At 45.2% G+C, this 57671-nt stretch carries 46 protein-coding genes and 1 other RNA gene (2 of these 47 only partly in view); 33 read left to right on the top strand and 14 right to left on the bottom strand.

Annotated elements, in window-relative coordinates:
* On the bottom strand, positions 1–204 hold the start of the coding sequence (locus ACYVE4_RS26515; RefSeq protein ID WP_461043314.1) for a dicarboxylate/amino acid:cation symporter. Its footprint begins 1041 nt before the window's first position; 204 of the gene's 1245 nt are visible here — the first part of the coding sequence; its start codon is at positions 202–204; its stop codon lies beyond the left edge, outside the window.
* Positions 205–505: 301 nt separating this feature from the next.
* Entirely contained in the window at positions 506–973 is a 468-nt protein-coding gene (locus ACYVE4_RS26510) for an SRPBCC family protein (protein ID WP_461043313.1), read from the bottom strand.
* Positions 974–1127: 154 nt separating this feature from the next.
* On the opposite strand from ACYVE4_RS26510, the gene ACYVE4_RS26505 reads away from it, so the two are divergent.
* The 7 genes from ACYVE4_RS26505 to glgP all read left to right on the top strand — a co-directional run bounded on the left by ACYVE4_RS26505 (position 1128) and on the right by glgP (position 10811).
* Positions 1128–5117, top strand: coding sequence for a hybrid sensor histidine kinase/response regulator transcription factor (locus ACYVE4_RS26505; protein WP_461043312.1), 3990 nt, complete (start codon positions 1128–1130; stop codon positions 5115–5117).
* A gap of 246 nt (positions 5118–5363) precedes the next feature.
* Positions 5364–5717, top strand: coding sequence for a LytR/AlgR family response regulator transcription factor (locus ACYVE4_RS26500; RefSeq protein ID WP_461043311.1), 354 nt, complete (start codon positions 5364–5366; stop codon positions 5715–5717).
* Positions 5718–6060: 343 nt separating this feature from the next.
* A complete protein-coding gene (locus tag ACYVE4_RS26495) occupies positions 6061–6582 on the top strand; it encodes an RNA polymerase sigma factor (RefSeq protein ID WP_461043310.1) in 522 nt (173 codons plus the stop codon).
* Positions 6566–7351, top strand: coding sequence for a HEAT repeat domain-containing protein (locus ACYVE4_RS26490; protein WP_461043309.1), 786 nt, complete (start codon positions 6566–6568; stop codon positions 7349–7351). The genes ACYVE4_RS26495 and ACYVE4_RS26490 overlap by 17 nt, the downstream gene beginning before the upstream one ends.
* A 115-nt stretch (positions 7352–7466) precedes the next feature.
* A complete protein-coding gene (locus ACYVE4_RS26485; RefSeq protein ID WP_461043308.1) occupies positions 7467–8246 on the top strand; it encodes a DUF4097 family beta strand repeat-containing protein in 780 nt (259 codons plus the stop codon).
* 23 nt (positions 8247–8269) lie between these two features.
* The gene (locus ACYVE4_RS26480) at positions 8270–8977 is read left to right on the top strand and encodes a DUF4097 family beta strand repeat-containing protein (RefSeq protein WP_461043307.1); all 708 of its coding nucleotides are present in this window, start codon (positions 8270–8272) and stop codon (positions 8975–8977) included.
* Positions 8978–9155: 178 nt separating this feature from the next.
* Entirely contained in the window at positions 9156–10811 is a 1656-nt protein-coding gene (glgP, locus tag ACYVE4_RS26475; RefSeq protein ID WP_461043306.1) for an alpha-glucan family phosphorylase, read from the top strand.
* Here the strand turns inward: glgP and ACYVE4_RS26470 are convergent.
* From ACYVE4_RS26470 to ACYVE4_RS26460, 3 genes are all read right to left on the bottom strand, one after another.
* The gene (locus tag ACYVE4_RS26470; RefSeq protein ID WP_461043305.1) at positions 10808–11581 is read right to left on the bottom strand and encodes a hypothetical protein; all 774 of its coding nucleotides are present in this window, start codon (positions 11579–11581) and stop codon (positions 10808–10810) included. The two genes, glgP and ACYVE4_RS26470, sit on opposite strands and share 4 nt — an antisense overlap.
* Positions 11582–11613: 32 nt before the next feature.
* Complete coding sequence (locus ACYVE4_RS26465) at positions 11614–12111, bottom strand: hypothetical protein (RefSeq protein WP_461043303.1); 498 nt, start codon at positions 12109–12111, stop codon at positions 11614–11616.
* Positions 12112–12184: 73 nt separating this feature from the next.
* Positions 12185–13183, bottom strand: a complete 999-nt coding sequence (locus ACYVE4_RS26460) for an OmpA family protein (RefSeq protein ID WP_461043302.1) — start codon at positions 13181–13183, stop codon at positions 12185–12187.
* A gap of 249 nt (positions 13184–13432) precedes the next feature.
* Here ACYVE4_RS26460 and ACYVE4_RS26455 point away from each other — a divergent pair, with 249 nt between their 5' ends.
* Together ACYVE4_RS26455 and ACYVE4_RS26450 are read left to right on the top strand one after the other, a co-directional pair.
* Positions 13433–14461 carry a threonine aldolase family protein gene (locus tag ACYVE4_RS26455; protein ID WP_461043301.1) on the top strand — a complete coding sequence of 343 codons (1029 nt, stop codon included), beginning with the start codon at positions 13433–13435 and terminating at the stop codon, positions 14459–14461.
* Between the two features lie 195 nt (positions 14462–14656).
* The gene (locus tag ACYVE4_RS26450) at positions 14657–16252 is read left to right on the top strand and encodes a GNAT family N-acetyltransferase (RefSeq protein ID WP_461043300.1); all 1596 of its coding nucleotides are present in this window, start codon (positions 14657–14659) and stop codon (positions 16250–16252) included.
* A gap of 184 nt (positions 16253–16436) precedes the next feature.
* On the opposite strand, the gene ACYVE4_RS26445 is transcribed toward ACYVE4_RS26450, so the two are convergent.
* The 3 genes from ACYVE4_RS26445 to ACYVE4_RS26435 form a co-directional block, all read right to left on the bottom strand.
* Complete coding sequence (locus tag ACYVE4_RS26445; RefSeq protein WP_461043299.1) at positions 16437–17255, bottom strand: peptidoglycan-binding domain-containing protein; 819 nt, start codon at positions 17253–17255, stop codon at positions 16437–16439.
* 70 nt (positions 17256–17325) lie between these two features.
* On the bottom strand, positions 17326–19452 hold the full coding sequence (locus tag ACYVE4_RS26440) for a M48 family metallopeptidase (protein ID WP_461043298.1): 2127 nt from the start codon (positions 19450–19452) through the stop codon (positions 17326–17328).
* Between the two features lie 112 nt (positions 19453–19564).
* Positions 19565–20437 carry a glycerophosphodiester phosphodiesterase family protein gene (locus tag ACYVE4_RS26435; RefSeq protein WP_461043297.1) on the bottom strand — a complete coding sequence of 291 codons (873 nt, stop codon included), beginning with the start codon at positions 20435–20437 and terminating at the stop codon, positions 19565–19567.
* A gap of 165 nt (positions 20438–20602) precedes the next feature.
* Between ACYVE4_RS26435 and ACYVE4_RS26430 the strand changes: the two genes are divergently transcribed.
* Positions 20603–21622, top strand: a complete 1020-nt coding sequence (locus tag ACYVE4_RS26430; protein WP_461043296.1) for an LLM class flavin-dependent oxidoreductase — start codon at positions 20603–20605, stop codon at positions 21620–21622.
* 49 nt (positions 21623–21671) lie between these two features.
* Here the strand turns inward: ACYVE4_RS26430 and leuS are convergent, their stop codons facing one another.
* Positions 21672–24518, bottom strand: coding sequence for a leucine--tRNA ligase (gene leuS / locus ACYVE4_RS26425; protein ID WP_461043295.1), 2847 nt, complete (start codon positions 24516–24518; stop codon positions 21672–21674).
* Between the two features lie 158 nt (positions 24519–24676).
* Here leuS and ACYVE4_RS26420 point away from each other — a divergent pair, with 158 nt between their 5' ends.
* The 11 genes from ACYVE4_RS26420 to ACYVE4_RS26370 all read left to right on the top strand — a co-directional run bounded on the left by ACYVE4_RS26420 (position 24677) and on the right by ACYVE4_RS26370 (position 36756).
* Entirely contained in the window at positions 24677–26515 is a 1839-nt protein-coding gene (locus tag ACYVE4_RS26420; RefSeq protein ID WP_461043294.1) for a hypothetical protein, read from the top strand.
* Between the two features lie 132 nt (positions 26516–26647).
* Positions 26648–27847 carry a S8 family serine peptidase gene (locus tag ACYVE4_RS26415; RefSeq protein WP_461043293.1) on the top strand — a complete coding sequence of 400 codons (1200 nt, stop codon included), beginning with the start codon at positions 26648–26650 and terminating at the stop codon, positions 27845–27847.
* A gap of 80 nt (positions 27848–27927) precedes the next feature.
* A complete protein-coding gene (locus ACYVE4_RS26410; RefSeq protein WP_461043292.1) occupies positions 27928–28500 on the top strand; it encodes a Crp/Fnr family transcriptional regulator in 573 nt (190 codons plus the stop codon).
* A 74-nt stretch (positions 28501–28574) separates the two neighbouring features.
* Complete coding sequence (locus tag ACYVE4_RS26405) at positions 28575–29024, top strand: DoxX family protein (protein ID WP_461043291.1); 450 nt, start codon at positions 28575–28577, stop codon at positions 29022–29024.
* 206 nt (positions 29025–29230) lie between these two features.
* Positions 29231–30298: a sulfite exporter TauE/SafE family protein gene (locus tag ACYVE4_RS26400; protein ID WP_461043290.1), complete on the top strand. Its 1068-nt coding sequence runs from the start codon at positions 29231–29233 to the stop codon at positions 30296–30298.
* A gap of 122 nt (positions 30299–30420) precedes the next feature.
* A complete protein-coding gene (locus ACYVE4_RS26395) occupies positions 30421–31629 on the top strand; it encodes a trans-sulfuration enzyme family protein (protein WP_461043289.1) in 1209 nt (402 codons plus the stop codon).
* Positions 31630–31872: 243 nt separating this feature from the next.
* Complete coding sequence (locus tag ACYVE4_RS26390; RefSeq protein WP_461043288.1) at positions 31873–32988, top strand: Gfo/Idh/MocA family protein; 1116 nt, start codon at positions 31873–31875, stop codon at positions 32986–32988.
* The gene (locus ACYVE4_RS26385; RefSeq protein ID WP_461043287.1) at positions 32985–33719 is read left to right on the top strand and encodes a phosphoadenylyl-sulfate reductase; all 735 of its coding nucleotides are present in this window, start codon (positions 32985–32987) and stop codon (positions 33717–33719) included. Before ACYVE4_RS26390 ends, ACYVE4_RS26385 begins: the two co-directional genes overlap by 4 nt.
* 78 nt (positions 33720–33797) lie before the next feature.
* Positions 33798–34700 (top strand): sulfate adenylyltransferase subunit CysD, encoded by a 903-nt coding sequence (gene cysD / locus ACYVE4_RS26380; RefSeq protein WP_461043286.1) that lies wholly within the window; start codon positions 33798–33800, stop codon positions 34698–34700.
* A gap of 86 nt (positions 34701–34786) precedes the next feature.
* Positions 34787–36055 carry a sulfate adenylyltransferase subunit 1 gene (locus tag ACYVE4_RS26375; RefSeq protein ID WP_461043285.1) on the top strand — a complete coding sequence of 423 codons (1269 nt, stop codon included), beginning with the start codon at positions 34787–34789 and terminating at the stop codon, positions 36053–36055.
* 41 nt (positions 36056–36096) lie between these two features.
* On the top strand, positions 36097–36756 hold the full coding sequence (locus ACYVE4_RS26370; RefSeq protein WP_461043284.1) for a Uma2 family endonuclease: 660 nt from the start codon (positions 36097–36099) through the stop codon (positions 36754–36756).
* Between the two features lie 78 nt (positions 36757–36834).
* On the opposite strand, the gene ACYVE4_RS26365 is transcribed toward ACYVE4_RS26370, so the two are convergent.
* The gene (locus tag ACYVE4_RS26365) at positions 36835–38328 is read right to left on the bottom strand and encodes a glycine--tRNA ligase (RefSeq protein ID WP_461043283.1); all 1494 of its coding nucleotides are present in this window, start codon (positions 38326–38328) and stop codon (positions 36835–36837) included.
* Positions 38329–38529: 201 nt separating this feature from the next.
* Here ACYVE4_RS26365 and ACYVE4_RS26360 point away from each other — a divergent pair, with 201 nt between their 5' ends.
* The 5 genes from ACYVE4_RS26360 to rnpB all read left to right on the top strand — a co-directional run bounded on the left by ACYVE4_RS26360 (position 38530) and on the right by rnpB (position 47276).
* Positions 38530–39552: a Smr/MutS family protein gene (locus tag ACYVE4_RS26360; protein WP_461043282.1), complete on the top strand. Its 1023-nt coding sequence runs from the start codon at positions 38530–38532 to the stop codon at positions 39550–39552.
* Between the two features lie 121 nt (positions 39553–39673).
* Positions 39674–41104, top strand: a complete 1431-nt coding sequence (locus ACYVE4_RS26355) for a DUF4403 family protein (RefSeq protein WP_461043281.1) — start codon at positions 39674–39676, stop codon at positions 41102–41104.
* 666 nt (positions 41105–41770) lie between these two features.
* Positions 41771–44962: a SusC/RagA family TonB-linked outer membrane protein gene (locus ACYVE4_RS26350; RefSeq protein ID WP_461043280.1), complete on the top strand. Its 3192-nt coding sequence runs from the start codon at positions 41771–41773 to the stop codon at positions 44960–44962.
* Between the two features lie 79 nt (positions 44963–45041).
* Positions 45042–46643 (top strand): RagB/SusD family nutrient uptake outer membrane protein, encoded by a 1602-nt coding sequence (locus ACYVE4_RS26345; RefSeq protein ID WP_461043279.1) that lies wholly within the window; start codon positions 45042–45044, stop codon positions 46641–46643.
* Positions 46644–46803: 160 nt separating this feature from the next.
* Positions 46804–47276: RNase P RNA component class A (gene rnpB / locus ACYVE4_RS26340), an RNA gene on the top strand.
* A gap of 24 nt (positions 47277–47300) precedes the next feature.
* On the opposite strand, the gene ACYVE4_RS26335 is transcribed toward rnpB, so the two are convergent.
* Positions 47301–47819, bottom strand: a complete 519-nt coding sequence (locus tag ACYVE4_RS26335; RefSeq protein ID WP_461043278.1) for a GTP cyclohydrolase — start codon at positions 47817–47819, stop codon at positions 47301–47303.
* 191 nt (positions 47820–48010) lie between these two features.
* Here ACYVE4_RS26335 and ACYVE4_RS26330 point away from each other — a divergent pair, with 191 nt between their 5' ends.
* From ACYVE4_RS26330 to trmD, 7 genes are all read left to right on the top strand, one after another.
* Entirely contained in the window at positions 48011–48691 is a 681-nt protein-coding gene (locus ACYVE4_RS26330) for a response regulator transcription factor (protein WP_461043277.1), read from the top strand.
* On the top strand, positions 48691–50073 hold the full coding sequence (locus ACYVE4_RS26325) for a sensor histidine kinase (protein WP_461043276.1): 1383 nt from the start codon (positions 48691–48693) through the stop codon (positions 50071–50073). The genes ACYVE4_RS26330 and ACYVE4_RS26325 overlap by 1 nt, the downstream gene beginning before the upstream one ends.
* Positions 50074–50148: 75 nt before the next feature.
* Positions 50149–51102, top strand: a complete 954-nt coding sequence (locus ACYVE4_RS26320) for a hypothetical protein (protein WP_461043275.1) — start codon at positions 50149–50151, stop codon at positions 51100–51102.
* Positions 51103–51150: 48 nt separating this feature from the next.
* The gene (locus ACYVE4_RS26315) at positions 51151–52335 is read left to right on the top strand and encodes an endonuclease/exonuclease/phosphatase family protein (RefSeq protein ID WP_461043274.1); all 1185 of its coding nucleotides are present in this window, start codon (positions 51151–51153) and stop codon (positions 52333–52335) included.
* Between the two features lie 116 nt (positions 52336–52451).
* Entirely contained in the window at positions 52452–53000 is a 549-nt protein-coding gene (locus ACYVE4_RS26310) for a 30S ribosomal protein S16 (protein ID WP_461043273.1), read from the top strand.
* A gap of 87 nt (positions 53001–53087) precedes the next feature.
* The gene (gene rimM, locus ACYVE4_RS26305) at positions 53088–53675 is read left to right on the top strand and encodes a ribosome maturation factor RimM (protein ID WP_461043272.1); all 588 of its coding nucleotides are present in this window, start codon (positions 53088–53090) and stop codon (positions 53673–53675) included.
* Positions 53665–54339 (top strand): tRNA (guanosine(37)-N1)-methyltransferase TrmD, encoded by a 675-nt coding sequence (gene trmD / locus ACYVE4_RS26300; protein ID WP_461043271.1) that lies wholly within the window; start codon positions 53665–53667, stop codon positions 54337–54339. Before rimM ends, trmD begins: the two co-directional genes overlap by 11 nt.
* Positions 54340–54383: 44 nt before the next feature.
* On the opposite strand, the gene ACYVE4_RS26295 is transcribed toward trmD, so the two are convergent.
* From ACYVE4_RS26295 to ACYVE4_RS26285, 3 genes are all read right to left on the bottom strand, one after another.
* Positions 54384–54752 carry a hypothetical protein gene (locus ACYVE4_RS26295; protein ID WP_461043270.1) on the bottom strand — a complete coding sequence of 123 codons (369 nt, stop codon included), beginning with the start codon at positions 54750–54752 and terminating at the stop codon, positions 54384–54386.
* A gap of 11 nt (positions 54753–54763) precedes the next feature.
* Positions 54764–57058, bottom strand: coding sequence for a transglycosylase domain-containing protein (locus ACYVE4_RS26290; RefSeq protein ID WP_461043269.1), 2295 nt, complete (start codon positions 57056–57058; stop codon positions 54764–54766).
* A gap of 83 nt (positions 57059–57141) precedes the next feature.
* Positions 57142–57671, bottom strand: partial view of a DUF2279 domain-containing protein gene (locus tag ACYVE4_RS26285; RefSeq protein WP_461043268.1) — the 3' portion only. It continues 415 nt past the right edge of the window; only the last 530 of its 945 coding nucleotides appear in the window; its start codon lies beyond the right edge, outside the window — the gene reads right to left on this strand; its stop codon occupies positions 57142–57144.

The raw sequence follows: 57671 nt of genomic DNA, 5'->3' as shown, positions 1-57671 counted from the left end.
ATCACCCAATTTGGCGATTCCTACTACCAGAGTAGAAAAGACCAGCGGGCCGATAATCATTTTTATAAGCCGAAGAAAAATCTTGGACAGGATATTGAGGTCAGAACCCGAAAAGCCTGATCCGGTGTCTGGCCAGAAATAGCCAATCGCAATACCAAACACCATGCCCAGGAAAATTCGTGTAGTCAAATTCGGGAGTTTCATGCAGTACTAATTCGTTCGATAATTGATGAATGTTTTTCGATGTTGTCTAAATATCCGTATTTCCCGGGATTAAACAACAAACCTTCGTGAGAAAATCAGAAACGAATAGCCGCTGAGAAGCAGGCTAAACTGCCGATTACTAAGCAATAGGCTGGAATCCATTTAGTTAGTTTAGGCCTTAAACGTATATAGGTCACTTTCCAGCGTTTCAGGCGTTTCACAAGCCCTCCTGAGCTAACCTACCGCAAACACCATTTTTTTGCATGTTTAAAAAGCAGCCTTTATCATGCGACTTTGTCATTCACCTAAAAATTCCACTCGATAAGGAACGTCTAAAAACACGTCGATAAACGGGCTTTCGGCACGCAAATTGTATCCATAAGACCGGGTACAACAGGTAATCTGTCAGAAAAAACGGCGTTTTGAACGTAACATCATCGATTATGATCGTTTGAGCCGAATCGCCGGAATCAAGAAGTCGATGATGATGCTCCCAGTAAGTCAGGAAAAATGGAAGTCGGATGCCCCTATCCGTAAAATAAATTTCTTTCGAGCTGGTTTGCTGATCAACAATTCGACTTATCCAATCCTGACGGAATACGAAAAAGTTTAAACGGAGATGAACCAGATCATCCTTCAAGCATCCATCAAAGCGGACTACGCTTACGGGTGGAAATGCGGGGGTGAGCTTTTCAAACAACGTGCGATCAAAACCAGCCCAGACCTGAGGTAGCGATTGATCAACCGGAGTTTTAAGTAGTAAGCGCATGATAGGTATACGAATTGTAGGGCAAGATGCAGCAAAATACATTTACCGTTTACCAATCAGGATAACTTTAGAGTTGCCTAATTTAAATAAAGGTATATATTTACTTGTTCAACTGCCTTTTTTGAGGGTAGTTAAACAAACTTCTGCTCAATCTATGCCTCGAATTACTCGATGGTTAGTTTGTTGGCTTATTATTACTCTATCCGGTTGGTCGACACAGGCAATTGCCCGTTCACCCGAACCTGAGTACATTACAGTGCGTAACGGATTACCGCAGGGATTCGTCAATTCAATTATTCAGGACCATCGTGGATTTATCTGGCTAGCTACCCGCGACGGTCTCTGCCGGTACGACGGTATCCGATTTCGCATTTATACGCACAACCCGCAACAAGTTCAATCACTTTCATTTAGTAGTATTTATGAGATTCGGGAAGACAGAACTGGCAAACTCTGGATTCGGACCGAAAATGATCAGATCGACGTATTCGATCCCGTTACAGAACGAGCCGTCCGTCTGTCTGATTCACCGGCATTCAGGCAGGCACTGGGCCGAGATCAACTTATTGGTATTCAACCAGATAAATCTGGCAATGTTTGGGTAGCCAGCCAAACAAATGGCTTTTTCCGACTCAATGCCAATGGCTCAATCTCGCATCGGTACTGGGCAATGAAGGGTGATTCTGCCCAATTTTTAATTCACTCGATTTTAGTAGACCGCCATGACCAGCCCTGGTTCGCAACCCAGAATGGCTTATTTCGGTATGATCTCCAATCCAGACAATTGATTCGCTTTACTACGGAGGATGAAGTGTATCGATTGCATGAGCGACGAAATGGCGAACTACTGCTAGGGTTTCCGGGCCATTTTGCCCTATTTGATCCAGCACGTGGACGTGTTCGACAGGATATTGACCTAACCAACGAACCCGGCTTACCACTTTTTGCCACCGATTCAAAAGGCGTAGATTATATCAATCAAAACCAGTATACCGATCGATTCGGGCTCGTTCCTCTCTTTCCCGATGCTTCAGCCCAATCCCCAAAGCTTGGCCGATTTTCGGCATTAACCTTACTGGTCGACCGGACTAATGTACTCTGGATTGGACTCGATGGCGATGGTGTTATCAAATACGATCTAAATAAACGCCCGTTTCAGGCCTGGCCGTATAGTAGTAATTTTCAGACGACCTGGCTCAGCCAGCAGCTCAATATACCTGTTAGTACTATTCCAGACGACATCCGTCAGCAACCAGCCTCAAGCCTTCGCTATCAATTTGATAAAAATCGAGTTCTTTGGATAAGCAGTCCGCAAACGGCTCCTTACCGATACGATGCCATTCGGAAGACATTTACCCAAGTTCAGCCAACAGGTATTGAACCTCGGTGGCTGCCGAATGGAAATTTTCGTTTAACGACGATTACTACCGGAGCACAAGGTGAAATCTGGGGCCTGCTGGGCACTAAAAATCAAGCCGTAGTCCGCTACAATCCTGTTCAGGACAACTTCACAGCGTTTCCTCTGCCCATACCAGCAAATCATCCCTACACCATTACAGCCATGATTGTAGATGGTGGGCGGGTTTATCTGGCAACTGAAAAACACGGGCTCCTCCGCGCCGACCTATCCAACAAGCGACTGATTCACTGGCAGGGCATGACAAACGGACCTAGCTCATTACCAGGCAATTCGCTGCTCTGTCTGGCTCAGGATCCTATACAATACAATTATATTTGGATTGGCACCTTTGGGGAAGGCTTGTGTCGGCTCGACAAAATGACGGGCCATATTCAGCGATTTCCAATTGGACAGGGTTTATCCAGCAATGTGATTTACGCGATCCGGGCAGATAGTAAGGGGCATCTCTGGTTGAGCACCAATCGGGGCCTTTGCCGCTTCGATACGCGCTCTCATGAAGTTCGTAATTACATGTCGGACGATGGGTTACCCAGTGAAGAATTCAAGCAATTCCACGATGTGGCTCTACCCGACGGGCGCCTGATTTTTGGTGGAATTGGTGGATACACTATTTTCGATCCAAGTCTGATTAGTGCTGATGCGGTCAAACCAATTGTCGTATTAACTGCCCTTCGAATCAATAATCAGCAGGTGACAGCCAATACGCCTGATTCACCGATTCAAAAAGACATCAACGAAACAACAACGATCGAACTAGAACATGGTCAAAACTTTATTTCCATAGACTTTGCCGCGCTTGAGTTTAATCAAACGCACAAAAATCAGTATCGCTACAAACTGGTTGATTTAGATAAAGATTGGGTGTACAGTGGTAATATTGCCACAGCCAATTATACCAATCTACCTCCTAAAAAATATACGTTCATAGTCAATGCCTCCAATACATCTGGTATATGGAGCCCAGTTACACACAGCTTAACAATTATTATTGCCCCGCCTTTATGGGCTACCTGGTGGGCGTATACCGCTTATGCGCTGCTGCTATTAGGTGTTTTGCTTTTGTTTATACGCATCCGAATTCGTCGGCTGCATCAAAAAAGCCAAATGGAACTTCGTGAACAGGAGTCTATGCAATTAAAACACCTTGATGAAGTAAAAACACGTTTTTTTGCCAACATTACACACGAACTCCGAACGCCGTTAACGCTCATTTTAAGCCCGTTAGAACAAGTATTAACTGACACGACCGAAGCACCTTATTATAATCGGCTTACCCTCATTTACCGAAATGCCAATCGACTCCTCCGACTCATAAATGAGTTACTGGATTTAGCAAAACTCGATGCGGGTAACTTGACAATAACACCAAGTCCTGGTGATTTACAGGAGTTTATCAAACGAATTGTTCTGGTCTTTACCGAAGAAGCCCAACGCAAGCACATTCAACTAACCTTTACACACGCATTTAGCCAGCCTTATTATTGGTTCGACTATGATAAGGTAGAAAAGATCCTTACAAACCTAATAGCCAATGCGATAAAGTTTACAGACGATACAGGCTCTGTTCAGGTTAAAATCCTTGTTGATCCCATAGATCCCGCGCTGGCGAGTTCGGCGAATACGGATCTGATTCAGATATTGGTACAAAATACGGGAAACCCGATTTTGCCGACCAAACTCCCGCACATTTTCGATCGATTTTATCAGGCAAATCCTTTGGAGGGGTCCGTAGCTGGTTCAGGCATTGGTTTGGCCCTTGTAAAAGAACTGGTCGAAATGATGCAGGGGAAAATTTCCGTAAAAAGTCAGGCCGGACAGGGAACAACGTTTACAGTTGCTCTCCCCTGTCGACGAGCAAGGCCTGAACTTGTCTCTACGCCAACTCCTCAGGAACCTGCCCCAACACCAGTTGTAACTGAACAGGCGTCTTCAAATTCGGAGCCCGCCGACGAAAAAGCGTATCGCATTCTATTGGTTGAAGACAACGATGAATTAGCCGAATACATAACCTCTACAATGGATATAGACTGGCAGGTAAAACGTGTCAGTAATGCACCTACAGGCATTGCTACGGCCGTTGCCGAAGGGCCAGATCTTATCATTAGCGATGTATTGATGCCTGAAATGGATGGTTATGAGCTGTGCCGACAGTTAAAAGGAAATCCTGTTACCAGTCATATTCCAATTCTATTGCTTACGGCCAAGGCGTCTGTAGAAAGTCGATTAGAAGGATTGGCAGCTGGAGCCGACGATTATTTAGCGAAGCCATTTCAGGTGAATGAGTTGCTCGGGCGGATACGAAACAGACTGGAACACCAACAGCGTATGCGCCAGCATTTCAAAACGCAGTTGTTACGGCAGGGCAATTTGCCCACCACGAGTCAGGATCCTCAGGACGAGTTTATGAATCGGATCTATACCGTTCTGGAAGATCGTTTGGACGATTCAACGTTTGGTGTTGAACAACTGGCAACGGCTATTAACATGAGCCGGATGCACCTGAACCGGAAGGTGAAAGTAATGACAGGTTTAACGCCAAACGAACTCATCCGAATGGTTCGCCTAAAACGAGCCGCAGAGTTATTACTAACGGGCATTTCCGTATCGGAAGTGGCCGACCGGGTTGGCTTCGATACACCAGCTTACTTCTCGAAAGTCTTTAAAGATCAGTACCACCTAACGCCTTCTGAGTACGTTGATCAAAACCGGCATGAAGTAGCTTGAAGACACTAATTTTTTAGGTAAATTCCTCTATTCTTTATTTAGTGCCGCACTTTCCCCTATAATTTATATACTAATTGCACCTATTTGTAGTAGATGTTACAAATTTCATAGTGCTTGTTACGATACAGCAAGAGCAGAAAAGTCGCGGGATGTAGTATTGTGTACTTAATCACTTCAACGAAAATTTGAAAAGTACTTTATACCATGTCTACATCTCTCTTTTCTTTTTCAAGTCGTACTTCCTCTATGGAGTATCCACCACTTAAGTTGTATATTCGGGAAACAGGCCGCCAGTATTTTCCAGTATCCGAACTGGTTTATTTGCAGGCTGTCGCGAATTACAGTTGGCTAAACTGGGCTGATGGGCGACGAATGCTGATGCCACGGACCTTAAAATATTATTCTCCTCAGCTTCCAAACGAGTTATTTATTCGGTTACACCGTAATTGCGTTGTAAACCGAGAATATGTAGTCCGGTTAGAACGTACGGACACGGGCGGCCTTGTTCACTTGAGCACTGGCGAAACGTTACCCGTATCTCGTCGCCGTTGGAGTCTGGTTCGTCGGCAACTGACAAGCCAGCGACCATACCTGAACTAGCCGATTTTTTTTCTCTCTCTTAAAGCCTTTTTTCTGAATCTGTCTCTTTATTCAAGGTAGCCAGATTCAGGAAAAAGGTTTTATTTTTTGTCCTCTCTCCTGTAGCGCACCACAGAGGGCGCTACACAAATACGAATCGCAACTATACTTTTTTGTCTACGCGTATAAATACGCAAAATCTGTGCCAGTCTATCATTTTATGCATAGACTTTTTTGTGATATTGGTTTAAAAAACCGACACGACGGTTAGTTTTGACCCTTCTGAACAGCATTAAAAAAATAATTAACTTTTTTTCGATAAAGCCTGTAATGTTTTTCTGGCTCAGTCGTCTTTGTCATTGAGATGGATTTACAAGCCTTTAAACAACGCATTCTCCCGGTTCAGGGACGCCTTTTTCGGGTGGCACAGTTGTTTCTTCGCAATCGCGAGGAAGCAGAAGATGCCTTACAGGATGTGTTGTTACGGTTATGGACCAATCGCCAACAATTAGAAGGCTATCAAAGTGTGGAAGCGCTGGCAGTACAGATCACTAAAAATCTGTGTTTGGATAAACTAAAAGCACATTCCAGGCAAAAGATAGCCGATGATGAGGCAGCACTATCAGGCATACAGGCCGAGGACGCTTCGCCCTATCGACAGGTGGAAGCTGCTGATAGTAACGAGTTAATGCACATGCTCATCGACGAATTACCCGATCAACAAAAACTCATTCTGCACCTGCGCGACGTAGAAGAGTATTCCTTTGAAGAAATCGAGGGCGTAACTGGATTGAGTGTGAATAATATTCGTGTGATTTTATCGAGAGCCCGGCAACGGCTTCGGGAGAATTACTTAAAAGTTAATGATTATGAAGCAGGACATTGAAAAGCTGCTGGAGAAATATTATGAGGGCCAAACAACGCTACAGGAAGAAAAACTGTTGCGTCAGTTTTTCCAGCAGGAGTCAATACCGCCCCATCTACAAAGTCATGCAGAGCCGTTTCGCTTTTTCGTTAACGAACGAAATCAGCATCCATCGTTTGCTTTTACAACCCAATTGGCGGCAAAACTGAATGCTCCAGCTACTGACCAGGTTATCGGTTTACGAACCTGGAGTCTTCGGATTGCTGCTAGTGTTGCGCTGCTCATCATTGGCTTTGGCGGTGGCCTTGTGTACAATCGATGGCGTGGTATTCCAGCTAACACATTTATCTCGTCGGCAGATGTAACGTCAGCCCGAGAGATGAAAAAAGTGCTCATGTTCGAACATTTGCCACAAACATCTGCTAGTGAGCGGATTCACGCTGTTAACCAGAGCCTTGAACTTAGCCGGGCAGATCAGGATATTACGCAGTTGCTGATTAACACGCTAAACTTCGACGCTAATGTAAACGTACGGTTAGCTGCGTGTCAGGCACTGACTCGATTCGAAAACGAACCGGGTGTTCGCGAAGCGCTTATTCAATCGCTTAAGATTCAGACTGATCCCAATATTCAGATTAGCCTTATTGATGCGCTGGTTGCTATAAAGGAAAAACGAGCGGTTGAAGAAATGCAGCGACTCGCTCAGAATCAGCAAGTAATGGATGTTGTCCGGCAAAAGGCAGAAGAAGGCATTCACCAATTGGCATCAGGTCGAAACGCACCATCCTAATTTAATTTTTTGTTCGACCTGATTAGTGCTGCTTCTTGATTTTCTATGTCAAACGGAATAAAGCTTAAACAGTAAACACACAATTTAATTTTCTCATTTCCAATTTATTAAGTCCATGAAAACGCTCCTATTATTGAGTGCTAGTCTCTTATTGTGTCTAAGCAACGCTCAGGCACAGGAATACAAAGCCAAATTAACGAATGCCAAAGACCGCAAAGTAACGCTCGAAATTGATGCGGGCGACATCAAAATTGAAGGTTATAACGGCGACGAAGTGATTATTCAAGCCAATTCGGGCTATGAAGCACCTCCCGAACGAGCTAAAGGTTTAAAACCTCTGTACTATACAGCTGTCGATAACTCAGGAATTGGTCTGGCCGTAAACCCGGATGGTAATGGACTGAAAATTGAAAAAGCGACCCGGAAGCAGATAAAGTATTCGATAAAGCTTCCCCGGAAGGTTTCCATTCTGTATCAGCAGGTTAACTGGCACAGCGGTGACCTGACAATCAGTAACATGGATGGCGATCTGGAGATCAAAACGAATAATGGCTCCATTGATCTGAACAATGTAACTGGTCCTGTGGTCGCCAATACAACGAATGGCGAAATCAATGTTATGTTCTCCGGATTGAGTCAGGAAAAACCAACGGCCATTTCAACCATCAATGGGGTCATCGACATTACACTTCCTGCTGCAACTAAAGCCAATTTGAAGTTACAGTCTATTTCGGGTGAAATGTATACCGACTTCGATCTGGGAGTTAAGAATACAAAAGATGGATTAACCCGAGTGGGTGGCCGTCATAATATTGATGGTACGACAAACGGTGGTGGCGTTGAAGTTCAGCTCAAAACCATCAACAGCAATATCTATATCCGCAAGCAAAAGTAAGCCCCCCTTCACTCCTTATTCCTATGAAAAATACCCTACTCCTGCTTTTGCTTACGCTAACGAGTTTTCTTATTCGTCCCGTTTTTGGTCAGCGAATCATTCAGAAAACAATGCCTGTTTCGGCAAACCAGCTCGTCAATCTTCATTTGAAATTTGGCGACAGTATCCAGATTCGCTACTGGGATAAATCTGACTTATCGGTACGTATATCAGCTACAATCAACGGTGGAAAACTAGACGATGCGCTGGTTGTAACAACAGCATCTACCGATCAGGAAGTTAGCCTTAAAACGGATTTTGATAAGGAAAAACTGAAAGATGGTAAAGCCGAAGATTGTCCGGGCGATGGTCACCGATGGCGGACGGACATGAACGGGCGGGATTATTATGTCTGTAGCAAAATCAATTACGAAGTAACTCTGCCCCGACATGCCAAACTGAAAGTAGAAACCATTAACGGCAATATCGACATTCAGGGCGCTACAGAAGCCGTTTTTGCCAAAACCATCAGCGGCTATGTGGACATGAGCTGGCCCAGAGCAAAAGGCGCTAATCTGGCTATGAAAACCATTACCGGCGAAGTTTACTCCGATCTTGACATTGCCTTCAAGAATAAGAAAGAGAAACGTCCGATGGTTGGCTACCTGCTGGAAGGAACCTTAAACGGCGGAGGCCCAATCGTTCAGTTGGAATCTATTAGTAATAATATTTTCCTGCGCAAAAAAGACTAAACTCACCTATTCACTTAACTCTACTTTGGCGACAGCGCCTTTGTTCTAAACGGTAAAAGCCGTTTTGAGCAAAGGCGCATTGTCATTTTTAGCTTCTATTTTTTCCTGCTTATTTCCTACTTACTATTATCGGAATGATCAATTTGCTTTATATTGCTCTACTTAGTTCTACAAACCTATGAGCAATCAGTTGTTTTCTCCCTTCCGGGCTCCTTACATCATTGATGAGCGGTTTAAAAAATCAGTAGCCTATTTCTCCATGGAAATTGCCGTCGACCAGGCCTTAAAAACCTATTCGGGTGGTTTGGGTTTTCTGGCGGGTTCGCACATGAAGAGTGCTTTTGAGCTCAAACAAAATCTGATTGGCATCAGCATGCTCTGGAAATATGGCTACTATGATCAGGTTCGCCAGACTGATAATGCAATGGCTGTGCAGTTTCGGGAGAAAATCTATTCCTTTCTACAAGACACGACTATTGAGTTCACAATCGACATAGCAGGTCAGGATGTTCGAGTTCGCGCTTATTACCTAGAACCGACTATTTTTCAGACCGTTCCTTTGTTTTTTCTAACAACGGATATTGATGGGAACGACACAGCGGCTCGTTCAATCTCCTACCGACTTTATGATAATGATGCACGAATAAAGGTTATCCAGTGCATGGTTCTGGGAATTGGCGGGGCTAAATTACTCGAAGCGCTGAGTTATACACCAGAGGTTTATCACCTGAACGAAGCGCACGCATTATCCGCGATCTTCTACCGGTATCAGCAAACGGGTTCGGCAGACGAAGTTCGTCAACAATTTGTCTTCACAACGCATACGCCCGAGGAAGCAGGAAACGAGAAGCACGATATTCATCTGTTGAACGAGTTAGGATTTTTCGGTAGTCTTTCGATGGATAAAGTGCGGGAAATCAGCGGCATTCAAGACAATGTATTCAATCATTCGCTGGTGGCTCTGCGGCTGAGTCGACTGGCAAATGGTGTTTCTAAACTTCATGGCGAAGTAGCCCGCCAGATGTGGGCAAGGTTTGAGGGCATCTGCCCTATTAGTCACGTAACGAACGCCCAAAATCAACGTTACTGGACAGACCCTCAACTGGAATCTGCTCGCCTATCGGTTGATATTCAGGCTATTGCTGCTCGCAAGTTGGACTTAAAACGTCCTTTATTTACTCTAGTAGCCGATCAGGTCGGCAAACTATTCCAACCGAATGTGCTGACACTCGTTTGGGCCCGACGTTTTGCGACTTACAAACGACCTGATTTGCTGGTGGACGATATGGAACGGTTCAGTCGGTTGCTTAATCAGACAAACTATCCCGTACAAATCATCTGGGCCGGGAAGCCCTATCCGATGGATTATGGCGCCATTGAAGTCTTTAATCGACTTTATTACCTAAGCCATTTATATCCAAATATGGCAGTGTTAACGGGCTATGAATTAGGGCTTTCCAAACTTCTGAAAGATGGCGCTGATGGCTGGTTAAACACGCCTATTGTAAATCGCGAAGCATCAGGCACATCGGGCATGACAGCTGCCATGAATGGAGCCGTAACTATTTCGACCAATGATGGCTGGGTACGTGAATTTGCTAAACCGGGAGAGAATTGTTTTCTGGTTCCTACCGCTGATCCGCTCCTGCCCTACCACGCTCGCGATGAGCATGATCGGGACCATCTGTTTACTCTACTCGAAAACGAAATCCTGCCTATGTACTATGATCGTCCCGCAGATTGGCAGTCGATTGTTTTACAAAGCATGAACGATGTAAATGCGTATTTTGGATCGAATCGGATGGCAACGGATTATTACGAACAGATTTATTAAGAATTCTGCCGGCCGTATTTCTTTTGATAAAATTCAATAGACTGTTCTACCCAATTATCCCGCTCAATACGGCCAGGGAAGAACTCGATAATTTCGTTTACCTTATCAATATCTTCCTTCGTGAAATTAGCAACCTGCCGAAACGTATAAATGCCCAGGCTATGCAGTTTACGTTCCAGAAATGGCCCGACACCTACTATGGTCTTCAGATCATCGGCCTCCGCAGCCGTAGCCCGTCCAATACGATCGAAATTGATTTCGCTGGCTCGAGCCGCAATTCGACTTAGTACTGCCGCTTCGGAGTTACCCGTTGTAACAGGAGGCAGGATCGAAGCTGGCGCTGGTGGTATGACCGCAGCAACTGGACTAACTTCTGGAACGGGTTTTATGACCACTGGCTCTGGAACAATCGGTGTGATGACCTCAGGGGAAGTATTAACAATCGGTGCTTTTATGTCTGCATCAATAAGCTCAGGCGTCTCATCCGGAGCAATGGCTGGCAGAAGTGGATCGGCATGAACAAACGCCGGAGGTGTCTCAATGATGGGTTGCGGTCGAGAGGTTACTCCTCCGCTTGCTTTTCCTGCTTTCTTAATCCAACGGCAATCGTCCAGTTCTGCCTGTTTTCTCTCAATCGACTCCTGAAGTGTATTTATCCGGCCTGCTAATGCCAACCGGCTTAGCAGCCAGCCAATAAACGCAGCCACTGCCAGTAAAATCACCATTTCGGTAATTGCTACAGGAAGGTTAAACGGGTCTAAGCCAAACATAAGGGGATAGGTTAAAATGGGTGAAAGACAAACTACTTCCGCTTTGCAAATTTTACGGCCTGACCAACCCAGTCGTCACGCTCGATACGCCCCGGAAAAAACTCAATAATGTCGTTGACCTTATCAATATCTTCCTTCGTAAAATTGGCAATTTGGCGGAACGTATAAATCCCGATAGCATGCAGTTTCTTTTCCAGAAATGGACCGACACCCACTATATCTTTCAGGTCATCCACTTCGGCAATGGTGGCTGTGCCAATCCGGGCAAAATTAAGCTCGTTAGCTCTGGCGCGGATTCGGTTGAGGACAATAGCCTCAGGGTCGTCAGTCGATGACTCAGCCGTTGCTGCTGCAGCCCGAAGGCAATCGTCCACCGCAAGCTCCGTGGTAGCTAGTTCACTTTCGAGTGCCCGAATAGTTCGTTGCCGCGAACTGTATCCAATAATAAAGCCTAAAACCGTAGACACAATCAGCATTATGATTTGCTGCATCATGGCATCAGGCAGGTTCAAGGGGTTCATCTCAAACATAACTTGAAAGGTTTATGGGATTTAGTTGATGTTCCTGATGTCGTTTTGCTGAATCTGGAACTTCTTAAAATGATTATTCAACAACAACGGTTACACGTCGGTTTGCCTTGCGACCCGATTCGGTGCTGTTATCGGCTTTAGGCTGCGTTTCGCCTTTGGCAACCACTTTGATTTGAGACGCCAGAACGCCTGCTTTACGAAGACGAGCTTTCACATCATTTGCCCGATCTCGCGAAAGCTGCATATTGACATCGTCTTCTCCCGAATCGTCTGTATGCCCCGTCAAGACAAATTTTTTGTCCTGGTGTTCTGCCAGGTATCGGATAGCTTCTTTGAAGAATTTCTTCGTCTCGTCGGTCCTAATGTAGAAGGCCTCCCCCATTGGGAAATACAGATCGATTGGTTTGAATATGGATTCAAACTTCTCAGCGTTGGCCAGTTCTTTTTCCGTCGTTGGTTTTGTGATCTTAGCCAGTTCAGGGGTCTTGGCCGATTCTTCAGGTTTTGGGGGAGTAGTGGTTTCAGGAACGGCGACAGGCTCAGTGGCTGGTTTAGCAGCTCCATTAAAAGCAAAATCAAGTCCACCATAAATTGAATCGTTCTTCGCCGTAAACGTCAGATCCCGTTCCTCACCTTTCGTCATGATGGATTCAGCCGGAATTCCCTGTTGTATCAGGTATTGCTTGATACCTTCTGCGCGCGCAACACCAAGATTTGAGAAAGAAGTACTGTTCGTTTCCTCAGACGTGTAATAGCCTGTAATATCCAGCGTTCGACCAGGATTTGCTTTTAAATACCCAACCATTGAATCCAGCGATCCGCCCAGTGTATTCACATTGGCGTTGGCTCCTGATCTGGCAAAACTAAAATTACCCGGGAACTCCAGTTTGAATAAGTCGCCATCAGCAATGGTAAATCCAGTTCCACTATCGGTCGATTCAGGATCGTCTGTCGTTATGGTCGATGCATTTATATTGTCACCACATAGCTGCTTAATTTTGCAGACGTGCCACCAGGTTGAGCCGATCATCCACAAAACCAGTAGAATGATCCAGGGAGCTTTGTTTGTCATATTGAAGCTGGGTTTTCTGTGCTACGTTTTGAATGACCGCTCAAGGCGGCTTTTCATGAAAAGGTTGCTCAAAAATACGTTCAAGTGGTATAAAAGCAAGATTGCCAGCAATTTTGACCGGCATTACACTAAACTTCTTATTTATTGTCAGCCACAAGCCGGATTAACGGCGCAGATTGGGTGATAATTCATCAATTTCGCATTTCAATTCGTTCATCAAAACAACCTGACATTCGTTAATTACAATTTATGCTTATTGATCTTCGCAGTGATACGGTTACCCATCCAACGCCAGCCATGCGTGAGGCTATGTTTACGGCTCCATTAGGTGACGATGTATTTAATGATGACCCAACTGTAAATGCGCTTGAAGCAAAAACTGCAGCCCTATTTGGAATGGAAGCAGCTTTGTTTTGCGCATCCGGAACGATGACGAATCAACTTGCCATTCGCACCCACACCCGACCTGGCGACGACGTCATCTGTGACTACCTATCCCATGTGTATCAATACGAAGGTGGTGGAATTTCGGTAAATGCTCTAGCGTCTGCCAGTTTAGCCCACGGTATACGCGGTAAACTCACGCCCGACCTTATACGCGAACATATTTATAATTCGACTGATCCGCACAAGCCACTATCTCGGTTAGTTGTCCTTGAAAACACGATTAACAAAGGGGGCGGATGCTATTATACGATTCCTGAAATTGCGGCAATCCGACAGGTTTGCACCGAACATGGTTTGCTCCTGCACCTGGACGGAGCCCGTCTTTTTAATGCACTCGTTGAAACAGGAGAGCCTACGACCGCCTACGGTCAGCTTTTCGATTCGATTAGCATATGCTTATCTAAAGGATTAGGCTGTCCGGTTGGATCACTTCTTTTGGGTAAAGCTGATTTCATCTGGAAAGCCCGGCGTTTCCGTAAAATTATGGGTGGTGGTTGGCGTCAGGCTGGTTTTCTGGCTGCTGCGGGTATTTACGCGCTCGATCATCATATCGACCGGCTTAAACAGGACCATGCACGCGCTCGTAAACTCGGGGTGATGCTGGAGAGACGGCCAGAAGTCGAAGAAATTCTGCCGATTGATACCAACATTGTCATTTTCCGACTTCCCGAAACCATCTTAGCTAAAGACTACGTTTCCCAATTAGAGGCAAAAGGTATCCGCAGCATCGCTTTTGGGAAACACCTGGTCCGTTTCGTAACCCATCTTGACTTTACCGATGAGATGGTAGCAGAACTAGAACTACTTCTGAACCGGGATTTAGCAAATTGATGGATTAAACTGATTTTGAACCGCCGGGCGGCCCCGCGGGATTTTATGATTTAACTGACCGACTTTGATTTTGTAGATTAGACCTTCTTCGAAGCGAAAACAAAATCAGTTCAATCACAAAAATCCCGCGGGGCCGCCCGGCGGTTCAAAATCAAAGTCGGTCAGTTAAATTATAAAATCCCGGTTCTGACAATTATGCATATACAAACCAGAAACTTACAGAAGTCAGATTACCACGACCTCAAAGAAACCATGATTGAGGTCTACAGTGGTATTGGTGGGGATTATTGGCCCAAAAGTTCGATCAGTAAACTACTCAACATTTTTCCGGAAGGTCAATTTTGTGTGGAGGTCGACGGGAAGGCGGTTGCTATTGCGCTGGCTATTCGAGTGAAATACGACGACTTTGGCGACAACCATACGTATTATGAAATTACGGGGGGTTATACCTTCAAAACGCACAACGACGAAGGCGACTATTTATATGGTATAGAAGTATTTGTCCACCCCGACTATCGAGATTTACGGTTAGGTCGTAGGCTTTATGATGCCCGAAAGGAATTATGTGAGCAGTTGAATCTCAAGGGTATATTGGCTGGCGGACGTATTCCGAACTATAATAAATATGCCGGAGAGCTGTCACCTCGTGAGTACATCGCCAAGGTTAAGCAAAAGGAAATTTATGATCCGACGCTAACGTTCCAGCTCTCCAACGATTTCCACGTCCGGAAAGTCCTGCGTGGGTATTTACCCGGCGATTCTGAATCGAAAGAATACGCTACCCTGCTGGAATGGATCAATATTTATTACGTAAAAGAGGAAGACAAAAAACCACATACTGATTCCATTATCCGACTGGGTGTAATTCAGTGGCAAATGCGGCTTTTCGAAAATCTGACTACCTTTTTAGATCAGGTGGAGTTTTTCGTGAATGCCGTAAGCGATTACCGGGCCGATTTCATGGTATTACCGGAGTTTTTCAACACCCCGCTCATGGCTGATTTCAATGATTTACCGGAGCCCGTCGCCATTCGAAAATTAGCTGATTTCACTATACCCGTACGCGAAAAACTCTGTGAATTAGCGATTTCTTACAACGTCAATATTGTCGGTGGTAGCATGCCCCTTGTTGACGATGGAAAGCTTTACAATGTAGCCTACCTCTGCCGACGGGATGGTTCATTCGAAGAGTTCCGCAAAATCCACATCACGCCTAATGAAGTGAGGCATTATGGGATGGTAGGCGGCCACGAAATTCGGGCGTTCGATACGGATTGTGGTAAAATCGGGATGGTAATTTGTTACGATGTGGAATTTCCCGAATTAAGTCGGATTCTGGCTCAGCAAGGGATGCAGATTCTATTTGTACCCTTCCTGACCGATACACAAAACGGCTACTCCCGGGTACGACATTGCGCGCAGGCACGAGCTATTGAGAATGAGTGTTATGTAGCTATATCGGGTTGTGTCGGGAACCTGCCAAGGGTGCATAATATGGACATCAATTACGCCCAATCGGCAGTATTTACACCTTCTGATTTTCAGTTTCCAACGAATGCCGTAAAAGCAGAAGCCACTCCCAACACCGAAATGGTCCTCATCGCCGACGTCGATTTAAGTTTACTGAAAGAACTCCATGAACATGGTTCTGTACAAGTATTGAAAGATCGTCGGACAGACTTATACGATGTATCCCTGAAAAAAGCGGCTCGCAAAGCGCTTAAACAGCGAAAAGCATCGGCCGACAATGATCCAGAAGCCGTTCCACCCGTTATTGTAGTGGCCAATTAATGACTGACTGGAAATTGCTCGATCGGGGTCAATTCGAACTATTTTTTGTCATTCCGACGCCAGAAGGAATCTCTTAATCGGTTAATAGGCAAGTTTAAGATTCCTCCTGGCGTCGGAATGACAAAAATTTACTCTTTGTACCTACATTATTAATCCTGAATCAACTTAGATTTTAACCATCGACTCACACCAACCCTTCTATTGAAAATACATCCAATTTCGATTTTCTGAAATTTCGTACTCGGCTCAATACGGCATTACCATTAGTCGAGCCACCATCGTTGGTATTACCTTCAATTGTTTCAATGATATCGTCGCCGATATGGGTAATTAGTCCGGCATGTACCCAGTCGTTTGGCGTCTTTTGCAACAGAAAAATATCGCCCGGTTTTATGAGAGACGGGTTAGCGCGGAGTTGTGTGTATCGAAACAGATTACCGTTTTGTAAGCCAGTCATTCCTACCACATCACAGTTATAGGTCAACGGCATAATCTTTTTAAAATCCTTCCCGAGCGACGAAGCAGCCTGATCGATAATTGTCTGGACAAATCCCATACACCACAACCATTCGGCTCCTTCGTTTCCGTCCATATACGACCGAACCCATGGTCCCGAATTGGGTTCCTTATCGATAACCAGTTCAAAAGGTCGGCTCAACAGATGATTCCGCGCCACATTTACGACTAGCCCACGCAGTTCATTGCCAGCCGCATTGCCTGAAAAAGCAGCGCGCATCGGGGCTACCATCAGGTTGAAGACGGCTCGATCGACAATCCCATTTTGCGAAACACCGTTTGCCTTTTGGAAATTTCTAACTGCCTGTTCAGTAGCTTTTCCAAAGTCTCCGTCGACACTGGTGGCTGTGACCATACCCGGATTGGACATAGCGAATAGCGTAAGCCAAGACTGAATTTTGCGTACGTCTTTTTTCGTGTTGGTTACTCCATTTCGCTGCTGAGTTGCGCTAATCGTTAGCTCATTTTGAAAGAATGCCTTCTGCATATCGGTGGAAAACAGGGATGGACAATCGAAACCCGTCAGAAGTAAATCTCTTGCAGGTTAGTAGTTTCGCTTAAAGTGCAGCCTGCCAGCGGATAAGCTCTTGTAAGACGATGATCTGAACATGAGCGGCTCGTTGAGGGATCTCTTCTAATTGTCGGTATAAGGCCACCATATGCTCCCAATTGAATGAGTCGCCATGAATATTTTGTGGTTCCTCTTCGAATAAATACGCAGCATAACCATGCTTAAATTCGTGTTCACCCAGTTTTTCTGGAACGTCAATGGTCTGGCTATGGCTATAAGCTTGCTGTATTTTTTCATTTTGCTCATCAATCTGACCACCCATCCCTCGTTTCAGAGTACCCCCATCTTTTACGGCGTCGTAGGTATTCTTTACGAGTTTACCGTACCCACTGATGAGTTGCAGATAGCTTTCTCTGTCGGCATCCAGACTAAAATAAAGCTGATAGCGACTAATTAATTCATTACCTACTCCTTGCGCTTTTGCCTTTTGATAATGCCAGCGAAAAGCGTCTTCTTCAGCCTGCTCAAAGCCTTTCTGTAAGGCCTCAATTTCTGGATTGAGTTGATTTAGAACTAGGTCTACGTTCTTCCAATCATATTTCTTACCGTCAAAATCGAATGTACGGGTTTGAATCTGCCTGGTCTTAATCTGTTCCAGCGTAGTCTGGTCTTCGTAATTGGTAAATAGCCGTTTTCGTAACCGACGATTTTCGTCCGAAAAAATGGTATCGGCATCTGGTATTGATTCTGCTGAATCGGCGACCAAAACCGGATCGAATGTGTGTAGTAAGCGTCGATCATAGAAGCCGTTATATCTTTCAGGCAATTGAGCCCGTTGGTTTTGATCAATTACGTAGGCACGGTAGTCAGTTGGATTAATAAATTGCTTTGCGGCTCCTTCCGACAATTCAACGCCAACGTAGAGTTGGGCGGTTAGTTCCTGTTGCCAATGTTCTGGTTTATTAAACAAACTCCACGGCGACGACTCGTCGGGGGTACAAGGGGCTAAAACGGACTGAATGTTCTGTTCTCGTTCTGATTGTGATGGATGCGATGACCACTGATCCTGGTAATTTACCCGATTGGGTGATGCAATCTTTAAGGCGTGTTCATCCGTTAGAATCGCCAAACCATTTACGATCTCAATTTCATTTTCGCTGGCTAGCATCTGCATCGTTTCGGTGTGAAGCGGGTACAGATTTTGGGCTATTTTCGCTTGGTCAACAAGGCCATTGAGGTAGTTGAGTGTCTGACGGTAAGCAGCATCGCCTAGTTCAATACGCCGAAGCGCTGTAATAATTGGCTGCCCACCAGCCGCACTCACCGCTACTAAATCAGCCTGATATTCCATCTCCCGAGAAAGCCCCATATAGCGCAGATTAAGCCACTGATAGGCTTTACTCAGAATTCTTCGAACGAGATTGACCAAGATGTGCGTAAACCCAGCAAAAATGCCCCACAAACCTCCCGACGATGCCCAGCGATCTAGCAAAGCATCCCAACGATCGCGCTCATAAACCAAGTTATAAATAACCCGATTGACGATATACACGTAGCTTCCCAGCTTCATCGATCGCTGCGAAAAATGGCCAAACTCATGAGCCATTACCGCTTTAAACTCGCTTATATTCAACGAATTGACCAGACCTAAACCAATTTCCAGATTCTTACGGACTGGTAAAAACAAGCTCCAAAAGCTGGAATTGTAAAACACGCAGGCATTCACATTGGGTGACAGGTAAATCTTATAAGGCTTTGGCGCGTTTACTTCTTCCGTTAATCGATGAATGAACGTAAACAATCGAGGATGATCTTTGGCCGTAATTTCAACGCGTTGCGCATCCTGGTTTTTATACACAGCAAACAGAAATTTCACCAGAAAAAGCAGGAACATGATCCCTAGTGCCAATAAGCCTAATCCGATGATAATCGTGAGTTTGTTTATAGAAACACTGATCAGCCAAATCGTACTTAAAACGCAGCCATAGGCAAGCCCAAGGCCAAACCCAATAAGGCATAGATAGAGAATGGCAAAGCCAACTATACCCAACAATGTACGTAGTACGTGCTGACGAAACGCGGGTGAAGGATCAAGAAATCCAGTATCTGGTAAGGTAGGCGCGGGTGGATAAATAAGGTTGGATTCAGGTTCAATTGCTGAGGTGGATACCATAAAATAAATGAAATTTTATCTTGTATAGTGTCTATTTAGGTTAACCCGCAATTACCGATATACAGATCGACTTACCAAATTTCAACACCAGTATTGTCTGAATCCCGCAATACTATTTATACAAGACCCGCGCCATTTCCAGAGGGCGATCAGTACTCATAATATCCGCTCCGTGCTGAACGAAGGTTTTGTACAGCTGATCTCCCTTAGCGGTTGCCTGTTTATCCAAATTCCCGAGCGTCCCCAATATGGTAGCAATTCCTTTTTGATGCAGAAACTGATACAATTCTGCTTCTGGCTCTTTGACACCGACAAACGCTACCATTCGATTGTCAGGAACACCCGCTTCACGAAGACGGTCGTATTCGGCCTGGTTTCGAATGGTAACTGACATCATCAGGTCTGGATCGAGCCGATGAACTTTAGCCGCATCCTGTGCATTGTAGGTGATCACACAGGCATAATCGCCAGCACCCGTTTTGTGAATCATCTCAACCACTTTCGCAAACGATACATTTCGTTTTACATCGAGTGTAAATCTGACTTTATTTTTTCCCCATCGAAGCACATCTTCAAGCGTTGGAATTTTATAGGGCGTTACATTTCCCATATTATCTTCCAATCGAAATTGGCCCAATTCAGCATAGGTTTTCTCGATCAGTTTACCTGTTCCAGTCGTTGTTCGGTCTAATGTTGCATCATGCATCATCACCATTACACTGTCTTTGGTCAGGTCAATATCGCATTCAATGATAGCTGGATGCTCTGGTGAACCGATCTGCTGGGCTACATAAGCAAACGATTCGATACAGTTCTCAGGATAATTTTTCAGATCGCCCCCACCCCGATGCACCGAAATTAAGGGTGCTTGATTGGGTTTGTACCTGAAAAAATCAGCGTCTTTACCAGAAGAAAGATTAGTCGTAGCTTTTGGTGTACAGGCAGTTAGAGAAATTGCCAGTAATAGAGCGTATCGCACAGTCATGAGAAATGAAAAATGACCGGTTTCTTGCAGGAAACCAATAGTTCCTTTTAGGAACCGATCAGCTAATGTGTATTGTTACCAATCCACAAATCTACGTTGAATCCAGACTGGATTTACGCTTCAGGGATGACAATCGTCTCCAAATTACACTAAGTTGATTATGTTATGATTCCCTTCTCAATTCTTGATTTATCTCCCATCGTAGCCGGTAATAATGCCGCTCAGGCATTTCACAATACACTCAATCTGGCTCAACATGCTGAATCGCTTGGGTACAATCGGTACTGGTTAGCTGAACATCACAACATGCCGGGTGTAGCTAGTGCGGCCACCTCAGTGGTTATTGGGTATGTTGCTGGCGGGACGAACACAATTCGTGTCGGTTCAGGAGGCATCATGTTGCCAAACCATTCGCCATTGGTTATTGCCGAACAATTTGGTACGCTGGAATCACTCTATCCGGGTCGAATTGATCTCGGCATAGGCCGCGCCCCCGGTTCAGACCAGCCAACTGCTCGTGCTTTACGACGAAATGCTACTGGCCCCGATACATTTCCGCAGGATGTGGTTGAATTGATGCATTATTTTCAACCGGACGATTCCAATCAATTTGTACAGGCTGTGCCAGGAAATGGATTGAACATACCAATTTGGATTTTGGGTTCTAGTCTGTTCGGAGCGCAACTGGCCGCTATGCTGGGCCTACCCTACGCGTTTGCTTCGCACTTTGCGCCCAAAGATCTGATGCATGCATTACACGTGTATCGAAGCGAATTCAGACCATCAGCTAATCTGTCGAAACCTTATGCGATGGTTGCGACAAACGTTATTGTTGCCGATACTGATCGGGAGGCAGAACGCCTATTTACGTCTGTTCAGCAACAATTTCTGTATATCCGTCGTGGGAAAGCCCGTCAAATGCAGCCTCCTGTTGATGATTTAACGGCATTATGGCCAGATTATGAATTAGCTGGAATTGAGTCTGTATTTAAGTACGCGGCCGTGGGGTCGCCGAAAACTGTTCAACGTCAGCTGGGGGCTTTCCTAGAGCAAACTCAAGCCGATGAACTCATTATCTCTGCGCCAATTTTCGATCATGAAGCCCGAAAATATTCGCTCTCGCTGACGATACAAATTCGCGACGCATTGGCAACTCAGAAGAATGAGGTCGCTGTTATATCGTAAGTTTTCATAAAATGAACGGGGCCGGTTTGAGAAACCGGCCCCGTTCATTTTATATCACCACATTCACGATCCGTTTCGGGACGACCACCACTTTTTTGGGCGATTTTCCGTCGAGCCATTTCTGCACGATTTCGTCGGCCAAAACTTCGCGTTCAATTTCAGTTGGTGCTCGATCAATGGCGAAACTGATCGTGGTGCGTACCTTCCCGTTAATCTGAATCGGATACTCGAACGCATCCTCGACCAGATAAGCCGGATTGAATTTCGGGAACGTTGCGGTTGAAATTGTCCCCGGTTCGTTACCTAGAGCAGACCATAACTCTTCGGTAATGTGCGGAGCATAAGGTGACAAGATCAAAACCAAATCCTGCAAAATGGCTTTTTTATGACAGTTTAACGCTGTTAACTCGTTCACACAGACCATGAATGCACTAACCGAAGTGTTGAACGAATAAGCTTCAATATCGCTCTGAGCCTTCTGAATCGTTTTGTGCAGAACTTTCAGTTCAGCGGGTGTTGGTGTTTCATCCGTTACAATCCACTGACTCGTATTATCGGCCAGGTTATCTTTATAGAACAACCGCCAGAACTTACGGATGAACCGATACACACCATCAATGCCATTCGTATTCCAGGGTTTTGCCTGTTCCAACGGTCCCAGGAACATTTCGTAAAGCCGCAATACATCCGCTCCATACTTCGCGACAATATCGTCGGGATTCACTACATTGAACTTCGATTTCGACATTTTTTCGACCTCGACACCGACGACATATTGCCCATTCGGTTCTGTAATGAATACGGCGTTTTCGGTCAAATCAGGACGTATTTTTTTGAAGGCTTCTATATCCAATACGTCATTTTCAACAATATTCACGTCAACGTGCAAAGGTGTTACGTCCTGTCCATTGATTTGATTCAATGAAACAAAAACGGGCACCCTACCGTCAAATCCCGTTCCCTTTAACCGGTACACGAAATTTGACCGACCCTGAATCATGCCCTGATTAATAAGCTTTTTGAAGGGCTCTTCCTGCGGCACATACCCTCTGTCTTTCAGGAATTTATTCCAGAAACGGCTATATAGCAAGTGGCCCGTAGCATGTTCAGTACCACCGATGTATAGATCGACATTTTGCCAATAATTGATAGCCGATTTACTAGCAAAATCACCATTATTATTCGGATCCATGTAGCGGTACCAATACCACGATGACCCTGCCCAACCAGGCATAGTACTCAGTTCGTACTCATATTCGCCTTTGTATTTCCACCCCTCAGCCCGTCCTAGTGGTGGCTCGCCGGTTTCAGTAGGCAGATATTTATCGATGGCGGGCAATTCCAGTGGCAGATCGCTTTCGTCGATCAGATATGGCAGACCATCTTTAAAATATACCGGCACGGGTTCACCCCAATACCGTTGGCGACTAAATACGGCATCGCGCATTCGGAAATTTACTTTTCCACGACCTAATCCGCGATCTTCCAGCCAGGCAATCAACGCAGCCGTAGCTTGTTGATACGTCATACCGTCGATGATGCCCGAGTTGATATAGCGCCCTTCTTTCGTGTTATCTGCCTGTTTATCAATATCCTTTTGTGCATCCAGAATTGGGATAATAGGCAAATTAAAATGAGTTGCAAAATTCCAGTCGCGCTGATCGCCAGACGGAACAGCCATTACAGCACCGGTACCATAGCCAGCCAATACATAATCGGCCAGGAAAATAGGTACCTTCTCATTATTGAATGGATTGATGCAGTAACTTCCAGTAAACACACCCGAAACCGCTTTCGTATCCGCCATACGGTCGCGCTCGGAACGCATTTTAGCAGCATTCACGTATGCTTCTACAGCCTCCCGCTGTTCTGGTGTTGTCAACTGAGGTACCAACTCGTGTTCCGGCGCCAACACCATAAACGTAACCCCGTAGATGGTATCGACGCGGGTAGTGAAAACCTCTATGTAACGATGAGTGATGAGTGATGAGTGATGAGTATCAGCTTCATTATTCATTACGGCGAAGCGAACACTTGCACCAACACTCTTTCCAATCCAGTTTCGTTGTTGCTCTTTCAGCGATTCGGTCCAGTCGATAGTATCAAGTCCGGTCAATAGGCGGTCGGCGTAGGCAGTGATACGCATCATCCACTGGCGCATCAGTTTTTGCTCGACTAGATAGCCACCCCGCTCGGAAACGCCATCTTTCACCTCGTCGTTGGCCAATACCGTACCCAATGTTGGACACCAGTTCACAACCGCGTCGGCCAAATAAGTAAGGCGGTATTTCAGTGTAATTTCATACGACTCTTTCTTCGACATGGCATTCCACTCGGCAGCCGTAAAAGTGGGGACGTCATCATCACACACTGCGTTCACATCCGTCGTACCGTTCGTTGCGAATTTTTCCAGCAACGTTTCGATGGGTTCAGCGCGGTCTGTATCCCGATTGTACCACGAGCGAAATAACTCCATGAAAATCCACTGTGTCCATTTATAATAGGCTGGATCGGACGTGCGAACCTCACGGGTCCAGTCAAAACTGAAACCAATATTTTTTAATTGCTCGATGTATCGCTCCCGATTCTGCGCGGTAGTAATGGCTGGATGCTGCCCCGTCTGAATCGCATACTGTTCCGCTGGAAGTCCGAACGAATCGAAACCCATTGGGTGCAATATATTAAAGCCCTTTAGTCGTTTGTAGCGTGCGACAATATCGGAGGCAATGTAACCCAGCGGATGCCCGACATGTAGCCCCGCTCCTGACGGATACGGGAACATGTCCAGTACATAATATTTGGGTTTGCTGGTCAATTCGTCCGGTTTGAACGTGTTGTGTTCATCCCAAAAGTTCTGCCATTTTTTTTCAACTTCAGAATGGTTGTAATCCGCCATGATGGTAGTACGATCAGAAAATCGTAGAATTCTCTTAAATAAATACGCGGCTGGTGGATAATTAGTTTTTCCAGCACAGTTCGTTGTTTCCTTGCAAAAATAGCCCTTTACTCAGATTTTTGCCTATCGCTCCTGTCGATGAGTGCGTAAACTTCCTCATGAACCGAGTTCGCCCAGCTATTCTGCCAACCCCAGCTACTTCCTCAAACGTCTTTTCCGACTTTTCGTTCTGGCTTTGGGTGCTCGGATTAGGGCTTATAACAGGCTGGCTCGGCTATGAAGCCATCGGTGATTTTAGGTATCCCCTCTCCGACGGAAATGATACAGACCAGTTTGAATATGTAGGCTATTTTTTCACGAAGAATCTGACAGTCAATCCGTTTCCTCACCTAAACCTTGTCAACACGCAAACATTTTATCCCTACGGAACGAATCAGGTTTTTCTGGATTGGGGATTTGAGCGTGATTACTGGTACCGTTTCTGCTACCTTCTTTTTGACGGTCCCGGTCCTTATCTACAACCTTATTACCTGTATACCTTACTTGTTTCAGCGATTGGCGCATTTATTCTCTTACAATCTCCATTTGGTCGAGGTAAAGCATTTGTTGTTGGGTTAATTGTCTCCGTCTTCAATTTTTACGGTCTCTATAAATTCCCTGTCCACATGAACGTTTGTATCGGGCATTGGACAACATTAGCGATCATCGCAAGCTATCGTCTATTATACGATGTACTCAATCGACAAACGATTTCACTTCCATTCCTCTTGATTTGGATCTGGCTGCATGTTCAGATTTTAGGGCAGGAACTTGGTTACGTGGCTGGCTTCGCCCTAACCTTCACTACGCTAACTTTCCCTGTTTTAGTCATTGTTTTATACCGACAAGTCGCTTCACAGGGAGAATCAACTAAAATTATCCAACTGACTTTCAATTATTTAACCAGTCAATGGAGCAAACATAAAGTAAGCTCTTTATTCTGTCTATTTCTGATAGCTGCCAGTCTCTATGCTTATTTGCCCTTAACCTTACAAATCGCGCTGACAGCCTGGGAGTTTGATTTTAAAGTCGCTCCGAATCCACCGATTTGGTCGCATCCCGCTCGTTTACTGATTCCGCATCTGCCAGGTTTAACAACGTATCATCTACCCTACGAAAAATGGTTTGGCGATTCATTCGAAAGTTACAGTCAGGGCAGTCCAGGGCTCTATCTTGTTTTATTGGCTGGGATCGGTTTCTGGAATATTCGTCGTACGATTTCACTTTGGCTACCAATTTTGTTGGCACTGGCATTTTTCCTGCTGTATCATCCAGTCATTTTTCCGACATTAAAAATATTCCCCTGGTTTAGTTTCAATCGGCATGGCGGACGCGCCAGTTTGGTTTATCCGGTGCTCCTCTGTTTGTTAGCTCTTCCAATTGAATGGCCTCGACAAACTCCAGGGAAGATCGGTATTAGCCTAATTCTTGTGTTAATGGGAATGGAATGGTATACAGGCTATTACCCACGATCGTTGTATCCAACTCCAATTACCTCAGATAGCGTTCTGAATTATTGTGCAATTGTTCGTAAACAACCGGGCGTTGCGGTACTCGATTGGCCGTTTTGCACGGTGGGAGCAGATGGGGTTGGCGATCCGGAAGGACTTTGTCCTTATTATGATGAGCAAAATGCTGTCTTTACCTTCCGACGCTTTTACGATAAAAGCGGTGTCGGGCAGTATTTCGGGCGGCTTCACCCCGACCAGATTGGCCCGTTTCTTCGCGATAGCTGGCCACAACGGCTAAAACCGGGTCGATTGTTTACGGAACAGGATTGGCAATTTCTGGACGCATTCCTCCGAAAAAACCAATTTGCCGGTATCAATCTCTACACCGATTTATTGACCCCTGAATTGGTTTCTCAATTTTATCAGCGTTACGGATTACCCATTGCAGAAACCCGTTTTCCAGCCGCTGGACGAGTAGTTTTTCTACCGATTCGACCCGTAAAATAATTTCGACAACTACACGAGTTGCAACGGCTATTTCGTTTTTAACGTACAGTTAACTACACGAAAAATTCTTTAAACGTATGGCCTAACGTTCTACGATTCATCTTTTCCAATTCTTGTTTTCGTACATACGTTATGCGACGTTTTTTCCCTTTCGCAACGGCAGCCAATGTGCTGGTGATTGGTATCGGTCTGTTTGGTTGTCAATCCGACAGTAGTGTAGAACCCGCCAGTATTTCAGCCGATTGTCTGGTCAAAGCATCCACCAATAGTGGCGTTGCCATTGCCGGTTCCTACATTGTCACTCTCCAGAATAGCCAGACTCTGCCAACTGCTCCTGGTGCTCGGGTAGCGGCTGTTGAAGCCACCGTCGAACAGTTACTGACTGACCATCAGATTGCCGATACACAAGCCGAGGTGTTATCCGCCGGAGAACAAACCAGTTTTCTAGCGCACATGACCGAGCAAGAGTCAGAGCAATTACGACAGGCCGCTGGCGTAGTTACCATTGAGCCAGACCGGATTATGTCAATCTGTAGCTGCGTCGACGTAGCTACAACGTCGACGTTATCATGGAATATCAAACAAACCGGCTATGGGCGTGGTGATTTACAAACCGATAAAACCGTCTGGATCATCGATACCGGTATCGATCTCGATCACCCTGATTTGAATGTGGACGCCACCCGAAGTAAATCCTTTATTAGCGGCAATTCTTCGGCCGACGACGAAAATGGCCATGGAACCCATGTAGCCGGAATTATCGGTGCCAAAAACAACAGCATCGGCGTAACGGGAATTGCTTCCGGCGCAACCCTGGTTTCTCTACGTGTACTTGACGATGATGGCGAAGGAAAACTATCGGGTATTATTCAGGCAGTTAATTATGTCGCACAGAACGGTAAAGCGGGGGATGTTGTCAATTTAAGTCTGGGCGGTGAAAGCACATCTACAACGCTTGATCGAGCCATCACTCAGGCTGCTAATCTGGGCATTCTGTTCGCAATAGCAGCTGGGAACGACGGTAAAAACGCGGATAATTATTCACCATCGCGAGTCAATCATGCCAATGTATTTACGGTTTCTGCGATGGATAGTAATAATAAATTTGCCTCCTTCTCCAATTTCGGAAGCAGCGTCGACGTATGTGCGTACGGCGTTCGAATTACCTCTACGTATAAAGGTGGCACGTATGCGACATTAAGCGGAACGTCAATGGCTTCTCCACACGTAGCGGGTCTTTTATTGATTCGGGGCAATACTTTACCAACCCACGGCACAGTTACGGGCGACCCTGACGGGAAAGCCGATCCAATGGCCGGCGAAGGAAATTAATTTGTTTCAGGTTTCTAGTTGGCTGATGCAAAAACAAGTAGGAGTCAGTTAACTTGAAACCTGAAATAAATTGTAAACCCGTGAATGAACTGGACCGACTTCGCAGGAAATTTGAGACGCTCTCCTCGCAAACCGATGAAGAATGGCTTCAATTTGCGCCTATTATTGAAACTGTAACGTATCAGAAGCATGATTTTCTGATTCAGGAAGGTCAGGTCGAACGATACATATATTACATCGTCGATGGAATGGTTCGGCTCTTTCTGAACAGTAATGGAAAGGATATATCACTTGATTTTCAGTTTAGCGATAGTTTTGTTTCTGCTTACTCTTCGTTTCTGAATAACCAACCTACAGCGTTCAATGTACAGGCACTTACTGAGGTGCAAGCCCTACGATTTAGTAAAACCAATCTGCTAAAGATATACGATCAATCGCACAAGGCTGAACGAATTGGTCGGTTGATTGCCGAACAGGCCTTTTTACGTAAAACCAGTCGCGAAGTTCAGTTTCTGACCAGCAACGCCAAGCAGCGCTACACACAACTGCTCGAACAGAATCCGGTTTTAGTGCAAACTATTTCTATACGTCATTTAGCCTCCTATTTAGGTATTGAGCCCGAAAGTTTGAGCCGTATTCGTCGGGAAATCTGATTTCCTAACAATTGTTAGTGGATGGGGCTAGCCAGCACCGGAACTTTGCCCCATCAATCAACACAAACACGATTATGGCTTTCTTTTTGGGTCTTTTGTCTATTGGCGCATTACTCTACGGAATCGGCTGGATATGCCAGGCACCCTACTTACTCAATACACATAACGATGCACTGCTAGCCACTACAGTGATGTTCGTACTGATCGGTTTAAGTCATCTACGTAAACCCGAGTCACTGGAATATATGGTTCCAACATTCCTGCCCAACGCTCGCTTTTTTGTGTTGCTTTCCGGGGCGGCAGAACTTATTCTTGCCGTTGGCATATTGTTTTCAGATACTCGTTTCTGGTCGGCCTGGGGGCTAATCCTTTTACTAATTGCCATATTTCCAGCAAACATCAACGTAGCTATCAACAACTTGCCTCCGCCAGGTGGTCTACCTGCTAAACCCTGGTACGTATGGTCACGACTGCTTTTCCAGCCCCTTTATATGCTCTGGATTTGGTATGCCACTTTACCATAGATGCTGTTAAAAAATAAAGATGAAGGGTCATTGAGTTTGTTCTTTAGCCCTTCGTCTTGCATTATTCTGATAGTCTTCCGTATCTTTGCTGCACTTTTCTACCAGTCTTCCCGTTACGAATGGGAAAACGCAGATAGTTAGCGGCACACTGACGTGCCGTTTTTCATAAATACTTTAATCCATTAACTCGATAGGTTTTATACTGTATGAGTCAGCCCATCATCCCTACGACCGAGTCAACAGGTAATACATTGATTGGAACGGAACCAGAAATCGATCTTAATGGATTGACTATCAACCTTCAGGGCGCCAGTGCTCTAAAACAGGCTGAAGTGTTGCGAGCCGCTTTCCCAACTGCCACGATTCAAACTGGCAACTCGCAACCCCTACTCCGCCGACGAAATCGCACTGAAATTGCCATCTACGTATTTGCCTCACTGGCTCTAATGATTGTCGGCCATCTCTTATTTAGCTATTTTACGCTGGATCGACTGACGCTGATAGTTAGTACAATTAATATAACCCCCGACATTTTTTACTTTATCCTGGCCGGATTCGTTGCTCAAATGATTGATGGCGCGTTGGGTATGGCTTATGGGGTTACAGCAACAACCTTCCTGACAAGTGTAGGAATCAGCCCCGTTTTCGCGACTGCGAGTGTCCACAGTTCAGAGATTTTCACGTCGGGCGTATCGGGTTACATGCACCTGAAATTTGGCAACGTCAACAGCCGGCTTTTTAAGATAGTGTTGATTCCTGGCGTCATTGGGGCTGCCTTGGGCGCATTTCTCATTACCAAACTTGCGGATCTGGAGGTAATATCGAATTACCTTAATCCGGCAATTTCGGTTTATACAGCCATTTTGGGTATCCTGATTTTAAGGAAAGCTTTAATAAAACGCACCAAGAAAAAACCGGTTCGACAGATTGGTTTGCTGGCCTGGTTCGGCGGCTTTGTCGATGCTATTGGCGGTGGTGGCTGGGGTCCAATTGTGAATTCCACCCTGATTGCTGCCGGACGACATCCCCGCTATACTATTGGCTCGGTTAATTTGGCAGAATTCTTCGTTTCATTTGCCAGCTCAGTAGTCTTTGCTCTCTACGCTGGTCTAGATAACTATGGCCTTGTAATTCTGGGCCTAATTTTGGGGGGTATGATCGCGGCCCCTATTGCCGCCCGACTCGCTCAAAAACTACCCGTTAAAACGATGATGATATTAGTAGGTATCGTCATCATCATTGTTAGTCTTCGAAAAATCATCAAGTTTTTCTAGAAATAACCTAAAGCCATTACGTATTCTTTAATTTTGCAAAAAACCAGTTTTACGTCTTTAACGGAGAAACAAAAAGCGAATCATAATCTATTGATTTTCTTTTTATTACCTCATTGAATCCGATGAAAAAACAAACCAAAGCCATTCGTACACAGACTCCGCAATCCGGTAATCGTGAGCATTCTGTGCCGCTTTATTTAACCTCGAGTTTTACTTTCGAAAGCGCTGAGCAAGGCAAAGCACTCTTTGAAGAAACCGAAGAGGGTAATATTTATTCCCGTTTCTCAAATCCGAACGTAACGGAGTTTGTTGACAAAGTATGTATGCTGGAAAATGCCGAAGATGGCATTGCTACCGGTACGGGAATGGCTGCGGTTTTTGCCAGTATGGCTGCTTTACTGAAGTCTGGCGATCATCTGGTTGCCTGTCGGGCTTTGTTTGGATCAGCCCATCAGATCATTACGCAGATATTGAGTAAATGGGGAATCACACATACCTATCTGGATGCCAGTGCTTCTGAAGCCGAGTGGGAAGCTGCGATTCAGCCAAACACCGGAGCGCCGGCCGCCAAAATGGTCTACCTGGAAACACCATCCAACCCCGGCCTTGAACTGGTAGATCTGGCCATGCTGGCACGGTTGAAAGCGAAGCATGGTTTCATTCTGAACGTAGATAATTGTTTTGCAACACCAATTTTGCAAACGCCAATCGATTACGGCGCTGATCTGTCAATTCATTCCGCTACGAAATATATGGATGGGCAAGGTCGCGTGTTAGGTGGTATCGTTGTTGGTCGGGCCGATCTGATTCAGCCCATTCGGTTCTTTGCTCGTCATACGGGACCATCACTATCTCCATTCAATGCCTGGGTTCTGTCAAAAAGCCTGGAAACGCTGGAGTTGCGAATGGAACGCCATTGCCGGAATGCACAACAACTTGCAGAAGCGTTGGAAAGCCTGCCAGATGTCGGCCGTGTTCTTTATCCGTTTTTGCCATCCCATCCACAATATGAATTAGCGAAAAAACAGATGAGTGCGGGAGGGGCTATCGTTACGATTGAACTCGAAGGTGGATTTGAGCGGGTAAAAGCATTTTTCGATGCCCTGACTATTCCTACTCTTTCCTCCAACCTTGGCGACTCGCGTACTATTGTTACCAATCCCAATACAACCACTCATGCCAAATTGAAACTCGACGAAAAAGCGGCTTTAGGTATCACACCGGGGCTCATTCGTATTTCAGTTGGGCTGGAAGCCATTGAGGATTTGATCGCCGATTTCAAGCAGGCGGTCGAGAAATCGGCCGATGTAGTTAAGCAAGCTGTAGCGTAAATGATTTCTGCGTGTCGTCAGATACATGTATCCGACGACACACAGAAATCAATGCATATAGTTAAAAAAAGTAGTGAGTGGGCCGCAGCGTAGTCAATTCATAAAATGGGTAAAAACGATCTTCGGATCGCTTCTTCTGCTTCAATGGCTGGAGCTTCTTTCATCACAACCGATAAAGAACTCATTCATCTGCATGAACCGTTTTCCAGACGAAATTTACCTTGCCCCTAAATTCTACACAGGATGTCTCGTTTCCGATACGTACTTTATCTTCTCCTACTACTGGCCCAGTTAACGCATGGACAGAGTACTAAAAAACCGCTTCGGGTGGGAATAGCTGGTCTGGAACATGACCATGTGAATGGTATTCTGAACAAAGCGTTCAAGCAAACGGGACAGACCGATATAGAAATAGTTGGTATTGCTGAATCTAACCGTGAATTGGCCGAAAAATTAGCCAAGCGATTTGGATTCAGTCTGAACTTGGTATACCCTACCCTTGCGGAAATGCTTGACAAAACCAAATCGGAGGCAGTTACCGATTTCAGCCGGATTGCAGACCATAAAAAAACGGTAGACATTTGTGCTCCAAGAGGCATCCATGTTATGGTCGAAAAACCGTTGGCAACGAGTTATTCAGATGCCCAGCATATGGCAGCTTTAGCGAAGAAGCATAATATTCAGTTGCTAACGAATTACGAAACCACCTGGTATGGCAGCAATCACAAAGCGTACGCCATTGCTAATACTGAAAAGTCCATAGGTGATCTGCGGAAGATCGTTGTCCACGATGGTCACCAAGGGCCCAAAGAAATCGGGGTGAGCAACGAGTTTTTTACCTGGCTAACCGATCCGGTTTCCAACGGTGCAGGAGCCCTATTCGATTTCGGTTGCTACGGTGCGAATCTTTCCACCTGGCTTATGCACAATGAACGTCCTCTATCGGTAATGGCTGTCACCCAACAGATTAAGCCAGAGATTTATCCAAAAGTAGACGACGAAGCCACCATCATTCTAACCTATCCCAAAACGCAGACGATTATTCAGGGATCGTGGAACTGGCCATTCGGCCGAAAGGATATGGAAGTATATGGAAAAACAGGCTATGTTTTCACAGTCGACGCCAATCGGATGCGTGTTCGATTAAAGGATGATAAAACCGAACAACAGACGGAAGCTTCCAAATCCGATGCCCCCGCAACTGATTCTTTCGCTTATCTGGCCAGACTCCTGCACGGCGAAACTAAACCCGACGAATTAACGTCATTAGAAAACAATGTTATCGTTGTAGAAATCCTGGACGCTGCCCGGCAGTCGGCCAAAACCGGCAAGGCAGTAAAATTATCCCAACTCAAATGATTGCCGAACCTACCACATTCACCCTCGAAAGCCTGACCGGGCGTCTGCATGGTCTGAGCAATATCGACGCTTTGCGAACGCTTGCCGAACTCTTCCCCGGCGAGGTTATTTTTTCGACCAGCCTGGGCTACGAAGATCAGGTCATTACCGATCTGATTCTGGCGAATGATATTCCGATTAAAATCTTTACACTCGATACAGGTCGTATGTTTTCGGAGACGTATTCCGTCTGGAAAAAAACGAATGATCGATACGCAACTAAAATCGAAACCTATTTTCCGAAAGCCGATGCGGTTGAAAAACTGATGACCGAAAAAGGTCCATATAGTTTTTATGAATCCGTCGAGAATCGGAAAGAGTGTTGCGGTATTCGTAAAGTCGAGCCGCTGAACCGAGCTTTGACGGGCAATAAAATATGGATTACGGGTATTCGGGCGGAGCAATCAGCGAATCGGCAGGATATGACTCAGTTGGAGTGGGATGGCGCACACAATCTCTTCAAATTCCATCCGCTGATGGACTGGACATTCGACCAGGTAAAACAATATGTAAAAGATAACCACGTGCCCTATAATCCTCTGCACGACCGTGGCTTTGTCAGCATCGGTTGCCAGCCCTGCACTCGCGCCATTCAGGAGGGGGAGGATTTCCGCGCTGGCCGCTGGTGGTGGGAAGATAACTCTAAAAAAGAATGCGGATTACATACACACGAGGAAGCGTTTAAGCCTTAATGAGCAAAAGAGTGAACGAGTGAATGAGCGTTGGTCGCTGGTCACTCGTTCGCTCATTCGCTCTTTCACTCTATAATAATGAAACTCGATTATCTAGATCAGCTCGAATCCGAAGCCATCCACATTATGCGGGAAGTGGCAGGACAATTTGAGCGTCCTGCGCTGCTTTTTTCAGGTGGCAAAGATTCGATTACCTTAGTTCACCTTGCCCTGAAAGCATTTCGTCCGGGCAAATTTCCATTTCCACTCGTCCATATTGATACAGGTCACAATTTTCAGGAAGCACTCGACTTTCGGGATGACCTCGCCGAACGAATTGGGGAAAAGCTTATCGTCCGATACGTAGAAGATACCATTCGAGAGAAAAAGCTAAAAGAGCCAACTGGTCGAAATGCAACCCGCAATGGGCTTCAGACATTTACGTTGCTGGATGCCATCGAAGAATTTGAGTTCGATGCCTGCATCGGCGGGGCTCGTCGGGATGAAGAAAAGGCGCGGGCTAAAGAACGGGTTTTCTCAGTGCGTGATGAGTTCGGTTCATGGGATCCCAAACGCCAGCGTCCTGAGCTCTGGAATCTTTACAATGGTCGAATTCACAAAGGTGAAAACGTTCGCGTATTTCCCATTTCGAACTGGACCGAACTGGATGTCTGGAATTACATTCGACGTGAAAAAATTGCGTTACCAAGTATCTATTTTGCCCACGATCGCGAACTCCTTATCCGCGATGGCAAATTAATGGCTACGGCCGGTGGTGTTATCAAACCCGAAGCCGACGACCAGATTGTTACTCGACGGGTCCGGTTCCGCACGGTTGGTGATATTTCCTGCACAGCGGCTTCGGAATCTCAGGCCGATACACTTGATGCTGTCATTGATGAGATACAAGCCACCCGGATCTCCGAACGGGGCGAAACTCGCATGGATGATCAACTCAGTGAGGCAGCTATGGAAGACCGCAAAAAAGGCGGCTATTTTTGAACGTAGTGATGAGTGATGAACGATAAGTGATTCAGGTTTCCATACTCATAACTTATCGTTCATCACTCATCACTTATCACTAACTTATGGACTTACTCCGATTTATAACCGCCGGTTCGGTTGACGACGGCAAAAGTACGCTCATCGGGCGGCTTCTTTACGATTCCAAATCCATTCTGGCTGATCAACTTGAAGCCATTGAACGAGCCAGTAAAAGTCGCGATGATGGCGAAATTGACCTTGCGCTTTTAACGGATGGGCTGCGTTCTGAACGCGAACAGGGTATCACGATTGACGTTGCTTATCGTTATTTTCAGACGCCAAAGCGCAAGTTTATTATTGTCGATGCGCCGGGTCATATCCAATATACGCGCAACATGGTTACGGGAGCGTCGAACTGTCAATTGGCCATTGTGCTGGTCGATGCGCGGCATGGTGTAGTCGAACAAACCCGTCGGCATTCGCTGATTGCTTCATTGCTGGGTATTCCGCACATCGTAGTTGCGGTTAATAAAATGGATTTGGTTGATTTCTCGCAGGATGTCTTCTCTGACATTTGTATTCACTACGCAGAATTAGCCAAAAAACTGAATGTCAGCCAGGTAACCTACATCCCGATGAGCGCCCTCAACGGCGACAATGTGGTTGATCGATCAACATCGATGCCCTGGTACGATGGACAAACGCTTCTGGAGCATTTAGAAACGGTTGCCATTGATGACGATGCACACGGTGAAACGGAAGATCATCATCCGGCTCGTTTTCCAGTCCAGTACGTCATTCGGCCCCAAACGGCCGATTTGCACGATTATCGCGGATACGCGGGTAAAATCACAAGTGGTCTCTTCCGCAAAGGCGACTCCATTACTATATTACCCTCTGGCGAAACCTCGACTATCGATGCAATCGAAATAGCGGAAAAACAATACAATGAAGCAGCTGTACCTATGTCGGTAGTCATGCATCTAGCTACGGACGTTGATATTAGCCGGGGTGATTTAATTGTCCGATCCAATAGTCAGCCCATTAGTAGCCAGACTGTTGAAGCCATGCTTTGTTGGATGGATACGAAAGAGTTTAAAGTTGGCAATAAGTATGTATTACAAGTGGGCACATTTCGTACCCGTTGCTCCGTCAGGGACATTGCCTATCAACTGAATGTCAATACATACGAAGAAACAGAAGACGTTGAAAGTTTGAAATTGAATGACTTAGCTAAAGTTATTCTGCGAACGGCACAACCAATTAGTTTCGATCCTTATCCGAAAAATCGGGCAACGGGTGGAGCCATTCTGATCGACGAAACATCGAACGTAACCGTTGGCGCGCTGATGCTCGTTGGCGAAGCATCATAACGATACTTTTTTGTATCTTTGAGTGAATACCAATACATAGTATGACTGAATTAGCCGCTCGATTGCTTGAATCTCCCAAAGCTCCGCAGATTATTCAGCAGGTGCAGGCGATTCTGAACGACGAGAAAGCGCGTCGACAGGCATTTTATGAATGGATGGATGATGACGTAAAAGCTGAGTTTATTAACGGCGAAATCGTTGTTCATTCACCAGCTTTGCATCGGCACAATTCAGCTGTGATGTTTCTAGGCACGCTATTAAATGCGTTTGTCAGCGAACAGGAATTGGGGATTGTGTTAGTTGAAAAAGCCTTAGTTGAGCTAACTCGCAATAGCTACGAACCTGATATCTGTTACTTTGGAACGGCCAAAGCTGCTACTATTCAACCAGATTCACTGTATTATCCAGCTCCAGACTTAATCGTAGAGGTATTATCGAAAAGTACGCAAAAAGTTGACCGGGAAATCAAGTTTGAAGATTACGCAACTCACGGTGTGGCTGAATACTGGCTTGTTGATCCAACCCGCCAAACAATTGAGATTTATAGCTTTGACGCAGACACGGAAGCTTATGCGTTGGCAGGCACTTACCATATAGGACAAACCGTAAGCAGCCAGCAATTGACGGATTTTACTATTCCTGTAAAAGCTGTTTTTGACGCAAACGCTAACATAACTGCCTTGCGAGAATTACTTGCGTAAAGATTCTTAGAAATGCGAAAGCCGCGCTACAGGTTAGACCTTTGACGCGGCTTTCACATATAATATACGGTTGAGAAATTACAACTGTTCCAGAATACGCTCCGTTGACACTTCGTAGCCAATCTTGACTTTCAGCTCGCTGATAGGTACGCGTACCTGCTCGGTTGTATCTCGGTATCGGATCGTTACAGTATCGTCTTCAAGTGTTTGATAATCAACAGCGATGCAGAACGGTGTTCCGATCAAATCCTGACGGGTATAGCGCTTACCGATTGCGTCACGCTCTTCCATTATCACCCGGAATTCCGAACGCAGGCTCTTTACAATGGCTTCTGCTTTTTCCGGTAAACCATCTCGACGCATCAGTGGGAATACAGCGGCTTTAATGGGAGCCAAAGCTGGATGTAATTTCAGATATGTCCGTTCCTTTTGCTGATCGCCCTCTCCTACTGTTTCTTTCGTAAATGCATTACAGAACGTAGCCAGGAACAGCCGGTCGGCACCAACCGAAGTTTCCACCACATACGGGATGTAATTACCATAGGGCTTCCCAGTTGCTTCGTCGATATCGTTATCGAAATACTGCTGTTTCTTTTTACTCAGCTCCTGGTGCGATTTCAGATCGAAATCAGTACGGGAGTGAATGCCTTCCATTTCGCGGAAACCAAATGGAAATTCGTATTCAATATCTACGGCTGCGTTGGCATAGTGTGCCAGTTTTTCGTGAATATGGAATTTCAGCTTTTCGGCGGGTAAACCCAGTGCCTGGTGGAATTTCATCCGTGTATCGCGCCAGCTCTCGTACCAGGCCATTTCAGTGCCAGGTCGTACGAAAAACTGCATTTCCATTTGCTCAAACTCGCGCATTCGGAAGGTGAACTGCCGTGCAACGATCTCATTCCGGAAGGCTTTACCAATCTGAGCAATACCAAACGGGATCTTCATCCGACCTGTTTTCTGCACGTTCAGGAAGTTTACAAAAATTCCCTGCGCCGTTTCGGGACGGAGATAAATCAAACTAGCATCTTCAGCTACCGAACCAACCTGCGTAGAAAACATAAGGTTAAACTGACGCACTTCGGTCCAGTTATCGGTTCCCGAAATTGGGTCTTTGATGCCTTCTGCGATGATCAGATTCCGCAATCCTTCCATATCGTCGGCACTTTGCAGACGACCGAGTTCATTACGCAGAGCCTGTCCGCGATCCGTGTCGCCTGCTTTTTCGTAAGATTCTGCTTTTAATTCGATAAGCTGATCGGCCCGGTAGCGTTTTTTCGAGTCCTTATTATCGATCATCGGATCGTTGAATGAATCAACGTGACCGGAGGCTTTCCAGGTAAGCGGGTGCATGAAAATAGACGCATCAATCCCCACGACATTATCGTGAAGTTGGGTCATGGCTTTCCACCACAAGGTTTTCAGGTTATTTTTTAATTCAACACCATTCTGACCGTAGTCGTATACAGCCTGGAGACCGTCGTAGATTTCAGAGGATGGAAAAACAAAGCCATATTCTTTGGCATGTGCGATAATATCTTGTAAAGAAGTCGCGGGCGCTTGTGTAGTATTCATACGTGGGCGCAAAAATACGTTTTTATACGCAAGTGACCACTTACCTGTTCTAATTCATGATTTTACAGGCCAATTCCTGATTACTCGAGCCGTTATACGACAAAAATGTTCTATCAATTCTCATTCATGAAAGCAATTTCTGCTCATCTGCGTTATACTTTTGAAACGAGTTGATCGTAAAAACTGACAACCACCGATTACATGAATATTGGCGATAAAGTCCGGTTGCTTCGGGCAAAAGAACAGGGAGTTGTGTCGCGCTTTTTACCCGGCGACATGATTGAGATTGAAATTGAAGATGGCTTCCGGATTCCGGTGATGCGGTCGGAATTAGTACCCGTTTCTCCGCTGGAATCAGAGCGATTGCTTAAATCAAATGCTTTTACAGCGCAAAAAACAGTAACCCCTGCGGCATCAACTATTCTGGCGAATCAGGGTATTTATCTGGCGTTTATACCTGTTAATGATCGAGAATACACCTTGCATCTTATAAATAATACAGATTGGGATTTCCCGTACACCCTCGGTGAAGAATCAGCAGCGTCTATTGGTGGGGTACAATTCCGTGGTATTCATAGCGGTGTGCTGAAACCAAAATCGCAGCAGAAAATGAACGATCATTATTTACATGCGCAATTTGAAGACTGGCCAACGTTTGTTGTTCAGGGACTTTGGTTTCGGGCCGGGAAATCTTCCCTGCGACCTCCTTTTATCAAACGCTTCAAAGCGCGTGCGGCAACGTTTTTCAAGAACAAAACGACCGTTCCGGTTATGGCTAAACCGGGTTTTCTGACACAATTGGATGCCGAAGCGACTGAACCTACCAATCCTTCTGCAGCAACTAACAAGCCAGCACAACCCAAAACGATTCATCCTAGCGAGTTAAAAGCTGAAATGCTCAAACCGAAATCAGGGCAATCAGGAGTTTCAATCGAACGTCCTTCGGCAGTGGTAGATTTGCATGTCGAGGAATTATTGCCGAAAGGCGTTGGTAATCGCAAACCTGGTGATTTATTGTCATTACAACTGGAAACGTTTGAGAAAAAACTGGAAAATGCGATTGCCAGCGGGATGCACGACATTACGTTTATTCATGGATTGGGCAGCGGTTCACTACGGACCGAATTGCATAAGCGATTAGGCCAACATCCATCCGTTCGATTCTTTGAAGACGCTCAGAAACAGAAGTTTGGGTATGGTGCCACAAAGGTTACACTTAAATAAAAAGCCATTTCTTCATACATTTTGCACTGGTTTGGCGTCTCAAACACCAATTGCAAATCGACATCTACCTACATTTCAGACCGATTTATCTGAGAAGAAACAAATTGTGTCAAAAAAAATAGTGAAACATTTTCGCGCATCCTTGTTTTTAGTAGGCGTACTACTATGTTTTAGTTATTTCCTGTTAAGTTGCAATCCATCATCAGGAAATCGCCTAAATCCGAAAGCGCCTAAAGAAGCCTACAATACTACCGAAATGGAAGTCCGGAATGAACGCTTTTTGTCTACTGTTCATATTCCCGTATCGATTGCACTAAGCGATGTCGAACGGCAGATTAATGCCCAGGTGAAGGGATTGATCTACGAAGACAACAGTATGGAAGATAATAACAATGACCAGTTTATGACGAAAGTCTGGAAACGGGGCAACATTCTGGTATCAGCGCAGGACAGTCTGTTTCATTTTACAGTTCCGCTGAAAATCTGGGCAAAGGCAGGGGTATCGGTGTTAGGGTTCACTCAATTCAAAGAAACAGAGTTCGACATTGATTTACGGTTCAAAACCAAATTTGACCTCGATCCAGACTGGTCGGTACATACCCACACCCAGGGTGATGGCTACGGATGGGTACGAAAGCCAACGGTCAGTGTAGTCGGTGTCAATATCCCCATCACGAATATCGTTAGCCGATTGATCGACAAGAATTTGGGAAGCATCACCAAAACGCTCGATCAGCAAATTCGGCGGGAAATTGATCTGAAAACACCTGTTCTAAAAGCCTGGAATACGCTTCGGGAGCCTTACCTGATTTCAGAAAAATATCGAACCTATTTACAGGTGGTACCAAAACGAGTTCTGATTACGCCGTTGCGATTTGAAGGGCGAGTGATTCGCGCAACCATTGGTATTGAAGGCTATACCTTGACAGCAACCGGTGCGAAGCCCGATGTTCGTCCGGCGGTTTCATTGCCCGATCTTACGGTAGTATCGCAGGTAAAAGATGATTTTCAGATTGGTTTGCTCAGTGAGGCTACCTATCAGGAGGTTGCCCGAATTGCTGCAGAAGAATTTGTTGGTAAATCATTTTCGTTTAGCAATAACCGTTACACGATTACGATTACCAAGATGGATTTGTACGGTCAAAACGATAATCTGATTATTAAGGCTGGACTAAAAGGAACAATCAATGGCGATATTTATCTGAAAGGTCGTCCCTATTATAACCCAAAAGATCAAACTATTTCCTTGCAAGATCTACAGTATGATCTGGACACAAAAAATGTTCTTGCCAGTTCAGCTAGTTGGTTACTGAAAGGAACCTTTGCCCGTACGCTCGAAAAACAATTGACCATTCCTGTGGGCTCGCAGCTTACCGATATGCAGAGTCTCTTACAGAAACAGCTTACAAATAATCAGATAGCTAAAGGAATCACTATTAACGGTCATATTGATGAAATCAAACCTGATCAGGTTTATTTGACGCCATCTGCTATGCTCGCTGTGGTCAATGCTCGAGGTCGTATTGACTTGAAAGTAGACGGCCTGCAGTAATTCCTACCTCAACAAACTGCCCGCATGTTAAAGCTTCGTTGCTTGCTTTGACATGCGGGCTTTATTTTTTATAGCCTGTATGACAGGCTAATTTGTAGAATGTCTATTCGATACAAATTAGATTATTAGAATATTGACTCTACTCAATTCCCAGATAGAAATCAATTTAATATCTCATTAGTAGGCCATAAAAACTCCATATTATATATGGCTATTAACATATTTATCAATATATATAAGCTAATTAACCGAGTTTATCTAAAATTATATCTCAAAATACCATAAAAATACAAATAAATCTTTTTTAATTACTCAATAAGACCTTTTTTTTAAGTATAAATACTTAATTATGGTATTAAATAACATAAACCAGATAAGGCCTAAAATTGTATTTTTACCATATTAAACTTAAAATAATAAAATATTTAATGAGAATATTTTTATTTTTATATAGCAATCTTACAAGATATTATACTATATATCATATTATTTTTTCATATAATATATCTACTCAGCGAATTATATCAGAATTATATTTTGTGCTTACACGCGGACAGATAGAAAAAGGATTGTATAATTTTTTTAATAGGAAATTTTGAACTGAATTTTGCGGAATATACTTTTGTAGAAACACTCTTTGCTTAACTTCACTAATCGTACTTGTCAATGAGAAAAAAGTTACTGTTGAGCCTGCTGTTCGTTTGCTCAATCTGTGCTTCAACCTGGGCGCAGGATCGTAAAATTACGGGTAAGGTAACCTTTGCCGATGATGGCAGTTCCTTACCTGGCGTATCAGTGGTTCTAAAAGGCACCACCGTAGGTTCAGTCACCGATAGCGATGGTGGCTACTCCCTCTCAGTTCCTGCTAAAGGAACCTTGATTTTCTCCTTCATCGGGATGCAAACGAAAGAGGTCGAGCTAGGGGCCAGCAACACTGTGAACGTCAAACTAATTACCGACACGAAACAACTCTCTGAAATCGTCGTAACCGGTACCGGGGTCGCTACAGACAAACGTAAACTGGCTATTTCTGTAGAATCAGTATCAGCTAAAGATCTGCCACAGGCACCTTCTGCTTCGATCGACCAAGCGTTGATCGGTAAAATCCCAGGTGCGCAGATTACCAGCCGGAGCGGTACTCCAGGTGCTGATGTAAACATTCTGTTGCGCGGTATCAATACGATCAATCGGGGCACTTCGCCAATGATCCTTATCGACGGGATTCAGATGGGCGCTACAAGCCTGCAAACCATCGACTTAAATTCAATTGAGCGTGTCGAGGTTGTTCAGGGTGCTGCTGCGGCTACCATTTATGGTGCTCAGGGCGCTAACGGGGTTATTCAGTTGTTCACTAAAAAAGGGAAAAATGGCCAGCTGAACATCGACGTTTCATCTAGCATTGCTCAGAATACCTATTTGAACAATGGTGGTGTTAGCAAAGCGATGTACCATGCATTTGCAACGGATGCCAGCAACAATATTATTGGTTCGTCGGGCAAACCGATTGTGTATGATCCGGCTACTGGTATTTATTCGGAGAACGTTCAGTATAACTCGACGGACCCAACTGCTACTAACAGCAAGCCGTATAATGCAAACCTGCAATATCACGACCATTTCTCTTACTTCTTTAAGCCAGCGAATACCACGAATAATAGTATTGCCATCTCAGGCGGAAGCCAGAAGGCTGATTTTAGCCTGTCAGCGTCGAATAGTCATCAGGAGAGCAACATTCGCGACAACGGAGCCTATGATCGGAGCAATATCTCGGCCAATATTGGCGCACAATTGGCTAAAGGCCTTACACTTCGTTCGATCACGCAGTTAGCGTATACCAAGAGTACGCTGAAAACGTCAGACCGGACGATTCTCTACGGTATGTTGAATGCTTATCCCTTAGCAGACTTCTCGCTGACAACAACTGATGGTTCTATTCCTCTCAACATGAACCAAACCATCGGGATCAACGCATCGAACCCTTCATATCGGCAGGCTTATACCCGGAACAATGACAACAAAGTTGATATTATTCAGAACATCAACCTGAACTACAAATTTCCGAAGTTCGTCGAATTAGACGCTAAATATGGTCTAAATTTCCAGACACAGAACCGCGATCTGGAATTCTATAACCAGTCGAATAATGCAAACGTCAAATATTGGGTAACGCAGGGTTCGCAAAACTTTATTTCGAACTACAATACCGCCAATACCGGTGACCTGACGAAGTATACGAACAGCAAAATGTTCCAAAACTTCCTGGCTACTGCGACCTTAGTTCTTGATTTGAAACAGGATTTTGGCTCAAATCTTCCCATTAAGCTGGTTACGCAAGGCTTGTTCGATTATCGGAACAGCATGACGAAAGAGTACACCAGTGCGGCTATCGGTTTGCCAGCAGCTTATGCACCGTATAATGCGGCTAACACAACTTCATGGCGTGTTTATCGCGACTATCAAGAGCCGTTTATCACCTATGGCTATTTGCTTAACCAACGATTTGAGTATGGCGACTGGCTCGGTCTTTCGGGCGGTTTCCGGAGCGATTATTCGTCAGCATTTGGTCAGGGCTCTAAGCCCTTCACCTTCCCACGGGGAGATGCTTATGTGCGTTTCTCTTCACTACCTTTCTGGCAAAACAGTGCCGTTAATGGAATCCTTCCTGAGTTGAAACTACGCGCAGCTTACGGACAAGCTGGTATTCAGCCAAAGCCATTTGACCGGTACGTAACTATCACGCCAACCACGGTAGGTAACACGACTGCTTTCTATTACGCCAATGGTCAGGCAAACCCAGCTTTGGGTGTAGAGGTGTCGCAGGAAATCGAAGTAGGAACCGACATGGTATTCAGCTTAATGAAAGGTTCTAGCTGGCTGAACGCCATCGCCTTATCGGCAACATACTGGGATCGGCAAACCAAAGATGCTATCTACTCGGTTGACGTAGCCCCTTCAGTTGGCCTGGGAACCTTGATTGATAACGCCTTTACCTTAGGCTCGAACGGTATCCAGATGTCGTTAAATTCGACGGTATATAGTGGTTCTAATCTGAAGTGGAATACGACAATTAACTTCGGTAAGCAAAGCTCGAAAATCGTTGCGGTTCGGGGCGACGCACCCGTTGTTGTAACGTCGAACGCGGGTAGCACGAACTACGTGTTAAAAGCTGGTGAAAAAATCGGTCAGTTGTATGGTTACAAAACAATCGGCAGCGTAGATGCTCGCGATGCAAACGGTAACTTCTTTATTCCACAAGCTGATCAAGAAGCCTATACGGTTGCCAGCAATGGATATGTGGTTAACAAAACAACCAAACAACCGTATTTCACCGCCGATAAATTCAGCTTTGGCGATCCGAACCCGAAATTCAACATGTCGTTCATCAACGACTTTACATTCAAAAACTTCCTGACATTCGGATTCCAACTTGACTGGGTAGCTGGTAACCACCTGTACAACCAGACAAAAGAATGGATGTACCGGGATGGTATCCACAGCGAATATGCTAACCCATTCACGATTGACGGTCAAACAGGTGCCTGGACGGCTTTCTACCGTGGTGTTTACGCACAACGCACAGCTAACGGAACCAAAGATTACTTCTATGAGGATGCGTCGTTCCTGCGTTTGAGAAACATTCAGGTTGGCATTGACTTCGCCCGTCTGTTTAAGATTCCGGCAACGAAAAGACTTCAGCTTGTCTTAGCTGGTCGTAATATCTGGACGGCTACTAAATACACCGGTTTTGATCCTGAAATCAGCTCAGGAACATCGAACTCGGCTTGGGACCGTGGTACTGACCACAGCACAATGCCGAACTTCAAGTCATACCAGGCTACGTTAAACATCGGCTTCTAAGGAACCCATCTTAACTTAAAAAATTGAACTGATGAATAAGTTAAAAATATATGCCTTAACTCTGGTATTCTCCGGGTTTATGGCCTCTTGTAAAGAACAATTACAGGTTGAAAACCCCAATCAGCCTTCCTCTCCGGCGTTAAAAACGGAAACCGGTTTGGTATCCTTCGGTGAAGGTTTTTACATCACGGGTTTTAAGGATGTAAAATATTACGATGGCGTTCCGGGCTATTTCTGGTCGGGTACTATTGGTAATCACGAATTGATGGGTGACGTTATCGGAACAGACATTGCCAACGTCTTTATCAATCAGATCGGTTGCCCCAACCAGGTTACGCTCGATGACGGTTCGGTGCTGGCAAATCCAAACTCGCCGAGCAAACAGATTGATTTCATTCGGATTACGGCGAACGTTAACTCGACGGGTTTTCAGAACTCGACCTACTACGAGTGGGCGTATATGTATAACATGAACAATGCAGCCAATACGCTGCTGGCTAACGTAGACGGAGTAACGTTCACTGGCGAAGCTGAAACTAAAAAAGGTGTATTGAAAGCCTGGGCTTACTGGTGGAAAGGGTATGCTTATTCACACATTGGTTCGATGTACTACGCCGGTATTATTAATGATAAAGCGAACGGGGAAGCACTGAACGGTACAAATGGAAACTACGTCACCAAGGAAGCAATCATTGCCGAAGCCACTAAAAACTTTGATGCAGCGGCTAAAATTCTCGGCGGGCTAACGGCTTCTGCAGATTATACAGCTACCATGCAGGGTCTGATTCCGAACTTTAACCGAGTAGGTAAAGGTGGCGTTTTAACCCCTGCCATGTGGATTCGGAACATCAACACGATGAAAGCCCGAAATATCCTGGTAAACACTCGTGTTAGCGCGATGACTGCTGCACAATGGGGAGAAATTCTGACGTTGACCAATGCCGGTATCCTGTCTTCTGATTTCGTCTTCACAGGTCGTTCGAACACAAACGGTGACTTCCTGTCGCCAACAACCGGAACAGTTTCCGGGAAAACTACGGGTGCCAACAACACCTTCAAAATTTCGGAGCGTCTGATTCAGGATTTCAAAACGGGCGACCTGCGCTTGTCGAACAATTTCCAGCAAAGAGCTTCAGCTTACATTGGTGAAACGTCGCGCGGCAATTCATTCTTCACTCGTTGGAACCTGATCAACCGGGGAGCTACTGGTTCAGAAGGAAGTGCTTCAGTTATTGCGTTCTCGAATACCAATGCTGGTGGGTATGAATTATTCCTGGCCAGTTCGTATGAGGAGAATCAGCTTATGAAAGCAGAAGCCTCTATCTACACGGGCAAAATTGAAGATGGCCTTGCCTTGATTGATGAAGTTCGTAAGTCGCAAGGTGCTGGTCTGGCGGCAGTTGCTGGAACCGGACTGACATTGGATGCGGCAAAAGAGGAATTGCGTCGCGAACGCCGGATTGGCTTATTGTTCCGTGGATTACCGTTTTACGACGCTCGTCGTTGGGGCCTGCTCGAAACCGGACGTACCAATGCAGTAGCACTAAGCCGAACAGGCGTTGTTAGCACAAAAGCAACCATTACCTACGGTTATCTGGATTACTGGGATGTACCCGATAACGAAATCGCTTACAATCCACCTGTAAGTGGTAGTGCTCCAACCAAAAATCCGAAGCAATAACAACCTGAATTGAAAAGTAAACTCCCGGAATTAGTAGCTAGCCTACCAATCCGGGAGTTTTTTTATTACGCAATATTCTCATAATCAAATACTAAGAAATAGATCAGAAACCTCAACTTGAGAAACCGCGCTGACAGTCGTACCTTTGTATTTCCCAAACAACCCAGGCTGGCTTATCGCGTCTGAGCAATCAGATGAGGAAAGTCCGGGCAGCATAGAGCACCCTACTTCCTAACGGGAAGGCGGACAACTGGGAACGGTAGTTCGACAGACAGGGCAACAGAAAATATACCGCCATATCTTAATGGCGAATGAGTGAATGAGTGAATACCATCCGGCAGAAAGCCTGCGCCAGCTATTCGCTCATTCACTCATTCACTCATTAATCTTGGTAAGGGCGAACCGGTGGGGTAAGAGCCTACCGCCCAATGGGTGACCAACGGGGCACGGTAACCCTTAGGGGCTGAAAGACCAAATAAGCATCGGATGTGCGGCTGCTCGTCGCCAGTGGTTTCGGACCCAGCCGATGCGGGTAGGTCGAACGAGGTGTCGGGTGACCGGCATCCCAGATAAATGATAAGCCATTTCGCAACTGCGGAAGGACAGAACCCGGCTTATAGGTCTGGGTTGAATGGGAATTTTAAGAAGTAGTTCTTGTTAGGCGCTAAGCGAAACGGCTTTTGTGGTAGCCACCCGAATACCATGTTTGGTAAGCGTTTCAACTTTTCGGGGATTATCCGTTAGCATACAAATCGACTTTACGCCTAACTCCTTTAAAATTTCGGCAGCACTTGCATAGTTTCGGGCATCTCGCTGAAAGCCGACGGCTTCATACGCATCAGCCTGCGCCAGGCCAACTCGCTTATATTCAACACTTTTCAAGAGCGCAAAGTGGCCATTCCCTTTTCCTTCCTGATCCAACCAGATAACAATGCCTTTCCCTGCCTTTTGTATCAGTTGTTGAGATATTTCCATCTGTTCCCGACAATCACACTCAATGCTATTAAATACATGACCAAACAGGCAGGATGAATGCACCCGGCACAACACATTTTCTTCGTCGGAGACATCTCCCATCACAAGAGCAATCGATTCTTTTTGTCCATCGTAGAAGAGAATTTCATGGAATTCTCCAAATTTTGTTTTCAGGTCACCTTCAGCAAGTTTGACAATCATGAGTTTTTTCAATCAACAGTATACCTAAAACTGATTACGAACAAGTGAAGATAATAGTTGCAAGGTTATTGAATTACAAGCCATTTCACATACCGCCCGATAGTATTCCTATCCAGAGACAGGCCAAAAGACGATCGAAAAGTGCGTCCATTGCGTTATTTCCATAAATTCGAGTAGGAAAAAGTTGTACGATGAGAATTCTGATTATTGAAGATGAAGTCAAAACCATTCAAAGCATTAAACAGGGCCTTGAGGAACATCAATGGGAAGTGGATATAGCCTATGATGGGGCAATGGGCTTTCAATTAGCGACTCGATTTCCTTACGCACTAATCATTTCCGATATTATTTTACCGGGTATGAATGGGCTGGAACTCTGCCGAAAACTACGGGAATCCAATATTTCTACGCCAATTTTAATGTTAACGGCACTTAGCACTACCGATGACAAAATCACTGGACTCGATGCAGGTGCCGATGATTATTTAGTAAAACCGTTTGAATTTCGAGAATTAATGGCGCGGGTTAGAGCCTTAACTCGCCGAAATACCGGAATAATACAATCTGCTAATCTGCTGAAAATTGCTGACCTGGAGTTGAATCTGGATACGAAACAGGTAGTTCGGGCTGGCAAGGAAATTACGCTCACTGCTAAAGAATTTCAATTGCTTGAATATTTTTTACGCCATCAGGGGCGTGTCATTTCTAAAGTTGAGCTGGCAGAAAAACTATGGGACCTAACGTTTGATACCGGCACCAATGTGATTGAGGTATACATCAATTTTCTACGGAAGAAGATCGATAAAGATTTTGACCCTAAATTACTCCATACGCAGATTGGAATGGGTTACGTTGTAAAGCTACCGTCGTAATGATCAATATTCGCACCCGTCTTACGTATCAATTCAGTATTCTCGTAACCCTAATATTACTTTTCTTTTCGTTCGGCGTTTACTTTTTCAGTAGGCTTTATCTCGAAAAACGATTCTTCAAACGCCTTCAGGATCGGGCAATTACGACGACAACGCTCCTTTTTGATTTACAACAAACTGACACGAACGTATTACGGCTCATCGACGCGGCTGATAAAGAGCCATTGCTGAACGAGAACATTTCCGTTTACAATGAAAAAACTAAATCGTTCCTGTTTTCGGCGAATCCGGCCAATACTCAATTTCACGAGCAACTCATACCGCGACTCGACTCGACCTACCAAACCTTATTCCTGAAAAAGGAAGCCTATCAGATCGTAGCCATTCATCTGACCCGAAAAAACGGCAGCAATTGGGTGATTGTCAGCGGAATTGATCAGGTAAGTCAGGACGCCCTCGACGACCTGAAGAAAATTCTTATCGTCATGATTCTAGCTGCCATTTTGTTAGTTGGTATTTCGGGCTGGCTGTTTGCCGATCGTGCACTTGCGCCAATGTCCGGTATTATTCAGCAGGTCAACACGATTTTCCCGGCTAATGTAAAAAGACGGGTTGAGCACCCGAATCATTCCGACGAGATTGGTTTACTGGTTGCTACTTTTAATCAGTTGCTCGACCGGATCGAACAGGCGCTGAATACCCAGAAAATGTTTATTGCGAACATTTCGCATGAGTTAAAAAACCCCCTCACCAAGATTAATTCTCAGATCGATGTTGCTCTGATTCAGAAACGAAACCCAGACGTTTACGTACGAACCTTACAATCTCTTCAGGAAGATACCCGTTCACTGACCCAACTGACAAATACGTTATTAGAACTCGCCAATACGTCGATTCACGCAACGAATATGCCCTTCGAGCCGGTTCGGATGGATGAACTGCTTTGGGAATCGAAAACCCAGTTGCAGGAATGGCATGAGGATTATCAAATTCAGTTAGCATTCCCGGACTTTCCGGAGGATGAAGATGCGCTGATTGTCAATGGAAACAGAGCTTCACTCAACATATTGCTCATGAATCTGATGGATAATGCCTGCAAGTTTTCACCGAGCAATACTGCTATAGTTACCTTTCAATCACATCAGAGAACAATTACGATAAGCGTTTTTAACGAAGGGGCTCAAATTCCACCGTCCGATTTACCGCATATTTTTCAGCCGTTTTTTCGGAGTAATGCAACGGCGCAGTCAAGTAAAGGTCATGGCGTTGGACTAGCCGTTGTTTCGCAGGTTACGCAGATTCATCAGGGTACTATTACAGCGAAATCGACCTCGCAAGGAACCACATTTACTCTTTCTCTAATCAGTATCGCCCAATTTTAAGGTAAATTTAAAGTGAGATTAAGTCCTGATTAAGGTCGGTTTTGTTGCTTTGCAAAGTAACAATAGAGTCAGGATATGGAGGCTGAAGCAACAACAACGAATAAGCAGGGCGCACTGAATATGACCATTGGAGCCTTGGTCGGTATTCTGGCTCTGCTGGCCTATTTATTTGTTGGCTCACGAAACGAAACGCTTGAAGTTCAGAAACTACTCACCACGAAAGTAGAGCAATTTGCGGCTACGCAGTTTAAGCTTGATTCTATTTCAAAAGTACTGGATGACAAAATTGTTGAAGTTCGTCAACTAGGCGGAAGTGTTACCGAATTAGAACGAATTAAACGACAATTGGAAGTCGACAAGAAACGTCTCAAATCTGACCTTACCTTTTCTCTTCAGCAATACACGCTAAAAATCAAAGATTACAAAAATTTCCTGACACAGAATGAGGCCGATATTCGGCAGTTGAAAAACGAAAACGGCTCCCTGATGACCAAAACGCAGGCGCTTGAGAAGGAAAAACAAACCATTCTGAATGAGAATGAAGGGCTCAAACAAGAAAAAGAAGCCTTAGCCCAAACGGTTGTCGATTACTCCATCCAAAATGCCGATTTGAAAAATAAAGTGACATTGGCATCAGCTTTAAAAGCAGTCAATGTTGACGTGAATGCAGTAGCGTCAAACGGACGCGAGCGTCGTGGTGGAACCTACAAATCGTCGCGCATTGATCGGTTAAAAATAACCTTTATTCTCCCCTCAAATCCGGTTGCGGTCAAGAATAACAAAGAAATTTTCGTACGCCTTCTCGACAGTAATGGAGCCGTAGTAAACGAAAGTGCGCTTGGCGGAATTTTGCTATTTGAAGGGCATGAACTTGGCTACAGCTTACGCCAAACGGTTCTGTTTGAAAACAACGATCAGCGGGTTGACATCAATTTTCGCCGGGAAACACCCTACAAACCAGGCACATACATAGTGGAATTATACTCGGAAGGATTCCGGATAGGCGATGGTCATTTCGAAGTAAAATAATTCGATTGTCAATTACTTTACGAGTTAGTATTTCCTCAACATTCACCTATGAGAACTATTCTGCACTATATCAGGTATGTAATTGCCTTTCTACAACCAATTAGGAAAACTCTCATCACCACTGGGCAAGTTTTACTCCAAAAATACCGTCGGTTTCCTCTTGCCTACACAGTACTTGGCTATCTGTTTTTTACGATGGCTTTTTGCTATTATCCTGTCGTAGATCATTGGCTAACCGGGTTCATCATGATGAGCCTACCACTGGCAATCCTTTGCGGCTTCATCGCCTGTATTTACCTCTTTTACAGAGATCAAAAAGCGGTTGCTATGGCTGGGCTAGTTTGGGTTTTATTCTCATTTGTGGTCGTCAAAAGGTTAGTGGGTATTCAGCCTAACGATCCCGATTTGAGTCAAACACAGACACTCAACGTATTAAGTTTCAACAGCGAAACATTCCCAACAACCGCTTATGGCTTTGATATCTCGACACTCAACGCCGACATTGCCTGTTTTCAGGAATATTCTCCGAATTCACATATTGAAAGTCAATACGCGGCCAAAATAGAAAAACTGACTTGCTTTGATAAAGACCGTGAAATTGGGTTGGCTTTGTTTTCTAAGTACCCAATCGTAGCCCAATACGGTCGAATCTGGAACAGAGCCCAGGGGCCCGAAATTAACGGATTTGTTTGCGCCGACATAGCTTATGGAACCGATACAATTCGGGTCGTAAACATCCATTTATGGTCGATGGGCGTTCGAACGGACCAAGCCATTAACGCTTTAAAACAAGGCCATATTTGGAAATTCTCAACTGAGCTTTTCGATACTATTTCTCGATTGAAAGAAGGCTTTGAGCATCGGAACGCTCAACTTCAGGAAATCGAGTCTTATACAGCCGGGAGTCGATATCCAGTTATTATTTGTGGCGATTTTAACGAAACGCCAATGGGATATTCGTACGGGAAACTAAGTCAGAATTTCAAAAATGCATTCGAAGAAGCGGGTAAGGGGCTTGGATTTACACTAAATCGCCACCCCTACTGTGTGCGGATCGATCAGCAGTTTGTTAGCTCCGATTGGCATATTAAAACCTATCAAACCTTATCAGGCGTCTCTTTTTCAGATCATTTTCCAGTTATGGCTCAATACGTTTTGAAAAAATCGTTACTAGCCTCCACTCAAATGCTGGCAAAGACAAATTCATTAGCATCGTCGAAAGTGATCAATTAAGGTTATTTATGTAATTATAAATCGTATCCCACGAATCAATTGTCCATTTTTTTCGTACCTTTGCGGCCACGTTTTACAAGGGAGATGCGTCTCCCATCAAAACCATACAAGCACAAATGGCTGTTAAAATTCGTTTAGCGCGTCGTGGACGCAAAAAAATGGCGATGTATGACATCGTAATAGCAGAGTCAACCTCTCCTCGCGATGGCCGATTTATCGAAAAAATTGGTACATACAATCCCAACACCGACCCATCGACGGTCGTATTAAAGTCGGACCGAGCTGTTTACTGGCTCATGGTAGGCGCTCAGCCAACCGACACGGCTCGTTCGGTATTGTCGCACGAAGGTGTCATGTATCGGAAGCACCTGCAGGTAGGCGTTAACAAAGGCGCTATTACGCAGGAACAAGCTGATGAGAAATTCTCTACCTGGTCAGAAGATAAGCAGAACCGCAAAGCGGGCGCTGCTGACACCAAAACTCAGACGAAAGAGCAAGCTCGTGCTGCTCGTCTGGAAGCTGAGAAGAAAGTAAATGAAGCTCGCGCTGAAGCAATTGCGAAGAAAAACAAAGTAGAAGAGCCCCCTGTTGCTGAAGCTCCTGCGGCTGAAGAAGCCCCAGCCGAAGAAACACCTGCTACGGAAGAAACTCCAGCGGCTGAATAGTTCAGCAAACTACCGGCGATCTGGAAAATTGATTTGTAAAGAGCCTGTTCGTCATTGAACGGGCTCATTTTATTTACAACTTACGATATGACAAAAGACGATTGCTATCAACTGGGTCACCTGACAAAGACGCACGGTGTGCAAGGTGAACTCGTTCTTTTTTTAGATGTCGATAATGCTGACGAATACGCCGGTCTGGAATCGGTTTTATTGGAGGTTAAAGGCGAGTTGATTCCGTATTTTATTGAGTCTATTGCTATTGTAAGAGGTAGCCGCGCTATTATCGCTTTCGAAGATATCGACACCATCGAGCAAGCTGAGCGACTGATCGGTTGCGGTGCCTTTCTGCCCTTGGATGAACTGGAGCCCATTACTGACGAAACCCGATTTTACTTTCATGAAATTGTAGGGTATCAGGTTGTCGACGCCAATGCTGGTGAATTAGGCATTGTTCAAGGCGTATACGCAATGAATGCACAAGACCTGATTGCCATGGATTATCAGGGTAAAGAGGTTTTGATTCCCATCAATAGCGATATTGTCCGTACGGTCGATCGAACAAATCATAAACTCAATGTCGTGCTTCCAGATGGATTGTTGGAAATCTACATGGAAGACGATAAGAATGAAAAGCCCGAAATCAACGGCGACCACGACGATACCGATGAGGATTGATATTATTACCTGCCTACCAAAACTTCTGGATAGCTTCTTTGCTCACTCTATTCTTCAACGAGCGCAGCAGGGAGGTTATGTGGAAGTAGTCGTTCATGACCTGCGCGACTATACGCTCGATAAGCATCGGCGCATTGATGATTATGCCTTCGGAGGAGCCGCCGGAATGGTGATGCAGATTGAGCCGATTGCCCGTTGCATTCGGTCTTTGCAGGCAGAACGAGCTTACGACGAGGTTATTTACATGACACCCGATGGCGAACGGCTTACGCAGAAAACGGCAAACAAGCTCTCCCTGCAGCAAAATCTAATTATCCTCTGTGGGCACTACAAGGGTGTCGATGAACGCGTTCGGGAGTTATTCATTACCAAAGAAATCAGTATCGGAGACTATGTATTATCTGGTGGTGAACTGGCAGCCTGTGTACTTTCTGACGCGATCATTCGTCTGCTACCTGGCGTATTAAACGACGAAACCTCGGCCCTCACCGACTCGTTTCAGGATAATCTGTTAGCCCCCCCCGTATACACGCGCCCCGCGGAATTTGAAGGCCATCGAGTACCGGATATTTTACTATCAGGTCACGAAGCCAAGATTGATGAATGGCGCTACGAACAGGCCTTCGCTCGTACAAAAGCCAGAAGACCAGATTTGCTGGAGTAAATCACGAAGCCTTACTGTGTTAAAACGAAAAAAATCCACGTTACTTACTCCGGATGAGAGCTGACTACTTTGCAGTCGCAGCGTTTTGTGTCGGCGGGGAGCGTAACGGGTTTATCGAATCGGCCTTTAGGAGCTAACGTACGAGAGAAGGTCGTAAATTTCTCTTTTATCACCTCCCCGTCTTTATTATAGGCAATAAGTTTTACGGAAATATCCTTGTGCGAGCGGGAGGAAAAATTCTCAACCACCACATCCACAGTTGAGGTAACCAGCACGTTCTCAACATCTGAGCAATCAACGCTCAAGTCAATTGTCGATGGGGAAAAGGAAGTGTGATTTCGCTGTGAAACAAAGTAGAGAACGATACCGCCTATTACGATTACCAAGAGGAGAAGTCTTACTAACGCTTTCATTTGGGTACACCTTACTGGTTTCCGTTTTGCTTTAATTGTTCCAACTCTTTTTCTCTCCGCTTACGCTCTCGTCGTTCCTGGCGAAGTTGTTTACGGGTCTTAACGGTATCAGCGGGTGCAATTTCGTTCGTTGACGCTTCGGTTCGTTCAGGTTGGGCAGTGGGTTCTTCCTCCTTTTTCTCGTCGCTTTTCTTGCCTTTAAATAATCGACGGAAAAAATTGCCGATACCTGTTCCACTTTCCTCTTCCTCATCAATATCAGGACTATTCGGATCAGGGAACAAATTTTCAAACTGGAACATCGAATCCACCGGTGCCACTTGTTTCCGAAGGCCCTCGCGCAACCGAACGCTGTAGAATCCATACGCACCTGAATCAGGTGCGGTCAAACCACGCCGAGCCATGATCTTGCCAATGAGCCTAAAATAGCCCCGGACATTGCGTGCCTGTAGCGTTCCGTCAGGTAAAAACCAGTCGAGAGCGCGTTTGGGTCGCGGTACAACAAATGCTAAGAATATACTCTCTCCAAGATCCAGATCAGAGGGTCGTTTTCCGAAATAGTACCGAGCCGCTTCACCAATACCATAAATATTTCGCCCCCACTCGATGATGTTCAGGTAAACCTCATACATACGTTCTTTGGGGACAATGTGCTGATTCTCAATTAACCAGACAATCAGGATCTCCTCAACTTTTCGGGAGATCGTCTTATTTCGATTCAGGAACGCATTTTTTACTAACTGCATCGAAATCGTACTCGCTCCACGCTTGAATGACTTCTCCTTGAAATTAGTGGCTATCGATACGCGGAACGCTTTTTCGTTGAATCCTTTATGGGTAAAGAAATTGTAATCTTCCGAGGTCAATAATGCGTTGCGCATGTCGGGAGAAATCTGATTCAACGGCGTATAATCCGGATTATCAGGACCAACTATAATATCTCGAACTGGCTTGTCTTTCTCGTAAGGTGTGTAAATGAATGGGCGATTTATCAGACCAAAGTCGGTCTGGCCCATTTTAATTATGCGAAACCCTTCGGAAGTGAGACCCGAATTAAACTTGACTGAGTCGGGCAGGGAGGTATCGAGTTGAAAGGTTACATCGTATTTCAATTTGCCTTCAACCTGCATTCCTTCCAACGACTCAAATAATCCTTGTGGAAACGAATTAAACAATGCCTGAGCATTCATCGGACCCGTATGCAGCTGAACCTCATAGATTTTACCAGGCTGAGGAGTTTCTTCTTCATCCGACGATGTGTTGCGTGCTTGCTTGATGGTTGGCTGAACCGTTGCGTCAGAGAGTGTATATTTTAGAAATGGCCGCGCACTAACTTGCCCTAAATGAAGCGTCGATGAGCTATCAACTCCGACATAATTTTCTCCAACAAAAACGCGCGCATCCATCGCGGCTGATGGGACCAGCACATCCGTTCGGGCAATAGCCGGGTGATTAACCCGAAGATTTCGAACCGAGCCATATCCTTCCATTCGAAATTCGCCACCCGAACGATCTACTTCCCGCAACTCAGCGCGAAGGGTATCAACCTGAACTTTAAGTTTGTACTTTTTCTGGATATAGGGCAGTTCAATCGGTTTGCCATCAGCATACAAAGCCAGGTTATATTCACGATCGCCAGGGTCAGCGGTACCGGCCAAGTGCCAGGTAGCCTGATTTCCGTTCAACTTGATCGTCGATGTAACGTTTTCGTCGTCAATAACGGCGGTCTGCGTGAGCAAACTGAGCGTATCGTTATCATCCATCGCCCGAAATTCCAGATTGCTAACATTCAGATCATCAGGAATTTTGGAGAGAATGTTATCAATTAAATTCTCGGCAACTTCCGATAAATCAGTACGACGGGCTTCGCGAGGGGGTTCGTTTACAGTTGTAGAGTCGCGTTTTTTTCTAAGCAGGAAGTCAACATTCGTCAACGAATCACGCTTTACGATTTGGATTAGCCCATTTTCGAGTGTCATGCCCGAAAGGCCAACTTTACCAGCCAGCAATGGCCAAAATCGAACCGCTACTTCAACCTGCTGAATGCGGGCTAAACTATCCCGGTCTTCAGGAACGACTGAAACATCCCGAAAAGCGACCGAACTAAGGCCCGTAAAGGTGGCGGAGCCAATACGAACATCCAGCTTGTACTCCCGTTTGGCTTTCCGAATGGCCCGTTCAAGTGTGGATTGCAGAAGGCTTTCCCGTTTGAAGTAGGCAACAATCCCCCCCACACAGGCTAGCAAAAAAATACTTAATGATACCCAACCAGCAATCCGGAGGGCTTTCTGTTGACGATACGTCATACGTAAACACTATTCGCGAAGCGCAAAGATAGAAGAATTATAAGTAGGATAAGGTTCACCTGAATTCTAGCTAATTAGATTTACTACTCTTTCGGTAAAATAAGCGGGTGAAATTGAACGCCCTTTATTCGGTTAAACTCCAGCGATGGAGCCGGAATTTTGAAAAACTGGACGGTACCGATAAATCGCTGAAGAGAAGGTGAAAACGTTCCTACACGAGACAAATCGGCATCAGGCGAAATAAAGAACTGTCGATAGCGTGTAAACTTCACCTCATTTCCATTGGCATCCAACACACGAGGGTTTTCGTGGCCGCCAATCATGCCGCTACCGCTATAGCCCAGATCCAGGTTGAGCCAGCGTGGAAACCTTGGCCCCACCGGCAACACCGACGCCAGATTCACTGATAACCAATACTGTTGTCCATTGTAATCCTTCAGCATTTGCTGACCTGTTGTTTTACCAAGCAGATTCGGTCGGTACGGCGGAAAAATGGTTTTACGAAATCCATATTTAAGGCTAACAACCTGTTGACTAGCGCCATACTGCTGCCCCATAAAGAGAGCCGTTCCGGCTACATTGGCCACCATGTCTCCTTTCGAAAAACCCCATC

The organism is Spirosoma harenae (assembly GCF_054776975.1).
This window is presented reverse-complemented; position numbering and strand designations above follow the sequence as displayed.

Excerpts from the sequence above, each read along its gene's own strand:
- ACYVE4_RS26510 (WP_461043313.1), bottom strand. The coding sequence starts at position 973 with ATGCGCTTACTACTTAAAACTCCGGTTGATCAATCGCTACCTCAGGTC.
- ACYVE4_RS26505 (WP_461043312.1), top strand. The coding sequence starts at position 1,128 with ATGCCTCGAATTACTCGATGGTTAGTTTGTTGGCTTATTATTACTCTA.
- ACYVE4_RS26500 (WP_461043311.1), top strand. The coding sequence starts at position 5,364 with ATGGAGTATCCACCACTTAAGTTGTATATTCGGGAAACAGGCCGCCAG.
- ACYVE4_RS26495 (WP_461043310.1), top strand. The coding sequence starts at position 6,061 with ATGGATTTACAAGCCTTTAAACAACGCATTCTCCCGGTTCAGGGACGC.
- ACYVE4_RS26490 (WP_461043309.1), top strand. The coding sequence starts at position 6,566 with ATGAAGCAGGACATTGAAAAGCTGCTGGAGAAATATTATGAGGGCCAA.
- ACYVE4_RS26485 (WP_461043308.1), top strand. The coding sequence starts at position 7,467 with ATGAAAACGCTCCTATTATTGAGTGCTAGTCTCTTATTGTGTCTAAGC.
- ACYVE4_RS26480 (WP_461043307.1), top strand. The coding sequence starts at position 8,270 with ATGAAAAATACCCTACTCCTGCTTTTGCTTACGCTAACGAGTTTTCTT.
- glgP (WP_461043306.1), top strand. The coding sequence starts at position 9,156 with ATGAGCAATCAGTTGTTTTCTCCCTTCCGGGCTCCTTACATCATTGAT.
- ACYVE4_RS26470 (WP_461043305.1), bottom strand. The coding sequence starts at position 11,581 with ATGTTTGGCTTAGACCCGTTTAACCTTCCTGTAGCAATTACCGAAATG.
- ACYVE4_RS26465 (WP_461043303.1), bottom strand. The coding sequence starts at position 12,111 with ATGTTTGAGATGAACCCCTTGAACCTGCCTGATGCCATGATGCAGCAA.
- ACYVE4_RS26460 (WP_461043302.1), bottom strand. The coding sequence starts at position 13,183 with ATGACAAACAAAGCTCCCTGGATCATTCTACTGGTTTTGTGGATGATC.
- ACYVE4_RS26455 (WP_461043301.1), top strand. The coding sequence starts at position 13,433 with ATGCTTATTGATCTTCGCAGTGATACGGTTACCCATCCAACGCCAGCC.
- ACYVE4_RS26450 (WP_461043300.1), top strand. The coding sequence starts at position 14,657 with ATGCATATACAAACCAGAAACTTACAGAAGTCAGATTACCACGACCTC.
- ACYVE4_RS26445 (WP_461043299.1), bottom strand. The coding sequence starts at position 17,255 with ATGCAGAAGGCATTCTTTCAAAATGAGCTAACGATTAGCGCAACTCAG.
- ACYVE4_RS26440 (WP_461043298.1), bottom strand. The coding sequence starts at position 19,452 with ATGGTATCCACCTCAGCAATTGAACCTGAATCCAACCTTATTTATCCA.
- ACYVE4_RS26435 (WP_461043297.1), bottom strand. The coding sequence starts at position 20,437 with ATGACTGTGCGATACGCTCTATTACTGGCAATTTCTCTAACTGCCTGT.
- ACYVE4_RS26430 (WP_461043296.1), top strand. The coding sequence starts at position 20,603 with ATGATTCCCTTCTCAATTCTTGATTTATCTCCCATCGTAGCCGGTAAT.
- leuS (WP_461043295.1), bottom strand. The coding sequence starts at position 24,518 with ATGGCGGATTACAACCATTCTGAAGTTGAAAAAAAATGGCAGAACTTT.
- ACYVE4_RS26420 (WP_461043294.1), top strand. The coding sequence starts at position 24,677 with ATGAACCGAGTTCGCCCAGCTATTCTGCCAACCCCAGCTACTTCCTCA.
- ACYVE4_RS26415 (WP_461043293.1), top strand. The coding sequence starts at position 26,648 with ATGCGACGTTTTTTCCCTTTCGCAACGGCAGCCAATGTGCTGGTGATT.
- ACYVE4_RS26405 (WP_461043291.1), top strand. The coding sequence starts at position 28,575 with ATGGCTTTCTTTTTGGGTCTTTTGTCTATTGGCGCATTACTCTACGGA.
- ACYVE4_RS26400 (WP_461043290.1), top strand. The coding sequence starts at position 29,231 with ATGAGTCAGCCCATCATCCCTACGACCGAGTCAACAGGTAATACATTG.
- ACYVE4_RS26395 (WP_461043289.1), top strand. The coding sequence starts at position 30,421 with ATGAAAAAACAAACCAAAGCCATTCGTACACAGACTCCGCAATCCGGT.
- ACYVE4_RS26390 (WP_461043288.1), top strand. The coding sequence starts at position 31,873 with ATGTCTCGTTTCCGATACGTACTTTATCTTCTCCTACTACTGGCCCAG.
- ACYVE4_RS26385 (WP_461043287.1), top strand. The coding sequence starts at position 32,985 with ATGATTGCCGAACCTACCACATTCACCCTCGAAAGCCTGACCGGGCGT.
- cysD (WP_461043286.1), top strand. The coding sequence starts at position 33,798 with ATGAAACTCGATTATCTAGATCAGCTCGAATCCGAAGCCATCCACATT.
- ACYVE4_RS26375 (WP_461043285.1), top strand. The coding sequence starts at position 34,787 with ATGGACTTACTCCGATTTATAACCGCCGGTTCGGTTGACGACGGCAAA.
- ACYVE4_RS26370 (WP_461043284.1), top strand. The coding sequence starts at position 36,097 with ATGACTGAATTAGCCGCTCGATTGCTTGAATCTCCCAAAGCTCCGCAG.
- ACYVE4_RS26365 (WP_461043283.1), bottom strand. The coding sequence starts at position 38,328 with ATGAATACTACACAAGCGCCCGCGACTTCTTTACAAGATATTATCGCA.
- ACYVE4_RS26360 (WP_461043282.1), top strand. The coding sequence starts at position 38,530 with ATGAATATTGGCGATAAAGTCCGGTTGCTTCGGGCAAAAGAACAGGGA.
- ACYVE4_RS26350 (WP_461043280.1), top strand. The coding sequence starts at position 41,771 with ATGAGAAAAAAGTTACTGTTGAGCCTGCTGTTCGTTTGCTCAATCTGT.
- ACYVE4_RS26345 (WP_461043279.1), top strand. The coding sequence starts at position 45,042 with ATGGCCTCTTGTAAAGAACAATTACAGGTTGAAAACCCCAATCAGCCT.
- ACYVE4_RS26335 (WP_461043278.1), bottom strand. The coding sequence starts at position 47,819 with ATGATTGTCAAACTTGCTGAAGGTGACCTGAAAACAAAATTTGGAGAA.
- ACYVE4_RS26330 (WP_461043277.1), top strand. The coding sequence starts at position 48,011 with ATGAGAATTCTGATTATTGAAGATGAAGTCAAAACCATTCAAAGCATT.
- ACYVE4_RS26325 (WP_461043276.1), top strand. The coding sequence starts at position 48,691 with ATGATCAATATTCGCACCCGTCTTACGTATCAATTCAGTATTCTCGTA.
- ACYVE4_RS26320 (WP_461043275.1), top strand. The coding sequence starts at position 50,149 with ATGGAGGCTGAAGCAACAACAACGAATAAGCAGGGCGCACTGAATATG.
- ACYVE4_RS26315 (WP_461043274.1), top strand. The coding sequence starts at position 51,151 with ATGAGAACTATTCTGCACTATATCAGGTATGTAATTGCCTTTCTACAA.
- ACYVE4_RS26310 (WP_461043273.1), top strand. The coding sequence starts at position 52,452 with ATGGCTGTTAAAATTCGTTTAGCGCGTCGTGGACGCAAAAAAATGGCG.
- rimM (WP_461043272.1), top strand. The coding sequence starts at position 53,088 with ATGACAAAAGACGATTGCTATCAACTGGGTCACCTGACAAAGACGCAC.
- trmD (WP_461043271.1), top strand. The coding sequence starts at position 53,665 with ATGAGGATTGATATTATTACCTGCCTACCAAAACTTCTGGATAGCTTC.
- ACYVE4_RS26295 (WP_461043270.1), bottom strand. The coding sequence starts at position 54,752 with ATGAAAGCGTTAGTAAGACTTCTCCTCTTGGTAATCGTAATAGGCGGT.
- ACYVE4_RS26290 (WP_461043269.1), bottom strand. The coding sequence starts at position 57,058 with ATGACGTATCGTCAACAGAAAGCCCTCCGGATTGCTGGTTGGGTATCA.